At 68.0% G+C, this 57671-nt stretch carries 51 protein-coding genes and 1 pseudogene (2 of these 52 cut by a window edge); 20 read left to right on the plus strand and 32 right to left on the minus strand.

The features are described 5' to 3' along the window. On the plus strand, positions 1-508 hold the final stretch of the coding sequence (locus tag ACIHA7_RS33110; RefSeq protein WP_397295055.1) for an ATP-binding cassette domain-containing protein. The gene continues 1736 nt to the left of window position 1, outside the view; the window shows 508 of its 2244 coding nt (coding positions 1737-2244); its start codon lies off the left edge, out of view; it ends in the stop codon at positions 506-508. Here ACIHA7_RS33110 and ACIHA7_RS33115 read toward each other — a convergent pair. Both ACIHA7_RS33115 and ACIHA7_RS33120 read right to left on the minus strand, forming a co-directional pair. Beyond that, positions 465-947 carry an OsmC family protein gene (locus tag ACIHA7_RS33115; RefSeq protein WP_397295056.1) on the minus strand — a complete coding sequence of 161 codons (483 nt, stop codon included), beginning with the start codon at positions 945-947 and terminating at the stop codon, positions 465-467. The genes ACIHA7_RS33110 and ACIHA7_RS33115 overlap by 44 nt on opposite strands. After that, complete coding sequence (locus tag ACIHA7_RS33120; protein WP_397295058.1) at positions 889-1932, minus strand: DMT family transporter; 1044 nt, start codon at positions 1930-1932, stop codon at positions 889-891. Before ACIHA7_RS33120 ends, ACIHA7_RS33115 begins: the two co-directional genes overlap by 59 nt. Here ACIHA7_RS33120 and ACIHA7_RS33125 point away from each other — a divergent pair. Beyond that, complete coding sequence (locus ACIHA7_RS33125) at positions 1931-3340, plus strand: PLP-dependent aminotransferase family protein (protein WP_397295060.1); 1410 nt, start codon at positions 1931-1933, stop codon at positions 3338-3340. The genes ACIHA7_RS33120 and ACIHA7_RS33125 overlap by 2 nt on opposite strands. Positions 3341-3496: 156 nt before the next feature. Continuing rightward, the gene (gene aat / locus ACIHA7_RS33130) at positions 3497-4234 is read left to right on the plus strand and encodes a leucyl/phenylalanyl-tRNA--protein transferase (protein ID WP_397295062.1); all 738 of its coding nucleotides are present in this window, start codon (positions 3497-3499) and stop codon (positions 4232-4234) included. 126 nt (positions 4235-4360) lie between these two features. On the opposite strand, the gene ACIHA7_RS33135 is transcribed toward aat, so the two are convergent. Next, a complete protein-coding gene (locus ACIHA7_RS33135) occupies positions 4361-5188 on the minus strand; it encodes an endonuclease/exonuclease/phosphatase family protein (RefSeq protein ID WP_397295063.1) in 828 nt (275 codons plus the stop codon). Between the two features lie 31 nt (positions 5189-5219). Further along, positions 5220-6449, minus strand: coding sequence for an NAD(P)/FAD-dependent oxidoreductase (locus tag ACIHA7_RS33140; protein WP_397295065.1), 1230 nt, complete (start codon positions 6447-6449; stop codon positions 5220-5222). A gap of 102 nt (positions 6450-6551) precedes the next feature. Here ACIHA7_RS33140 and ACIHA7_RS33145 point away from each other — a divergent pair, with 102 nt between their 5' ends. Continuing rightward, the gene (locus ACIHA7_RS33145; protein ID WP_397295066.1) at positions 6552-7421 is read left to right on the plus strand and encodes a LysR family transcriptional regulator; all 870 of its coding nucleotides are present in this window, start codon (positions 6552-6554) and stop codon (positions 7419-7421) included. A 79-nt stretch (positions 7422-7500) separates the two neighbouring features. Here ACIHA7_RS33145 and ACIHA7_RS33150 read toward each other — a convergent pair whose 3' ends face one another. The 5 genes from ACIHA7_RS33150 to ACIHA7_RS33170 all read right to left on the minus strand — a co-directional run bounded on the left by ACIHA7_RS33150 (position 7501) and on the right by ACIHA7_RS33170 (position 17901). After that, complete coding sequence (locus ACIHA7_RS33150) at positions 7501-11313, minus strand: hypothetical protein (RefSeq protein ID WP_397295067.1); 3813 nt, start codon at positions 11311-11313, stop codon at positions 7501-7503. A 273-nt stretch (positions 11314-11586) separates the two neighbouring features. Beyond that, the gene (locus tag ACIHA7_RS33155; RefSeq protein ID WP_397295069.1) at positions 11587-11847 is read right to left on the minus strand and encodes a hypothetical protein; all 261 of its coding nucleotides are present in this window, start codon (positions 11845-11847) and stop codon (positions 11587-11589) included. 25 nt (positions 11848-11872) lie between these two features. After that, positions 11873-12397 (minus strand): hypothetical protein, encoded by a 525-nt coding sequence (locus ACIHA7_RS33160; RefSeq protein ID WP_397295071.1) that lies wholly within the window; start codon positions 12395-12397, stop codon positions 11873-11875. A 50-nt stretch (positions 12398-12447) separates the two neighbouring features. Beyond that, a complete protein-coding gene (locus ACIHA7_RS33165) occupies positions 12448-17496 on the minus strand; it encodes a hypothetical protein (protein ID WP_397295073.1) in 5049 nt (1682 codons plus the stop codon). 105 nt (positions 17497-17601) lie between these two features. After that, positions 17602-17901 (minus strand): hypothetical protein, encoded by a 300-nt coding sequence (locus ACIHA7_RS33170; RefSeq protein ID WP_397295075.1) that lies wholly within the window; start codon positions 17899-17901, stop codon positions 17602-17604. Positions 17902-18229: 328 nt separating this feature from the next. Here ACIHA7_RS33170 and ACIHA7_RS33175 point away from each other — a divergent pair, with 328 nt between their 5' ends. After that, positions 18230-18688: a PaaI family thioesterase gene (locus tag ACIHA7_RS33175; protein ID WP_397295076.1), complete on the plus strand. Its 459-nt coding sequence runs from the start codon at positions 18230-18232 to the stop codon at positions 18686-18688. 77 nt (positions 18689-18765) lie between these two features. Here ACIHA7_RS33175 and ACIHA7_RS33180 read toward each other — a convergent pair whose 3' ends face one another. Beyond that, positions 18766-20085, minus strand: a complete 1320-nt coding sequence (locus ACIHA7_RS33180; RefSeq protein WP_397295078.1) for an MFS transporter — start codon at positions 20083-20085, stop codon at positions 18766-18768. Between the two features lie 502 nt (positions 20086-20587). Here ACIHA7_RS33180 and ACIHA7_RS33185 point away from each other — a divergent pair. The 3 genes from ACIHA7_RS33185 (at position 20588) to ACIHA7_RS33195 (ending at position 23313) form a co-directional block, all read left to right on the plus strand. Further along, positions 20588-22051 carry an amidase gene (locus ACIHA7_RS33185; protein WP_397295080.1) on the plus strand — a complete coding sequence of 488 codons (1464 nt, stop codon included), beginning with the start codon at positions 20588-20590 and terminating at the stop codon, positions 22049-22051. Positions 22052-22100: 49 nt separating this feature from the next. Next, positions 22101-23024, plus strand: a complete 924-nt coding sequence (locus ACIHA7_RS33190) for a cation diffusion facilitator family transporter (protein WP_397295082.1) — start codon at positions 22101-22103, stop codon at positions 23022-23024. A gap of 97 nt (positions 23025-23121) precedes the next feature. Next, positions 23122-23313 carry a DUF6011 domain-containing protein gene (locus ACIHA7_RS33195; protein ID WP_397295083.1) on the plus strand — a complete coding sequence of 64 codons (192 nt, stop codon included), beginning with the start codon at positions 23122-23124 and terminating at the stop codon, positions 23311-23313. A gap of 252 nt (positions 23314-23565) precedes the next feature. On the opposite strand, the gene ACIHA7_RS33200 is transcribed toward ACIHA7_RS33195, so the two are convergent. From ACIHA7_RS33200 to ACIHA7_RS33225, 6 genes and pseudogenes are all read right to left on the minus strand, one after another. Then, positions 23566-23733, minus strand: a complete 168-nt coding sequence (locus tag ACIHA7_RS33200) for a DUF4236 domain-containing protein (RefSeq protein WP_107655799.1) — start codon at positions 23731-23733, stop codon at positions 23566-23568. 63 nt (positions 23734-23796) lie between these two features. After that, complete coding sequence (locus ACIHA7_RS33205) at positions 23797-24624, minus strand: endo alpha-1,4 polygalactosaminidase (protein ID WP_397295086.1); 828 nt, start codon at positions 24622-24624, stop codon at positions 23797-23799. A 215-nt stretch (positions 24625-24839) separates the two neighbouring features. Beyond that, on the minus strand, positions 24840-25814 hold the full coding sequence (locus ACIHA7_RS33210; RefSeq protein WP_397295088.1) for an alpha/beta fold hydrolase: 975 nt from the start codon (positions 25812-25814) through the stop codon (positions 24840-24842). Positions 25815-25976: 162 nt separating this feature from the next. Then, positions 25977-27203, minus strand: a pseudogene (locus ACIHA7_RS33215) (VWA-like domain-containing protein). Further along, complete coding sequence (locus ACIHA7_RS33220) at positions 27203-28423, minus strand: AAA family ATPase (protein WP_397295089.1); 1221 nt, start codon at positions 28421-28423, stop codon at positions 27203-27205. Before ACIHA7_RS33220 ends, ACIHA7_RS33215 begins: the two are co-directional and overlap by 1 nt. Positions 28424-28477: 54 nt before the next feature. Then, positions 28478-29842, minus strand: a complete 1365-nt coding sequence (locus ACIHA7_RS33225; protein ID WP_397295091.1) for a hypothetical protein — start codon at positions 29840-29842, stop codon at positions 28478-28480. A 364-nt stretch (positions 29843-30206) separates the two neighbouring features. Here ACIHA7_RS33225 and ACIHA7_RS33230 point away from each other — a divergent pair, with 364 nt between their 5' ends. Further along, complete coding sequence (locus ACIHA7_RS33230; protein WP_397295093.1) at positions 30207-30812, plus strand: GNAT family N-acetyltransferase; 606 nt, start codon at positions 30207-30209, stop codon at positions 30810-30812. On the opposite strand, the gene ACIHA7_RS33235 is transcribed toward ACIHA7_RS33230, so the two are convergent. Then, entirely contained in the window at positions 30784-31074 is a 291-nt protein-coding gene (locus tag ACIHA7_RS33235) for a hypothetical protein (RefSeq protein ID WP_397295095.1), read from the minus strand. The two genes, ACIHA7_RS33230 and ACIHA7_RS33235, sit on opposite strands and share 29 nt — an antisense overlap. 177 nt (positions 31075-31251) lie before the next feature. Here ACIHA7_RS33235 and ACIHA7_RS33240 point away from each other — a divergent pair, with 177 nt between their 5' ends. Further along, positions 31252-32010 (plus strand): SDR family oxidoreductase, encoded by a 759-nt coding sequence (locus ACIHA7_RS33240; protein WP_397295097.1) that lies wholly within the window; start codon positions 31252-31254, stop codon positions 32008-32010. 26 nt (positions 32011-32036) lie between these two features. Continuing rightward, positions 32037-32360 carry a nuclear transport factor 2 family protein gene (locus ACIHA7_RS33245; protein ID WP_397295098.1) on the plus strand — a complete coding sequence of 108 codons (324 nt, stop codon included), beginning with the start codon at positions 32037-32039 and terminating at the stop codon, positions 32358-32360. Between the two features lie 36 nt (positions 32361-32396). Here the strand turns inward: ACIHA7_RS33245 and ACIHA7_RS33250 are convergent, their stop codons facing one another. Further along, positions 32397-33305, minus strand: coding sequence for a LysR substrate-binding domain-containing protein (locus tag ACIHA7_RS33250; protein WP_397295099.1), 909 nt, complete (start codon positions 33303-33305; stop codon positions 32397-32399). 224 nt (positions 33306-33529) lie between these two features. On the opposite strand from ACIHA7_RS33250, the gene ACIHA7_RS33255 reads away from it, so the two are divergent. From ACIHA7_RS33255 to ACIHA7_RS33265, 3 genes are all read left to right on the plus strand, one after another. Next, on the plus strand, positions 33530-35041 hold the full coding sequence (locus tag ACIHA7_RS33255; protein WP_397295101.1) for a M28 family metallopeptidase: 1512 nt from the start codon (positions 33530-33532) through the stop codon (positions 35039-35041). 100 nt (positions 35042-35141) lie between these two features. Next, positions 35142-35549: a hypothetical protein gene (locus tag ACIHA7_RS33260; protein ID WP_397295103.1), complete on the plus strand. Its 408-nt coding sequence runs from the start codon at positions 35142-35144 to the stop codon at positions 35547-35549. A 231-nt stretch (positions 35550-35780) separates the two neighbouring features. Beyond that, on the plus strand, positions 35781-36203 hold the full coding sequence (locus ACIHA7_RS33265; RefSeq protein ID WP_397295547.1) for a DUF6764 family protein: 423 nt from the start codon (positions 35781-35783) through the stop codon (positions 36201-36203). Between the two features lie 64 nt (positions 36204-36267). Here ACIHA7_RS33265 and ACIHA7_RS33270 read toward each other — a convergent pair whose 3' ends face one another. The 12 genes from ACIHA7_RS33270 to ACIHA7_RS33325 all read right to left on the minus strand — a co-directional run bounded on the left by ACIHA7_RS33270 (position 36268) and on the right by ACIHA7_RS33325 (position 48511). After that, positions 36268-36729: an SRPBCC family protein gene (locus ACIHA7_RS33270; protein WP_397295105.1), complete on the minus strand. Its 462-nt coding sequence runs from the start codon at positions 36727-36729 to the stop codon at positions 36268-36270. 140 nt (positions 36730-36869) lie between these two features. Beyond that, positions 36870-37853 (minus strand): DUF5914 domain-containing protein, encoded by a 984-nt coding sequence (locus ACIHA7_RS33275; RefSeq protein ID WP_397295107.1) that lies wholly within the window; start codon positions 37851-37853, stop codon positions 36870-36872. Then, a complete protein-coding gene (locus ACIHA7_RS33280) occupies positions 37850-39409 on the minus strand; it encodes an FAD-dependent oxidoreductase (protein ID WP_397295108.1) in 1560 nt (519 codons plus the stop codon). Before ACIHA7_RS33280 ends, ACIHA7_RS33275 begins: the two co-directional genes overlap by 4 nt. Beyond that, the gene (locus ACIHA7_RS33285; RefSeq protein ID WP_397295110.1) at positions 39406-39738 is read right to left on the minus strand and encodes a lycopene cyclase domain-containing protein; all 333 of its coding nucleotides are present in this window, start codon (positions 39736-39738) and stop codon (positions 39406-39408) included. Before ACIHA7_RS33285 ends, ACIHA7_RS33280 begins: the two co-directional genes overlap by 4 nt. After that, on the minus strand, positions 39735-40106 hold the full coding sequence (locus ACIHA7_RS33290) for a lycopene cyclase domain-containing protein (RefSeq protein WP_397295112.1): 372 nt from the start codon (positions 40104-40106) through the stop codon (positions 39735-39737). The genes ACIHA7_RS33285 and ACIHA7_RS33290 overlap by 4 nt, the downstream gene beginning before the upstream one ends. A 9-nt stretch (positions 40107-40115) precedes the next feature. Continuing rightward, positions 40116-41105, minus strand: coding sequence for a phytoene/squalene synthase family protein (locus tag ACIHA7_RS33295; RefSeq protein WP_397295113.1), 990 nt, complete (start codon positions 41103-41105; stop codon positions 40116-40118). After that, positions 41102-42625, minus strand: a complete 1524-nt coding sequence (crtI, locus tag ACIHA7_RS33300; RefSeq protein ID WP_397295115.1) for a phytoene desaturase family protein — start codon at positions 42623-42625, stop codon at positions 41102-41104. The genes ACIHA7_RS33295 and crtI overlap by 4 nt, the downstream gene beginning before the upstream one ends. 13 nt (positions 42626-42638) lie before the next feature. Continuing rightward, positions 42639-43742, minus strand: coding sequence for a polyprenyl synthetase family protein (locus tag ACIHA7_RS33305; protein ID WP_397295116.1), 1104 nt, complete (start codon positions 43740-43742; stop codon positions 42639-42641). Continuing rightward, positions 43733-45043 carry a glycosyltransferase gene (locus ACIHA7_RS33310; RefSeq protein WP_397295118.1) on the minus strand — a complete coding sequence of 437 codons (1311 nt, stop codon included), beginning with the start codon at positions 45041-45043 and terminating at the stop codon, positions 43733-43735. The genes ACIHA7_RS33305 and ACIHA7_RS33310 overlap by 10 nt, the downstream gene beginning before the upstream one ends. A gap of 220 nt (positions 45044-45263) precedes the next feature. Next, a complete protein-coding gene (locus ACIHA7_RS33315; protein ID WP_397295120.1) occupies positions 45264-46124 on the minus strand; it encodes a MerR family transcriptional regulator in 861 nt (286 codons plus the stop codon). Positions 46125-46257: 133 nt separating this feature from the next. Then, positions 46258-46710 (minus strand): hypothetical protein, encoded by a 453-nt coding sequence (locus tag ACIHA7_RS33320; protein WP_397295121.1) that lies wholly within the window; start codon positions 46708-46710, stop codon positions 46258-46260. A gap of 94 nt (positions 46711-46804) precedes the next feature. Then, positions 46805-48511, minus strand: a complete 1707-nt coding sequence (locus tag ACIHA7_RS33325; protein ID WP_397295122.1) for a hypothetical protein — start codon at positions 48509-48511, stop codon at positions 46805-46807. A gap of 523 nt (positions 48512-49034) precedes the next feature. Between ACIHA7_RS33325 and ACIHA7_RS33330 the strand changes: the two genes are divergently transcribed. The 6 genes from ACIHA7_RS33330 (at position 49035) to ACIHA7_RS33355 (ending at position 56425) form a co-directional block, all read left to right on the plus strand. Continuing rightward, positions 49035-49919, plus strand: coding sequence for a hypothetical protein (locus ACIHA7_RS33330; RefSeq protein WP_397295124.1), 885 nt, complete (start codon positions 49035-49037; stop codon positions 49917-49919). Positions 49920-50055: 136 nt separating this feature from the next. Next, a complete protein-coding gene (locus tag ACIHA7_RS33335; RefSeq protein WP_397295549.1) occupies positions 50056-51435 on the plus strand; it encodes an MFS transporter in 1380 nt (459 codons plus the stop codon). Positions 51436-51627: 192 nt separating this feature from the next. Then, positions 51628-52527, plus strand: a complete 900-nt coding sequence (locus tag ACIHA7_RS33340; RefSeq protein WP_397295125.1) for an SAM-dependent methyltransferase — start codon at positions 51628-51630, stop codon at positions 52525-52527. A 279-nt stretch (positions 52528-52806) separates the two neighbouring features. Beyond that, a complete protein-coding gene (locus ACIHA7_RS33345) occupies positions 52807-53328 on the plus strand; it encodes a 2Fe-2S iron-sulfur cluster-binding protein (protein ID WP_397295126.1) in 522 nt (173 codons plus the stop codon). Then, on the plus strand, positions 53325-54335 hold the full coding sequence (locus ACIHA7_RS33350; RefSeq protein ID WP_397295128.1) for an FAD binding domain-containing protein: 1011 nt from the start codon (positions 53325-53327) through the stop codon (positions 54333-54335). The genes ACIHA7_RS33345 and ACIHA7_RS33350 overlap by 4 nt, the downstream gene beginning before the upstream one ends. Then, positions 54332-56425 carry a xanthine dehydrogenase family protein molybdopterin-binding subunit gene (locus ACIHA7_RS33355; protein ID WP_397295130.1) on the plus strand — a complete coding sequence of 698 codons (2094 nt, stop codon included), beginning with the start codon at positions 54332-54334 and terminating at the stop codon, positions 56423-56425. Before ACIHA7_RS33350 ends, ACIHA7_RS33355 begins: the two co-directional genes overlap by 4 nt. Positions 56426-56434: 9 nt before the next feature. On the opposite strand, the gene ACIHA7_RS33360 is transcribed toward ACIHA7_RS33355, so the two are convergent. Continuing rightward, complete coding sequence (locus tag ACIHA7_RS33360) at positions 56435-57049, minus strand: DNA-binding response regulator (protein ID WP_397295131.1); 615 nt, start codon at positions 57047-57049, stop codon at positions 56435-56437. Beyond that, positions 57046-57671, minus strand: partial view of a sensor histidine kinase gene (locus ACIHA7_RS33365; protein ID WP_397295133.1) — the 3' portion only. 508 nt of this gene lie beyond the right edge of the window; only the last 626 of its 1134 coding nucleotides appear in the window; its start codon lies off the right edge, out of view; the stop codon is at positions 57046-57048. The genes ACIHA7_RS33360 and ACIHA7_RS33365 overlap by 4 nt, the downstream gene beginning before the upstream one ends.

The following is a 57671-nucleotide window of genomic DNA, read 5'->3' on the forward strand; positions in this document are numbered from 1 at the left end:
CCGGCGAACCATCGAGCACCGTCGCGCGATTCAACTGGTCTTCCAGAATCCGGCGACCTCCCTCAACCCGTCCTATCGAGTCGGCAGCCAGATCGGCCGCCCCCTGCGCCTACTGCACGGCGTGGACGCGACCACCGCCCGTGACCGGACGGGCCGTCTACTCGAAGCCGTCGGACTGGACGACCGCCTGGTACTGCGCCGCCCCGCCCATCTGTCCGGCGGCCAGCAACAACGCGTCGCTATCGCCCGCGCCCTCGCCGCGGAACCACGCATCCTGATCTGCGACGAGATCACCTCGTCACTGGACCCGAGCACCCAAGATCTCGTGCTCGAACTACTCGCGGAGCTACGCCGAAAAGGCTTGGCCCTCATAGTGATCAGTCACCAGGAGACTGTCATCGAACGCCTCGCCGATTCGATCCTGCCTCTCGGTGAGATCGCCGCTGGGGTGCCGTCCGAGATCCTCAGGTCCCCAGAACTTCAGGCTCGCAACGAAGTTCGAAGTTGACCGAGTTGGCGATGAAGCAGAGCTCGTGGGCGCGCTCGTGCAGGGCGAGCGCGCGCTCGCGGTGCTGAAGATCGGTGATCCGGGCCCGTGGACGCAGCACAACTTCGGTGAATCGGCCGCCGCCGTCGGGGTTTTCGACCATGGTGCCCGATGGGTGATCGGTGTAGTCGGTGACCACGATGCCCGCCCGCGCGCACAACGCGAGGTACCAGAGCATGTGGCACTGCGACAGCGAAGCCACCAACAGCTCCTCCGGATTCCAGCGCTCCGGCACACCGCGGAACGCTGGGTCCGCGGTGCCCGGAATCTCCGGCTTGCCGTCCGCACTGAGGGTGTGCGATCGCTCGTAGTCCCGGTAACCGCTGGTCCCTGTCCCCGTATTACCGGTCCAGGTGACATCCAGTTCGTAGTCGTGCGTCTTGGACACCCTTCCGACCATAGTCGAATCTCCTGCACGCTCCCGGCAACCGGCGCACGGAGTTCAAGTCGCCCTTCGCAACGGCTTCGGCGAGACCGAGCCGGGTACGCACCGCACCACCCGCACAGGCGATGACGACCGCCCCGCCGGCGAACGTGAGCCAGCCGATGTGCTCGCCGAGCAGTAGCGCCGCCCAGCAGATGCTCAGCACCGGCTGAACGAGCTGCACCTGACTGACCCGCGCCATCGGCCCGATCGCCAAACCGCGATACCAGGCGAAGAAGCCGAGATACATGCTGACGACCGAAAGGTAAACGAAGCAGGCCCATTCGACCGCGCCGGCCGCAGGCGCCCGATCCGCGACCGCGACACCGGCAAGCGTGAGCATCAGTGGCGCGGACAGCACCAGCGCCCACGACACGGTCTGCCAGGAGCCGATTTCCCGCGCGAGCAGGCCACCTTCGGCATACCCCACCGCGGCCGCGATCACCGCGCCGAACAGCAGCAGGTCGGCGCCGTGGATTTCCCCGAGGCCGCCGCCCTCCACCAGGGCGAACACGACCGCGGCGACCGCGCCGGCCAGAGAGAACAGCCAAAAGGCGCGCGCCGGACGTTCGCCGGTGCGCAGCACGGCCATCACCGCGGTGGCCGCGGGCAACAGCCCGACTACGACGGCGCCATGACTGGCGGGCGTCACGGTGAGGGCATACGAGGTGAGAACCGGAAAACCGACGACAACGCCCGCCGCAACGACGGCGAGCCGCACCCACTGCGTACCCGATGGGAGGGCTTGACGGGTGACCGCCAACGCCACAGCCGCCAGTACGGCAGCGACCACCGCGCGACCGGATCCGATGAACAGCGGCGAGAGTCCGCCGATGGCGATGCGCGTGAGTGGCATCGTCATGGAGAAGGCTGCGACACCGATGAGTCCCCAGCTCGCGCCGGACAACGGGGAGGGTAGCGGTGTGCGCACTTCGATAGTAGCGCTACTCTGTACTGACATGTTCAACGATAGCAGCAGCCGAATCGCCGACGGCATCCGCGCGTGGATCGCGACCGCCGCACCGGGCGCGCAGCTTCCGTCCACGCGTCAGCTGGTGACGGACTACGCCGCAAGCCCGGTCACCGTGCAGAAGGCGGTCCGGGCACTCGCCGCCGAGGGCCTCATCGAGAGCCGCCCCGGCGTCGGCAGCTTCGTTCGCGCGCCGCGGCCCGTGCGTCCGCAGGATTTCGGTTGGCAGACAGCGGCTTTGGGGACACCGCGGCGCACGTTGCCGAGCGTCGGCGGCACCATGCGTACCGCGCCGGCCGACGCGCAAGCGCTCCATTCCGGTTACCCCGAGGCAGACCTGTTGCCCGAGCGGCTGGTTCGCGCGGCCCTGACACGCGCCGCGCGCGGATCCACGGCCACGTCACGACCGGAGTCCGCCGGGCTCAACGACCTTCGTACCTGGTTCGCGACCGAGCTGGCCGACAAGACACCCGCCGGTCTCGCCGCCCCCACGGCGAACGACGTCGTCATCGTCCCCGGCAGCCAAAGCGGACTCACCTCTACGTTTCGCGCACTCGTCGCTCCCGGACAGCCGCTGCTGATCGAGTCGCCCACCTACTGGGGCGCGATCCGTGCGGCGCATCAGTCCGGTGTCCGGCTGGTGCCGGTGCCGAGCGACGCAGAAGGACCCGACCCGGCCGGGCTGGACCGTACGCTCCGGGAGACCGGTGCCCGCGCCTGCTACGTCCAACCGAACTACGCGAATCCCACTGGGGCGCAATGGTCCCCGGAGCGGACCGAGGCCGTACTCGAGGTCGTCCGGGCGCACGGCGCCTTCCTCGTCGAGGACGACTGGGCGCACGACTTCGGGATCGACACCGAGCCTCGGCCGGTAGCAACCCGAGACACGGCGGGCCATGTTGTCTACGTCCGGTCCCTGACCAAGAGCCTGTCGCCGACCATCCGGGTCGGTGCCGTCATCGCTCGCGGGCCGGCCCGCGAGCGAATCCTGGCCGACCAGTCCGCCGAATCCATGTACGTGAGCGGTCTGCTCCAGCAAGCCGCGCTGGAAGTCCTCACCGATCCCGGCTGGCACACCCACCTGCGCAGGCTGCGCGGCCAACTCCGCGAGCGCCGGGCGCTACTCGTCAGCAGCCTCATCGAGCACGCCCCGCGCCTGCGCGTCGAGCACGTACCCCGCGGCGGCCTCCACCTCTGGGCTCGACTCCCGGACAACACCGACACGGACCGCCTCGTCCGCGACTGCGAAACCCGCGGCGTATACGTCGCCTCCGGTCACGAGTGGTTCCCCGCCGAGCCCTCGGGCCCCTACCTACGCCTGAACTTCACCGGCCCCAACCCGAACGGATTCCCAGCGGCCGCCAAGTCCATCGCCGCAGCACTCGCCACCCAGGACTGAGCCGACAGAGGTACCGGCCACACGCCTTGGTACAGCACCACTGGCACTCGATGTGTCGGGTACCGAAATGCCGGCTCCGCGGACCGATCCCGTTCGGGGATTCGTCCCGCCGTCGCAGCCCTGAGACTGTTCGCTCAGGTCGGTAATGTTTGTCCGGTGACCGACGCTACCGACCTGACGCGGATGTACCTGGTCGATCCAGACCAGCCGTTCCCGCCTGTCGAGCTCGCCGATCCGTCCGGGCTGGTCGCATTCGGCGGGGACCTGTCGCCGGAGCGGCTGTTGGACGCCTACTCCGCGGGCATCTTTCCCTGGTACAACCCCGGCGAAATGATCCACTGGTACTGCCCGGACCCGCGCAGCATTCTGGTGCCGACCGACTTGCGGGTGAGCAGGTCCTATCGCCGAGCTGTCACCAACGCCGACTACGGGGTGACCATGGATCGGGCCTTCGCCGAGGTGATGTCGCATTGCGCTGGACCGCGTGGCGAGGAGACCGGAACCTGGATCGGCCCCGACATGATGGCGGCCTACCTGCGGCTGCACCACGTCGGCCATGCGCACTCGGTCGAGGTATGGCGCGACGGCGACCTGGTCGGCGGCCTCTACGGCGTCGCATGCGGCCGCTCCTTCGCAGGCGAGTCCATGTTCTCCCGCGCCCGTGACGCCTCCAAGGTCGCGCTGTATTGGCTCTGCGCCCAACTGACCGCCTGGGATTTCCCCCTCATCGACTGCCAGATCCCCTCCAGCCACCTCACCTCCCTCGGCGCCATCGACCTCCCCCGCGCGGACTACTTGCGCCTACACACTCAGGCCGCCGCCCGCCCCAGCCTCCCCGGCCCCTGGCAATTCGAAATCCCGGTCCCCAACTCCCCCAACCACATACCGGCGTGAGCGAGCACCGGAGCGATACGTCGGCGGCAGGGCTAGGTCACCGGTCACCGGTCACCGACGAGCCTGTCGGATCGAGATCGGCTGCCGCGCTTCCGGACGGTCAGCGTGGGTAGGTCGGCCGATTCCTCACTTGTCCTTGCCGATCTCGACGTCGACGACTACCCCGTAGTGGTCGCTCGGCCAGACACCTTCGGTGGGCCGATCGAAAGCGAGTTGCGCGGCACGAATCTCGCAGCGCGCCTTCGGGTGTGCGTGCCAGGAGCCGGTGAATACGTAGTCGAGGCGGCGGCGATGTCCGGGCTGCCGCACGATCTGCTCGAATAGCGCGGCAGCAGTGGCGTTCTCGACGCTCCAGGTGTGGCCGGGTCCGTCACCGGCCACCTCCCATGCGTCGTGATAATGCACGCTGCGTCCGGAGATCGATTGGCGGCCTGTGAGATAGCGGATGCTTGCCGCGTCGGGCTCGGCGTTGAAATCACCGGCGATGATCGTGGGTAGGTCGGTGCGGTGCCTGGCATCGAGATCGCTGAGGGCTACGGCCTGCTGCTCGCGGACGGCTTCGGCATCCAAACGCCAAGCGGCCGTAGTGGATATGAACAGCACCTCGCCTTCGCCGGGCAACGGGACCTCGGCCGCCACCGTGCACCAGGGGACGTCCCCGGCACCAGCGAGACGCAGATCGAGCACTTCCACGACCCGGTGGGGCCAGCGGCTGGCCACCGCGGTGCCGCCGTAGCGGTCGACGAAGGGCGGGGTGTAGGCCATCACGTCGGCCTGATGGGTGCCGTGCAACCCGGTGCCGTCCAGCAGCGCGTCGAGCTGCTCGTTGTCGACGACTTCCGACAGCGCGACCAGGTCGGGGGCCAGGCGACGCAACTCCTGGTTGAGCAGAGCCGGTCGACGGGGGTCGCCCTCCTTGTTCTGCACGTTGATCGTGACGATACGCAGATGCATTGGTGCGCAGCCTCTCTGAACTCGCGGCTGGTCAGCCGACAATCGTGGCCGGATCGACTGCGGGATCGGTGAGCCGGTCGACCTCGGTGTAGGGGTGGTCGCGGATGATCCGTTGCCACTGCTCGAATTCGCCGCTCCGGCCGACACACGCCGCCGCTACCAGGCGATCGTCTTTCCAGAACAGGGCGGAGAAATCCAGATCCCCCGGTTCACCGCGGACCGAGCAGCCTTGCTCGCCGTAGACGTCGGCCGCGTCGGGCCACCCGCAGATTTCCAGTCGGGTGCCGAACTGCTCGGACGTCGCCGACGGGACCGGTGCGTAGGAAGTCTTGTTGCCCAGCATGTTCCGCGCCGCGGCAGTCGCCTGCTCCATGGCATGGCGGTAATGCTCGATCCGGTACAGCCCGCCGAGCAACGGGTGGGTGATCGTGGTGACGTCACCGGCGGCGAACACCCCCGGCGCGGAGGTACGGCACCATTCATCGACGACGATGCCGTCGCTGACGGTGAGTCCGGCGCGTTCGGCAAGCCCCGTCTCGGGAACCATGCCGACCGCAGCCACCGCGAGGTCGGCGGACCAGTTGGTGCGCCCGTCCTCCGCTACCGCCACCACACCGTCGTCGGTTTCGATCACCCGGTCCAGGCGCACACCCAGTCCGAACCGCACACCGTTGCGTCGATGCAGCGCGGCGAAGAGGCCACCGAGCCACGGCGGTGCCACGCGGCCCAGCGGTGCGCCTGCGACTTCGAGGACGGTGACCTCGCACCCGAGCGAGCGGGCCGTTGCCGCCACCTCCAATCCGATCAGTCCCGCTCCGACGACCAGCAGCGAGCGCTGCTCGGTCAGTGCCGCGCGCAGCGCGAGCGCGTCGGGCAGGGTGCGCAACGTGCGCGCACCGTCCATTCCAGGGAGCCGCCGGGCTCGGCCGCCGGTGGCGAGCAGGAGCTGGCTGTAGCGCAAGGACGAACCATCCTCGAGCGTCAGCGTTCGCGCCGCGGGATCCAGCTCCCGCACACAGATCCCGGTGCGCAGGTCGATGTTGTTGTCCGCCCAATCCTGTGGTGGCGCAACGACGATGTGCTCGGGCTCCGCGTACCCGGCCAGCAGGCCTTTGGACAGCGGCGGCCGCCAGTACGGTTGGCGCGGCTCGTCGCCGATCACGACGAGCGGGCCCGCGTAGCCTTCCGCGCGCAGCGTCTGGGCGGCGGTGGCGCCGGCCAGGCCGGCACCGACAATGACGAGGGGATCCGGGGAGTTCATAGATCGAACGCTAAGCCCGCAGGCCTCATGCCCGCCAAGACCAGTTCTGCCATAAACTCATGCCTCTGAAAGCATCAGCTAGGTGGCACACGGAGGAACCGGATGGACCTACTGCAACTGCGCTACTTCCAAACGGTCGCCCGGCGCGAGCACATCAGTCAGGCCGCCGCGGAGCTGATGGTGGCGCAACCCTCGGTGAGCCGGACGATCGCGCGATTGGAGAAGGAGCTCGGTGTCCCGCTGTTCGACCGCGTGGGACGGCAGGTGCGGCTCAACGCCTTCGGCGCGACCTTCCTGCGCCGAGTCGACCGTGCGCTGTCCGAACTCGACGACGCGCGTAGCGAATTGGCCGACGCCGCCGGGCTCGACCACGGCCGCGTCACGGTCGCCGCGGAGACCCTGCTGACGATCACCGGCTTGCTCGCCCGATTCCGCGCCGAGTATCCGGGCGTCGACGTCCGCCTGTTCCAGTCGAACGCCGAAACGATGCAGCGGCAGCTCGCCGATCGCGAGGTCGACCTGTGCTTTGCTTCGCAACCACTGGACGGCCCCGCATTGCAGTCCGTCGAATTGTGGCGCGAGCAGGTACTGCTGGCCGTGCCGCTCGCGCATCCGCTCGCCGCACGCGACCGGATCACCATCGCGGAGTTGGCCGACGAGCACTTCGTCACCTGCCGCCCCGGCTACTGGCCGCGGACCCTGCTCGACCGGTTGTTCGCCGAAGCCGGATTACAACCGTCGATCTCGTGCGAGGGTGACGAGCCCGGCGCGACCGGCGATCTGATCAGCGCCGGCCTCGGCATCGGGCTTGTCCCAGCGGGTTCGAGGCAGGCGGCGCCGCGCTACCCGGTGGCCTGGCTGGAAGTGGACAACCCCGGCTGCGAGCGCGTCTTGAATCTGGTGTGGCGGACGGACACCTACTTGTCGGCGGCCGCCCGGAAACTGCGTGACCGCGCGCCCGTTTTGCAGTAGGAATATCCCCGCGAATCTGCGTGTCGCCCAAACTGATTCGAGAGCAGAAGCGCGACTTCCCCAAACCGGTGTTCCGCCTTCAGCAAGGGCGCACGTAGGGCAAGGACGGGAGCAGGTCGTGCCAGGTTCGCTCGTCGACGTGCACGGCGGAGGAGTCGCACAGTTCCGCGGCGACCGCTTCCGGCGCCAAGTACCACAGGGCGGACAGTTGGTCGCCGATGCCGAGCAGGCGGGACTCGTCGCGCGGGTCGAAACGCAGGAACCAGGTCGAGCCGATTCTCGCCTCGATCGGGTCGCCGAGTGGCTCGATGTCGGACGGGTCGGCGATGTTCCACAGCCGGGCGACCCCGTCGTCACCGCCGGAGGCCAAGCGGCTGCCGGATTGGTCGATGGTCAGGGTCCGCACCGCGTCGGTGTGCGCGCGGATCGCGTCCAGTTCACGGATCCGGGCAGGGTCGGTGATGTCCCAGGAGCGGATCATGCCGTCGCCGTCGGCACCGAACAGGGTCTTACCGTCCGGAGCGAAGGCCAGTGCGCGCACGACCGCGCCGTGCTTGCCCGGCACGGTCGCTACCGGCGTACCTGGTGCGGCCATGTCCCACAGGTGGATTCGCGCGTCCTCGTCGGCCGCCGCGACAAGCCGACCATCGGGCGCGAACGCGGCGAGCTCGATCGCGCTGTCGTATCCGGTCGACAGTCGGCCGAGCGAGCGTCGGTCGGGCACGTCCCACAGCTGCAGTGATCGGCGGTCGACTCCGGTGAGTAGACGGTCCCCGCTCGGGCCGAAGGCAATCGGGCCGCCGAGACCGGCGTCGGGCAATGAACCAGTCGGCGTCGGCCGTCTCGGATCGGTTAAATCCCACAGTCGCACTTCACCGCTGCCTGCGGTAGCCAGCAGCGAACCATCCGGCCGCAGAGCGACTTTGGCTCCGCGCCGGTCCGGCGGCGCGTCCGCGGGCAGCTCGCTCAGCAACCGGGTGTCGAACGGGGTGCTGACGTCCCACAGCGCGATCTGTCCGTCGTGCAGCCCGCTGGCCAGCACCTTGTTCGCCCGGTCGAAGCTGACGGAACTGAGCGAGCCCGCGAACGCGAGGGCGAGATTGCCCCGCGCATGCCGCCACGTCCGGATCCGTCCGTCCCAGCCCGCAGTGACCATCTGGGTGTCCGAGACGATCACGAAAGACCGGTTCGTACCGCTGTTTCCGCTCAGCTCCCGCCCGATCGGGGACACTCGATCGGGGCGGCTGGTATCCAAGTTCCGCACGGCGCCATCGGCGTCCGTCGTGACCAGCAGTCGCCCGTCCTGCCAGAATTGCAGCGAGGCGATCGCGACCGGGCGGGTCTGTTTCCGGCCGACCAGCCGTGGCAGCGCCGGATCGGACACGTTCCACACCTGCACCACGCCGTTGCCGGTACCTGCCGCGAGCCGACCACCCGGGCCGAAAGCAATGGCTTGCACGGCTCCTTCGCTGTCGAGCGGTGCACCCAGTGAGATCGGCTGTTCGGGGTTGTCGGTCGACCAGAGGCGAACGGTACGGTCCTCGCCGGCGGTGGCGAGGACCGGGGCGTCCGGCGCGAGCATCAGTGACCGTACTCCGTTGGCGTGCGCGGTAACCGGTGCACCCAACCGCCGAATAGCTTGTGGTGTCTCGACATTCAGGAAGTTCAGTGTGCCGTCGACGGCTCCGGCGACAACGGTGCGTCCGTCGGGCAAGAAGGCGACCGAGGTGGTGGCCGTTCCAGCGTCGAACTCACCGAACCTGCCCGCCCCGGCGGGGTTGCTGATGTCCCAAAGCCGCACTGTGCCATCGCTACCCGCACTGGCAAGCACCCGCCCGCCCGGACCGAACGCGACAGACTCGACATGACCGCGATGACCGGCCAGCGCCGGTCCGGTCGCGGTGATCGCCTGCGGATTCGAGAGGTCCCACAACCGGATGAGGCCATCGCTGCCCGCACTGGCCAGCAACTTCCGATCCGGGCTCAACGCGAGCCCGCGGACCAGTCCGTCGTGAGCCGCCGCCGATGCGATATTCAGCGGCAACAACTGCATCGCAAGTAGCCGGGCTCGGGCGGCCGGGTCAGCAGGGCTCAGCCGATATGCGGCCAGCGCGAGCTGGGTCGAGAGCCCAGGGTCCACCCCGTCGATGCGCTGCGACTCCTCGATCAGCTGGCCGAGCACGACATCCTTGTGCTCCTGCGCTACGGACGCGCGCTGGGTGATCACGACCACCGAAAGCGCCAGCGCCACAACGGTCAACGCGGCAACAGCGATAGAAATCAGCCGTCGGCGCACGGTTCGGAAGCGCTGTTGTTCCGACGCCGCGGCCACGAACTCCTTCGCGAGCCGGTTGGCGGAGTCCGTGCGCCGCATCCACGCGACCGCGTCCTCGAGCCTGGTCCGCGAATAGAGCAGTGACACCGGCCTGCCCTGACGGGCCCACTCGCGTGCGTCCGCTTCGATGCGCTGGCGCACCGGCGCGAGTTCCTTCTCCTCCGACAACCATTCGACCATGCGCGGCCAGCCGGTCAGCAGCAGATCATGGACCACTTCGACTTCGTCGTTGCGTTGCACGATTATTCGCGCGCGAGTCAGTCGGGCGATGACCGCGCGGGTCGCCTCCGGGTCGGCGGACTCGGCGATCAGCAGCTCGACCGGCATCCGGTCGCGCACCGCCGCCGTCGGCCCGATGATCGTCAGCGCGACCAACGCGTGCCTGGCGGCGGCGCGTTGCCGATCGGTCAGCCGGGACCAGAACTTCTCGGCGCCCACCGCGCTCACCCGGGCCAACCCACCCGCTTCGCGATAAGCCTCCAGCGTCAGCGTTTTGCCCCGCCGGTTTGCCCAGGTCGCGGCCAGCGCGAAGGACAGCAGCGCGAGTCGCACCGAACTGTGCGGCTCGATGGCGTCGAGATCCTGCAGCAGCGTGTCGACCAGGCTGTCCTCGATACGCAGACCGGTGACCTCGACGGGCCGGACGATCGCCTCGCGAAGTTCCTCCGGTGTCATCGGATCGAGCACCATCGCGTGCGCCCGCAGCACCGTCATCAGCAGCGGGTACCGCAGCAGTTCGGGTAGATGCGCGGCATCGAACGCAATGACAACGGTGGTCGGCGGCTCGACGCCGGAAGCGGCGAGCGTCGCCAGCACAGCCAGGAACTGTTGCCGCAGAATGTCATTGCCGCATCGGGTGAACAGCTCCTCGCCGCGGTCCACCACGAGCAGGCAGTGACCTGGTGGCCGCGCATCGAGTGCGGCGGCGAGTGCGGCCATCGGGTCGTCGCCCGGAGTCATGGTGATCGGCGTTCGGTGTCCCGATGCGGCCTGGAGCCCGGCGGCGAGTAATGAGGACTTGCCGACTCCCGAAAGGCCCAGCAAGACAGCCATTGCCGGGCCCCCGCCCGCTTCCGCATCGGAAACCAGTTGGAGCAGTCGCTGTTTCGCTTGCTCGCGGCCGAAGAACAGGTCACTGTCCTCGGTTCGGTACTCCAGCAGCCCGCGGAAGGGCTCGCGACCGATGTCGATGCTCGGCGGCTCGACCTTTGCCGCCTCCCAATCCGCGCGCCACCGCGTCAGATCCAACAAGCTGGCGTCGGCGGGCGGGCGGGCGGCAGTGCGGCGTTTCGCTTCTCCGATCAACACCTCGAGCACGGGCTGGATCGAGGCGAAGGTGGCCGGTGTCCGGTTGCCGCGCCGCCAGTCGCTGATCCGCTGGGCGGTGACCCGGCCGCCGTCGCGGGTCTGTTCGTTCGCGGCGCGGACCACCGATTTCACCGGCGGCGCGCCTGCCGCGGCGAAGAGCTGGCCGAGGCGGGCGGCGAAGACGCGGCGGCCTTCGGCTCGGCTCGACCCGCTCGGCACCGGCCGGGAGTGCGCTGTGCGCTCGTCCACCGTCGCTACCGGCGCGCGGGCGGGGTTGGGAATTGTGGGCAGATCAGCGAACAAGACAATCGCATGTGCTCCACCGAGGTGTCGGGTTGTGGAACAGAGCCGAGGTCGTGCTGCGACCGACCGAGTGGAGTGCCCCCGGGCGGCTTGCCACCGGGCGCGCCCGGTCGAGCGGCATCCAGATCGTACCAGCCGGTTTGCTCTGACCCGGCGGACACGACGAGGCACACCGCGGATGCAGTCACGGTGTGCCTCGCGCGCCCATCATGGGACTGGCTACAGCCCCATGAGGATTGCGTTCTGCACCGCGGGGACGAAGCCCAAGGTGCCCGTCAGCATCAGGCCGACGCCGAGCCCGACTTGACGGTGCCGGTTCCACCAGCCGACGGGGCCGACGCGGGGCTCGTGACAGCGGGCGATGGTGTCGTCGTCGGTGGCGTTCTGCTCGTAGTAGCCGAAGCAGACCGGTGCGGCGGCGGTGTCCAGCAGTCCGGCGAAGGGGGCGGTACTGCTCGGCGCGGATCTCGTCTCGAACATGATCGAAGCTCCTTTGCTCGTCGGTTCAGCTGATGGCGTCGGTCCAGGGATCCATCAGGGTGTTGTAGACGTCCCTGGTGAAATCGCCGCGACCGACCAGGTCGCCGAGCACCGCCGCCGTAACCGCGCGGTTGATCGTGCTCAGCGCCCCGACCCCGCCCAGGGAGGCGAGCAGCCCGCCGAAACCTTCGGCGCCGCCCGAGATGGCCGGGGTAATCGACTGTCCCGCAATAAGTCCCGCGATCTGCACGGCGCGGGTGCGGCCGAACTCCTTCGCCGTCACGGCCGCGATCGCCGCGGTTTGCGTGTCGGCGGTCGACGTACGGAAGCTCGCCAGCAGCCGCTCGATGCTTTCGTTGGCGGACGACCCTGCCGTGAACCCGGCGTCCTTGTTGGCGTTGAGTTTCGCCATTTCCTCGGGGGTCAGCTGGGCGGCGCGCTCGACGATCCGCACGACATCGCGCCACTGTGGGCCGTAGAGGTACTCCAGGTGCAGGGCCGGGTCGGAGGTATCGAAACCGGCTTCGGCATTGTTCGTCTCAGGGTTCATCGTTGGCTCCGAGTTCGTTGTAGGAGAGAGGGTTTCGGTGAGATGCGGGCTCATACGGACACCGTGACCAGACGGCGATCGCCCTGGTCGGTGGCCCGCCCGTCCGCCGCACCGATGCCGACGAGCGGGATCTCGGCCTCGGCCGCCGCGCGCTGCGGGGCCAATGCCTTCTGCAACGAGGCAATCAGATCCTCGAGGCTTGCGGTGTCCGGGATGTCGTCGAGGAACTGGGTTCCGGTCGGGGTCATGCCACTGTCGGAATCCCCGCGCTCGGTGTTCTGGTCGCGCCAGGCGCGGATCGCGGAGACGAGGTAGGACTTCACATCCGGGAGCGAAAGCCCGACCAGCGGCACCACCACGATCACCGCGAGCACGAGCAGCGGCAGCACGACCACCAGCGGCAGGAAACCGCCGACCAGCAGCAGTGCCGCCGTCGCGGCCAGCAGCAGCGGAGCGCCGACCAGTGCCGCCCCACCGACCAGTGCCGCCCCGCCGACCAGCGCCGCCCCGCCCACGGCCGCCGCCAACGCCGCTGCGCCGAGTGCGGCAGCGGCGCCGACCGGTACCGCTATCGTCAACAGCGTCGCAAGCAGGGCGATCGTCAGCAGCACAGCCAGTGCCGCAGGCACGCCCAAGGCAACCAGCGGCAGGCCGATCACCGCCACCGCCACGGCACCGGCCGCGATCACCGAAGCCGCCACGGCGGCGACCGCCAGCAGCGGCAGCGCCGCAAACGCCAGCGCGAGCAAGCCGCCCGCACCGAGCAACGCGACGACCGCACCGAGGGCAATGGCCCCGACCACCAGAGGCGCAATACTCAGCGCCGCCAACGCGACCGCCCCCGCGGTAAGCAGCGCGACCGTCGTCAGCACCGCACCAACCGCCAACGCCCCCAACACCAGCGGCGTCGCCACCGCCAGCACGGCAATCGTGCCCGCCACCGCCAGCGCAAACGCCCCGAACGCGATCAACCCCGGCGCGGCCAACGCGGCAGCCACAGCGACTGCGACCGCACCGGATGCACCAAGCGCGACCAGCCCCGGCAGAGCCAGCGCCGCAGCCACAGCCACCGCACCGAACGCCAAGGCTCCCAACACAATCGCTACCGGAATACCCAGCGCGGCGGCCGCACCGGTGGCAAGCAGCGCGACCGTGCCGATCGCAGCACCAATGCCCAGCGGGATCAGCACCGGCAACGCCAAAGCCGCGAGCGCCACCGCGCCGACCGCGAGCAGCGCGCCGGTCCCGATAGCGGCACCCACAGCCAGGGCACCAACCACAACCGGTGCCGCTACCAGAGCCAGCACCGACAGCACGGCAGCACCCGTGGCAAGCAACGCACCCGTCCCGATGACCGCGCCAATAGCCAACGCACCCAACACCACCAGCACCGGCAACGCCAGCACAGCAAGCCCGAGCAGCACCGGCAACACCAGCGCAGCGAGCGCCACAGCGCCAACCGCGAACAGTGCACCCGTCCCGATAACAGCACCCGCAGCCAGGGCACCGAGCACAACCGGTGCCGCTATCAGTGCCAGCGCCGACAGCACGGCAGCACCCGTGGCAAGCAACGCACCCGTCCCGATGACCGCGCCAATAGCCAACGCGATCAGCACCGGCAGCGCCAGCGCCGCCAACGCGACCGCGCCGACCGCGAACAGTGCGCCCGTCCCGATTACAGCACCGACCGCGAGCAACACCGGCACCGCAACCGCAGCAAGCGCGGCGAGAGCGAGCGCACCTGTGGCGAGCAACGCGATCGTTCCGACTACTGCACCAATGCCCAACGCGCCCAACACAAGCAGCGCAGGCAAAGCCAGCACGGCGAGAGCGCCGAGCACTACCGGAGCCGCCACCACAGCTAGAGCGGCCAGCGCACCCAGCACCGCGATAATCGGCAATGCCAGTGCGGCAAGGACAAGGCCGCCGAGCACGATCGGCACTGCCAGCGCCGCGATGGCGGCCGCCGCGAGCAGACCGCCGAGTGCCGCCAGGACGGGTGAGCCGAGTACGGCGGTGATGACGAGCGCGGCGAAGGACAGGCCGGCCAGGATGACCAACGTGCCGACGGCGAGTCCGGCGAGGGTGACCACCGACGCGGTCACCGCGGCGGCGATCACGATCGCCGCGACCACGGCGATGGCGGCGAGGGCGACCAGCGCGGGAATTCCGGTCCAGCCCGCCAGCAGCACTACTGCCACCGCACCGAGGGCCAGTACGCCGAGGGCGACGGCGGTGCCGAGGGCGATCGCGCCGAGCGCGGCCACTCCGGTGAGGGTCGCCGCGAGGACCGTGACCACGGCGGCCAAGGCCAAGGCGGCCAGGCCGATCGCGTTCGCGACACCGAAGACGGTCAACGCGATCACCGCGGCAAGGGCGAGCGCACCGAGTACGACCACCCCGACCAGACCGATGGCCGCGAGCGCGATCAATGCGGGCACGCCCGTCCACCCGAGCAGCAGCACCACGGCCACCGCGGCGAAGGCCAACACCAACGTGGTCGCCACCCCGGCCAACGCCAGCGCACCGAGGGTCACCGTCCCGGCCAGACCCAACCCGAGCGCACCGAGCACGACCACCGCGACCACGGCCAGCGTCGCCAGCGCGGCGGCCCCGAGCCCGAGCAGAACCGGCGCCGCCACCACCGCAAGAGCAATCGCGCCGAGCACCAACGCCGTCAGCGCCACCGCACCCGCGCCGATCAGCGCCCCGATCCCGACAACAGCAACTACCGCGAGCACCACGGGCACCGCGACGACAGCCAACGCGGCAAGCACGGCCGCACCAGTAGCGAGCAGTGCCACGGTCCCGATAACAGCACCTATAGCCAACGCGCCCAACACAATCAGCACAGGCAACGCCAGAGCAGCAATCGCGAGCGCACCCAACACAAACGGCGCGGCAACCACCACTGCCGCAATCGCGAGCCCCACCACAGCCGCCACCGCAAGCGCACCCAACACGAACGGCGCGGCCAGCACCGCGAGCGCCACCACAGCCGCCACCGCAAGGGCACCCAATACCAACGGCGCGGCAAGCACCGCGAGCACTCCGGCGCCTACAACCAGCGCCGCAAGCACCGGCAGCGCCACCACCGCGAGGGCAACCACGGCGGCGAGCGCCAGGGCGGCGAGAACGAACGGCGCCGCGACGACGGCGAGCGCGACCAGTGCCGCCACTGCGGCCAGAGTGACTACCGCGGCGACTGCGGCGAACGCGAGCAGTGCGGGTCCGCCGAAGACCGCGATGACGACCAGCGCTGCGAAAGCCAGTGCCGCAAGGGCGATCACAGCACCTACGGCGAGGGCAGCGAGCGCAACCACCGCCGCGACGACGAACGCGGCCACCACGGCCAGTGCGGCCACCACACCCGCCGCGACAACGATCGCCGCCACCGCGGCGATGGCTCCGATGATGAGCAGCGCGGGCAACCCGGTCCAGCCCAATACGACGAAGACGATCACCGCGGCGAGCGCGAGCACTCCGAGCGTGGCCGCCACGCCGAGGGCGATGGCACCCAGCGCGATCACCGCAGGCAACCCCAACGCGAAGAGCGCGGCCAACGCGGTGAAGGTGACCGCACCGATCACGATCACCGCGGCCAACGCGAGCGCGGCCAACGCGATCGTCTCCACCACGGCGAACACCGTCAGCGCGACGACCGCAGCCAGGGTCAGCGCACCGAGGGTCACCACGCCGACCAGCGCGAGCGCGGCGAGCGCGATCAACGCGATCGGCCCGGTCCACCACAGCGTCAGCACGACCACCAGCGCGGCGAAGCCGAGCACGGCGACCGTCGCGACCGCGGCAAGACCCAGCGCACCCAGCGTCACGATTCCGGCAAGGCCGAGCCCGACCAGACCCAGCACGACCAGCGCGGGCAACGCCACTGCCGCGAGCGCGATCCCGCCGAGCACCACCAGAACCGGCAGCGCGACAACAGCGAGCACGACGCCGAGGACAATCAGCGCGGGCAAGGCCACCGCGGCCAGCACGATGCCGCCGACCAGCAGCGCGCCGATGATCAGCGGCGCGGCCAGCAGTGCGACGGCACCGATCGCCAGCGCGGCGACAACCCCGACGATCATCACGGCGGCGAGCACCGGCAGCGCCAGCAGGGGCAAGGCCGCGTCGCGGCGACTGTTGATCAGCCCGCTGTCCAGGACCAGGTTGCGGATCTCCGTCAGCACCGGTGCGAGCGCGGTACTCAGCGAGCCGACCGGATCCGCGACGAGCTGCCTGATCCCTTCGGCCAAGCCCTGCAACGGATCCGCGCCACCCACGGTCTGCCCGAGCATCGGCGTCAGCAGATCGCGCAATGCTTGGGTGGGGTTCGGCTCGTCCTTCGGGAAGTCGAACAGGGTCTGCGCCTGGTTGATCAGGTCTTCGATCGGCGAGCTGATCGGGTCCCGGCGCGTGCCTGCCTGTTCGATCGCCTGGTTGACGAAGGCGAGCATGTCTTCGACGGGTCCGCGCAGCGGCCCGCTCGGGAAGGTCTTGTCGGCCCAACCGGCCAGCTGCCGCAGATCGACACCGGTGCTGATGACCTGTTCCGCGACCGCCGCCACCTCGGTGACTTGGGAGGGTACGAAGCCGAGCGGGCCTGCCGCCGGAGTAGTGCCGGGTGCCGCAGCGGCGGGTCCCGGCTGGGCGGCGGGCGGCGCCGGCGGTGTGGTGAAACCGCGAATCATGGTGCCCGCGTTTTCGGCCGGGGTGCCCGCGGTGACGTTGTCCAGCGCGTTCAGCGCCTGATCCACCATGTTCTGCCCGGCGGGGCCGAAGTTGGTTGCGACGTTGCCGAGTTCGGGCACGGCCGCACCGATGTCCGGTACGGATTCGCCGAACTCGGTGATCGCCCCGCCGATCGCGTCCCCGAGACCGGGCACCGCGGAGTTCAATCCGGGAACGAACTCACCCGGATTGGCCGGGATCGGCGGAAACGCGGGCGCTTCCGCCGCCGCCCGGCCGGTCGATACCAGCACGGTGGCGAGCGAGGCGAACGCGGCCGCGGCGTACAGGCCGCGACGATTCCGTTTTACTGCCTTGCGGTGCTTCGCACCTTGTTTGGTGGTCCTGGAACGCTCGTGAGTTACCGACATGAGGAACCTTTCGATCGAACAGGAATGCAGCGAGGACCCAGCCGAGAGGAACTGGGCATGCCGAGCTCGGAGCGAGCTCGCTGAACGAAGAAGGAGTTGGCGGGGTCAGACCGGGCCGTATTCACCGGTCGCGCACACCGCCCTGGACCACCCGCCGGCGGCGCCCACGGTGGTCCCGATCCGGGTGTGCAGTACGCCGCCGATATCGCGACACCTGATGTACGCGTGCTGCCCGACCCCCGCCCCCGGTTCACAGGTGATCGTGAGCTGGTTCGGCACCGCGTAGTCGGAGATACAGCCGGCGGGCGGCGGGTCGGCTGCGGCCATACCCGTGACGAACGCGGAGCAGACGATGGTCGGCAAGCACACCACAGCTAATAGCTTGCAACTGCCGGTGATGTTCATGCGACCAGAGTCGGACCGGCACGCGAACCGCGTCAACCAGCAAACCGGGCGTCCGCGATATCCTCGCAGCTCAGAGCATATGTCCGACTAATCCCACGCGGATAATCGTAACCAAAATCTGACACATAACCCCTTGACATCCACTCGTCAGTACTATGTGGGCACTCCCTTGATCCTTAACGCAGCGATCTTCTAGCAACATTCACCCGACCCCATCCCACCCACTGAAGGGACAGATTTTCACTGCTACGCTCGCGCAAAAATGGGTTGGACGACACCAGACTCCGACCGCGACACCAACCGGTCAGCAGGCCGAGCGAGGAGACCGATGGACCTCCAGGAGCAGTTCGATCAGGCCACCCCGGAGGTCCGCTCCCGGATCCGAGCCAGCTTCGACCGCCAGGGCCTGATGCGACACCTCGGCGCGCAGCTCGGGCACATCGGGCCGGGGCGCGTGCATATCCTGCTCCCCCACCGCCCCGAGGTGACCCAGCAGCACGGATACATCCACGCAGGCGCGACCAGTGCGATCGCCGACAGCGCGGGTGGCTACGCGGCGTTCACCCTCTTCCCGGACGACACCACGGTGCTCACCGTCGAGTACAAAATCAACCTCCTCGCACCGGCGTCCGGCGATCACCTCGAAGCCGTCGGCACGGTCCTCAAACCCGGCCGCACCCTGACCGTCTGCCAACTCGAGGTCTTCGCGGTGCGCGGCGACGAGCGATCACTCATCGCAACGGGACAGCAGACCCTCATCTGCCTCCCCGCGCGTCCCGAACAGTAGCCACAGGGAAAAACCCGCACCCGATATGAATCAGGTGCGGGCCACCCCTCGACCGAGGGGGCGCTTCGTCGAACCGACTACAACGCCCTGTCTTTGGTCTCCACCAACGCCTTGGTGCAGAAGAAACTCACCACCGCCAGGCCCGCCATCATGTAACCGATCGCATTGCTGCCGTAGGCCGACGCGAGCGGCGTGGCGATCAGAGGCGGAATCGCACCGCCGAGCACTCCCGCCAAGTTGTAGCCGAGCCCAGCTCCGGTGTAGCGATAGCGCGTTTGGAACATCTCCGGCAGCAGCGCCCCGCACGGGCCGTACGCGACCCCGAAGATCGCCAGGGTAGTCAGCACACTGATCACGAAGGCGGGGCGAGAACCGCTGTCGAGCAGCGGAAACAGCGCCAGCGACCAGACCACGGCGAGCCCGGACGAGACCAGCAGGACCAAGCGCCGACCGAGTCGGTCCGAGTACAAGGCCGAAAGCACAATCGCCGCACCGAATACCAGCGCCGCCGCGATACCGACGATCAGCACGAAGGGCCGACTGAAGCCGAGGGTCTTGGTGCCATAACTGGTCAGGAACGCGGTGCCCATATAGAAGAAGGCGAACAGAATGGCCAGCGCGCCCGCGGAAAGCAGGATCTCCTTGGTCTGGAATCGCCAGGCTTCCAGGAACGGCAAGCGCGTCGGCGCTGGGTCGAGGGCCCGCTGGGTCGCGTTCGCCCGGAACACGGGGGTCTCGTCGATCGCCAGCCGCACATACAACCCGATACCGACCAGGACGATGGAGAAGACGAACGGGATCCGCCAGCCCCAGTTCAGGAAATCGTCGTTCGTATCGCCGAGGAACGTGCCGGTGATCAGGAAGGTAGCGCTGGACAGCGCGAAGGCGAATGCGGGCCCGATCTGCGGGAACATGGCGTAGAGGCCACGCTTCCCTGCCGGCGCGTACTCGGCCGTCAGCAAAGTCGCACCGGCCCACTCGCCACCGACGGCGAAGCCTTGGCCGAATCGCAGCAGCACCAGGATCAGTGGTGCCGCGACACCGATGGTGGCCGCCCCGGGGAGTAGGCCGATCAGCAAGGTGGAGATACCCATCAGCAAAAGCGTGGAGACGAGGGTCTTCTTGCGGCCGATCCGATCGCCGAAATGCCCGAAGATCATGGCGCCCACCGGCCGTGCGACGAAGGCGACCGCGAAAGTCGCGAACGATGCGACGGTGCCCGCTGTCGAACCGAGCGCCGGAAAGAACACCTTCGGAAATACCAGCGCTGCCGCGGTCCCGTAGATGAAGAAATCATAGAACTCGATGGTGGTGCCGATACAGCTGGCGATGGCCACCCGCCGCACACTCGTGCGGCTCGTCGTCACCGTTGTCCGTTCTGGCGACAGTCTTTTCATACGGTCCTCATCTCATGCACCCTGCGCTGTCCACGCGGGACGCGGGGTGAGTGGGACCATAGTGATTCAGGTCACTCATCGACTACCCCTCAACGGGGGTGGTCGCGCCGTCGGTGGACGCGCGCGCAGTCGCTGATGGCGACGGCGTCGGGCGCGCGGAGAACAACTCTGTGCGCGACGCGGTGTCGAATGTGCATCGCGATTTGCCAATTGCCTTGAATGGTGCCCACGTGACATCAAAGCCTTTCGACCTTTCGAACTCCGAACAACGAGCACGACAGCGGAGAATTGAGACATGTATCCCGTTGCGCACAGCCATATTTCATGGCTTTCACCTGGCGGCCAACTCCTGTCAGAAGGCCCTGACCTGCGGTAATAACCGCTCGGAGGCGTCACGGATGCGCGATCTCGCCAATCGAAATGCGACCCGAGCCGTGTTCCCGGTGAATATGAACGACTAACGCGCGTCAGGCATTCGAAAAGGGCCGGTATGGTCGAATCCATGGAGTGGAACTTTGTTGCGGCTGAACGGCTTTTGACGGCTTTGCATGCGGGCGAGGTCACGTCGGCGGAACTCACCGACCAGGCCATCGCGCGTATCGAACGCGACGACAAGCTGATCAATGCCATCTGTGTGCCGGACTTCGATCAGGCACGCGAAGCCGCCCGCGCCGCCGACCAGGCGCGCGCCCGCGGCGAGGATCGGCCGTTGCTGGGTATTCCGGTGACGGTCAAAGAGTCGTACAACATGGCAGGCCTGCCCACCACCTGGGGCATGCCGCAGCACCGGAACTACCTGCCCGCCGAAGACGCGGTACAGGTGTCGCGGCTCAGGGCCGCGGGTGCGGTGATTCTCGGCAAAACCAATGTGCCGCACACACTGCGAGATATCCAGAGCTTCAACGAGATCTACGGCACCACCAACAACCCGTGGGATCACACTCGCACGTCGGGTGGGTCGTCCGGCGGCTCTGCGGCGGCCTTGGCGTGCGACTTCGGCGCGCTGTCCATCGGCTCGGATATCGCCGGTTCGTTGCGCACGCCCGCGCATTTCTGCGGCATCTACGCACACAAGCCGACCCTCGGGCTGGCCGCGACCCGAGGCATGGTCGCACCGCCCGCGCTCGCATTGCCGGTCGAACTGGACCTCGCGGTCGTCGGCCCGATGGCACGCACCGCCCGCGACCTCACGCTGCTGCTCGACGTCATGGCCGGACCGGACCCGCTGACCTTCGGTGTGGCCTACGATTTGACGCTGCCCCCGGCGCGCCACGACCGGCTCGGCGACTTCCGGGTGCTGGTCCTCGACGACCATCCGGTCATTCCCACCGGCTCCGCCGTGCGAGCGGGCGTGCGCCGAGTCGCCGACGCGCTGGTCGAGGCGGGCGCCCGCGTCGAACGGCACAGCCCGCTGCTACCCGATCTGACCGAGGCCGCGACGCTGTACATGCAGCTGCTGATGTCGAACGTCGCTGCGAGCCACACCGCCGAGGCGTATGACCAGCTGGTGCGCCACGCCGCCGGATTGAGCGCACACGACGAGAGTCTCGATGCGGCGCGGTACCGCGCCATGGTATTCAGCCACCGCGAGTGGATCGAGGCGAACAACCGTCGCGAACTGCACCGTCAGGGTTGGCGGCAACTCTTCGGCGAGTTCGATGCGGTGGTGTGCCCGATTACGCCCACCCCCGCGTTTCCGCACGACCACAACGGTGGTCTGGAGGCACGACTGATCGATATCGACGGCGTCGACTACCCATACTTCGACCAGCTCGTGTGGGCCGGTGTGGCCACCATGCCCGGCCTGCCCGCCACGGCCGTCCCCGCCGGCCGGTCCCCCGAGGGACTGCCGGTGGGCGTGCAGATCATCGGCCCGATGTTCGAGGACCGCACGCCGCTGCGGCTGGCCGAACTGCTCGAACAGGAGATCGGCGGCTTCCAGGCACCGATGGTCGGCAACCCGTAAGCCGTGTCCGCGCGCGGATGGCGCGGTGCCGCCGGTAGCGTTGGCGTCCATGTCGAGCGGTGGCAGCAGTACCACAGCAATCCTGGCCGCGCTGGGCGCCAACGCCGGTATCACGCTCGCGAAGTTCGTCGGCGCGGTGCTGACGGGTTCGTCGTCGATGCTGGCCGAAGCGATGCATTCGCTGGCCGACACCGCCAACGAAGCCCTGTTGCTGCTGGGCAAACGGCGAGCCGCCCATCCGCCGGACGCGGTGCACCAGTTCGGTTACGGCCGCAATCGCTACTTCTACTCGTTCGTGGTCGCGCTGGTGCTGTTCACCATGGGTTCGCTGTTCGCCATCGATGAGGGCATCACCAAGATCCGACGTCCCGAGGAGCTCAGCTCACCGGTGGTCGCGATCGCCATCCTGCTCATCGCGATGGCGTTGGAGACGTTCAGCCTGCTCACCGCGCGGCGCGAATCCCAGCCGCTCAAAGGGCGTGGCAGTTGGTGGCAGTTCATCCGCACGTCGCGCAATCCCGAGCTGCCGGTGGTGCTGCTCGAGGACAGCGGGGCGCTGGTCGGGCTCGCCTTCGCGTTCACCGGTGTCGGCTTGACCATGCTCACCGGCGACGCACGCTGGGACGGCGTCGGCACCCTCGCCATCGGCATCCTGCTCGGCGTCATCGCCGTGGTGCTGATTGTGGAGATGAAGAGTCTGCTCATCGGCGAGGGGGCCACGCCCGACGAGGAGCGCGCCATCCGCGGCAATCTCGTCGACGACACCCACTTCGACCGCGTAATCCACCTGCGCACCGAGTATCTCGCGCCCGACGAGTTGCTCATCGCCGCGAAGGTTGCCGTCCGACCCGGTCTGACCATCGACGACGTGGCCACCGCCATCGACGCCGCCGAGGACCGCGTCCGCGCCGCCGTCCCCGCGGCCGGCCTCATGTACCTCGAACCCGACCTCTACCGTCCCGACCACCGCTGAACCGCTGCGGCACAAACGATCCTGTCTTCCCGCACAAAACGTGTCGGTCCCCTGTGTCAGGCTTCCTTCTGGAACAACCTGGCCGGAGGAGATCGATATGGCCGCGACCGACGACAAGCCTGAAGTACGACTCGTAGCGCACTGCCGCCGATGCCATGGCTGGCTGGTGTCGCCGGAGTCGGTGTCGCAAGGAATTGGTCCGACCTGCGCGGTGCGCGAGCGTGCGGATCAGCGCGCCGCGGCGGCACGTGAGTTGACGCTGTTCGATATCACGGCCGCTGCGGCGTAAGTTCGGCGAGCGAATGCCGCCACCGCGGACGTGCCGACCGGTTGCTGACCGCTCGCACCGCGCCGGTGCAACTGTCCGGCGACGCCCGACGGATGCCGGCTTCGCTGCGCTTAACTGGCCGGACCATCGAAGTATCCTGCTGGACAAGCGATCATGGGGAACCAGTGCTGTTGGCCTCTCGGCCGACGCCAGCACCAGTTCCTCCTGATCGCCCGACCAGTGTCTGTGGGTGGCGCAGACCCGAGAGTTTGTTCAGCGCTGGCGCCAGCTCAGTGGGCCTGGCAGGTCGACATTGTTCTTCCTGGTGCGTGAGTTCCATGACCACGGGCCGATTTTGATGCCCCACGAGGACAGACCCGACTGGGTGAAGTTGAATTTCAACGGCCCGAAGGACTTACGCTGGCGATATTTGAAGGGCATGGGAAACCTCTCTAGCTCTTCCCCAGGATAACCGACCGTGTTGTCCCCTATGGCTTTCGCTGGTCAGCACGTCTTCCTGACGTAGTCGGGTTCCCCCGGCGTCGACACCTCGACGTCACGGAGCACGATGCTCAGTTTGTTTCCGTACTCGGCGCAAGCGGCTGCCAGTCCGGGTTCGGTGTACTCGATATCGATGACGTTGTTGTTGTATGCCCTGGCGTAGTCCCCGCACTCCTCGGTGTCGCCGCATTCCTCGGCGACCGCGAAATCCAGTCCGGCGGCGGTTCTTTGGTCGAGGAGTTCGGCGGCGTTCTTCTGACCGATGGCGAGGCCGCGATCGTGCGAGTACTTGGCGAGCAGGGCGATGAAGGCGACCGCCTGGTCGGGGGCCAGCAGTCCCTTCGAGCGGTCGTAGCTGTCGTAGTTGTCGACTTCGACGGCGTTGAAACGCTTGTCGGCGCATCCGCCGATCCACTGGTTGACCTTGTCCGCGATGCGGGTGCGTTTGTCGGCGGTGCGGATGTCGAGCAGCGCCTCTTTCCACCTCGTGTCGTAGACGATCTTGCCGTCCTTGTCGCGCAGCAGGAGATCGGCGGGCCATTCGTTTTCCGCGCCGGGCTGGACCTGAAAGCCGTTGACGTAGCAGATGTTGTAGAGCCCGCTGGCCGGTTCGGCGCCGTGGTCCCGACTGACGACGGTCACGCCGGGCGGCGGCGCGTACGGACTGGTGATCTGGTAATCGAACCCCGCGTTCACCGGCGGCAGGGTGATCGCCGGTGCGGCACCCGCGGTGCCGGCCTGCTGCCCGGCGAGGCAGGAGGCCGCTGCGACGAGCACCGCGACGGTGCTCACCCAGCGGCGGCGAATGCGTGCGATGGACGTGGTGCTCACAAGACCCTCTTCGTTCCCTGGTGACGGCTACCGCCCGAAGGACATCACCCGGCCACCGCCCCACCCACGCACCGTGCCGAAAGCCCTTCAGGCACAGCCAGATACAACCACTCCGCGCCGGTTCCGTCAACGTTCGCGCATCGGTGGCAGTGGGATGACCTGCCAGACAACGGCTTATCGCCTCCGATCAGGGCCGCACACAAAGCCTTACAAGGTCACTCCGCTGCACGCATAGATTCCATGGCGGCCGCCAAAATCTGCCGAGCATTATCACCCCCGAGGACACTGAAATGATTACCGGGCACATACCGCAGATCGAGGTTCGGCGTACGACTTTCCAGACCATCGATCAGCACCGGCGTCTCCAGGAAGTCATCGGTCGGGTAAAAGACCTGGAGCACCGGTATATCGATGTAGTCGTACTGCGGCTCGGTCAGATGCGGCCACATCGCCTGCCGGTATCGCTCCAGCCCGTCGACGTCGTCGTCGACGTTCGTGTGCAATCCGCCACCCGGCATCTCAGGAGCCATCAGCGAAGCCACCACACCCAGCAGCTGAACCGGAATACCGGTACGGACCGCGGCGTCCGGCAACACCGGGATCTCGATACCCGCCAGATAACTCAACACCGCCACTTGCGCGGCCCACTGACCGGTCAGCTCCGGCTTCTCCCGCGGCACCCGACGCAACGCGTTTCCCGCCAGATCCGCCGAGGGGAATCCGATCACCGACATCGAGGCGATCCGGCCGGGAAACATGGTGTTGTACTGGCTGCCGATGAACGGCCCCCACCCGTCACCGAAGATGTGGACCCGACGCCCTGGAGCGGTCTGGTCCATCACCGCGCCCAACTCTCCCGCCAGGTTCTCCATCGAGTAGGCCCCTGGCCTGCGGTCGTGACTCGTGCGGCCCGCCCCGTGCATGTCCCAGCGGACTACATGAAACCCGTTCGCGCCCAGCTGTTCTGCCATCGGCACCATGAGGCTGGAGTCGCCCGGCCAGTCACCGGTCATCATGACGATCGGGGCGTCACCGTCCGGTCCGTATTCGAAGAACGACACCGGGAATCCCTGATATTCGACGAATCCCGGGCGACCCGAGTCCTCCGGGTCCGCCTGTGCGGTTCCGGCTGGACCGACCACCGCCAATGCCACGACAGCGAGGAATGCCGTACTCCTGAACAGCCGCATCGTGCAGCCACCTCTCCACCGTCGTCGAGAAAATGGATGACCCGCCGAGATCACAGCGCTGACAAGCTCCAGGAGCGTGCCCGATGAGGATATTACGACTCTCCCCCTCATTGGCAAGTATCCAGCAACCGCTAGGCGTGGCGCGCGGCGAACGCCGTGTGCCTACCCGATATCGACCACGCGGGCCCACGCGGGCGGCGCGTCCGGCACGTAGTCGTGATCGTTTTCGGCACGCGGGCGACGAAACAGACCGATTACCGTCCGGCACGGTGGCCGCCTGGTCGGCCATGGTGTCTGCCCGTCGGTCAACACCACGAGCACGTCCGGACCGGGTTGGGCGCGAACAGCTTTGGTGATGCCGGTGCGGAGATCCGTTCCCCCGCCGCCCACCAGTGGTATCCGCTCGGCCCGACACAGGGGGTGCACGATCCTGGCCGCCGCGTCACAAGACAGCACGGTGATCAGATCGCGCCGCCCGCCCACCGCACGCGAGATGGCCGCCACTTCGAGCAGCGCGCTGCCCAATTCGGCGTCACTGACCGACCCCGAGGTGTCGATGAGCACCGAAACCCGTGGCGGCGTGCGCCGCAGGCTCGGCAGCACCACGCCGGACACCGCGGCCGAGCGCCGAGCGGGCCTGCCATAGGTGTAGTCCTCGCCCGCACCGGACCCGCCGACCGCCGAGCGGAGCGCGGCCCCCAGCAGATCGCGCCACGGCTGTGGCGGATGCAACGCCTCCTCGGCCCAGCGCTGCCACCCTTGGGGCGCATCCCCCGGACGGCCGACGATACCCTGCGCCACCCGGAACCGGACCGCGTCGCGTTCCTGCTCGCTCAGTCCGTCGGCGCCGTCCGGTCCCACCTCCCACTCCCGGTCCAATCCGTCTGCGCCGCTGCCACAGTCGAGCCAGGTCATGCCCTGCGTGTGCGGCCCGAGCCGGAACTCGAGCAGATACTCCTCCATGAGCTTGCCCGCGGACAACTCCAACAACGCGGGCGTGACGGCCCCCTCCGGCTGCACCAGCCCGTCGCCGAACACGTCGTCGTTGATCTCACAGTCCGCGGCGATGTTCATGCGCAATCACTCTGCCGGGCCGGACAATTCGTGTCGCCGGGCGAATCGGTCACTGCGGCCGTGGTGGTCGCGCAGCAGGTGCGACACCTCGTGCACCCACACCCCGGCCAGCTCCTCGACCGGCGTCCGATCCACGAACCCCGGCGAAACGTAGCACCGCCAGTGCCGGTCGACGGCCATCGTCGGAACGCCGCGCGACTCGACGACAGACAGGGCGAACAGCGCGGTCGCCAGATAGGGCCGGGCGCGGGCGGCATGCAGCCGCGCGGCGAAGAGCTTGTCGCGGTCCAGCATTCGCGGCGCGATCGCGGTCATCAGCGCGTCTTCGCGACGAGGCGGGCAGCGGCCTGATCCGCACTGCGCGACACCGAGACCACTCCGGCGAGCTGCTCGATGGCCACCGGCACATCCCAGTCGCCCTGCCGCAGCGTGGCGAGAGTCGTTGCGGGAACGACGATCAGGTCCGGCGCGCCGGTTTCCAAGGCGTGCACCAGCAGCGCCCAGGCCGCGTCCCAGCGAGCCTTCTCCGGGCGTTTACGGACCGCGGCCACTACGCCGTCGAGCACCGCCTGGCGCAGGTCCCCGCGCTCGGGCAGGACGGCGGCCGCCGGGTCGGCCAGCAGCATCTCCGGGTCCGGCAGGTCCATCCGGTCCAGGCTCGCCAGCAACTCGAAGCCCGGCCCGTCGCCCACCGTGCCGCGAACCAGCAGGGACAGCACCTCGCGAGACGATCCGGCCGCGGTGGCGAAGGCGATCAGCCACACTGCCATCTGCCAGCTGCGCGGCGACGGCCACGCGCCACCACGGCGCGTGTCACTGGTCGGAATCTGATGCACAAGCGCGGGCCGCGCAGCGAGCAACACACATACCGCGCGCCGAGCGAAAGCCACTGCGTCGGTAAGCTTTTCCGGTGCCAGTCGCGGCAATGTCGCGTGCGGCCAGACTCCGCCGAGCCCGCGTACGACGACGTCGTGGTCGTGGGCCCAGCGCAGGTGCACGAACCGGTTGGCCAGCGGCGGGCTCAGCTCCCAGCCATCGGCCGCCGACGATCGCGGGTTGGCCGCCGCGACGATCCGGACATTCGGCGGCAACCGCAGGGTGCCGATCCGCCGCTCCAGCACCAGGCGCAGCAGGGCGGCTTGCACAGCGGGCGGCGCGGTGGACAACTCGTCCAGGAACAGCAGCCCGCGCCCGGCCCGGACGAGACGCACCGCCCAGTCCGGCGGGGCCATCGGGACGCCCTGTTCCGCAGGGTCGTCGCCGATGATGGGTAGCCCCGAAAAGTCCGATGGCTCATGCACGCTCGCGATCACCGTGGTCAGCGGTAGGTCGAGGTCGGTGGCCAGCTGGGCGATGGCGGCGGTCTTGCCGATCCCCGGTTCGCCCCAGAGGAGCACCGGCAGGTCGGCGGCCACGGCGAGCGACAGGGCCTCTAGTTGGTTGTCGGGGCGCGGTTCGGTGGTCACCTCACGGAGCAGGGTCAGCAACTCATCGGCAACGTCGAGTTGGGTGGATGTGCGAGCGGCAGTAAGCATGTGTGAATCACCTTGTGATCGGCAGAGTTTGGGTATGTGGCGAAGGTCGCCAGGTCAGTGCGACGACGCGTTGCGCGGATGCGCACGACGGTCGCGGGAACGGCGGCTCCGCGGCGGAACTCGGCCCGTCCCTGGTTCGGACAGGCCGGCCCTGAACAGCCCGTGGACGATCCGACGGCGCGCGGCCGCATCGAGTTCGTCGCGCAAAGCGCCGTCGCGGAGCAACGCCTCGGGCCCGAGCAGCCCCTCGACGACGGCCAGCGCGCCTGCGATATCGCCGTGGTCGAGGCGTTCACGGACGCCGCTGAGCCAGTCCGGTTGTCGATGCGCCGTGTCGATGGCCTGGAGGCAGGGCAGCGGCGTACCGGACAGCGCGGCCAGCAGTTCCTCCCGCCGTAATTCGGCCGGGTCGTGATCCAACGCCGCCAAAACCCCGTCGACCAGCCCTATTCGATGCTGCTCCCCCCGGCACTCCACGAGGCGTTCCCCTGTGCTGTCGGGAGCCTGCGGCGCATCCGGCGAATAGCCGGGCACTAGTGCCGAAGCCACCAGCGGATGCAACCGATCGGGTGTTATCGCACCGGCGCGCAGCAGTGCCAGATCGGGCAGCACCCAGGTCGCCGCGTCGGGTAGCACCGGTAACACGGACATGGCGCCGGTCGGATACTCCGACGCGATCCGCAGCGTGCGAAGTCCATCGGCAGCGGCTAGATCCAACACCAGCCGTCGTTTGGCCCCGTACCGGACCACGAATGTAGTGGTCGTCCGACCCTCCGCCTGGCAGAGGATCTCCCCCTCGGCCGCCCAACGATTGACCGCGCAGTGATCGAATCCCGTTATTGCGGTGCGCAATTCGGGGTCCAGTGGCGTGTGGTGCCCTTCGGCTCCGGACCGTACACGCAGCTCGCCGACCCTGCGCGCGTCCCACAGATGCCGGTGCAGATCCAATCGGAACCGCCGATCAGGACGAGGATGCGGATGCCGACCCGCGGTGGATCCGTCCCACAGTGCCAGGCTGATCCGTTGACCCGCATCCGCCCAGGCCGGCGCGGTACGCACCACGAGATAGAGGAAACGTGCACTGCCGCAGCCGGTCTCATACCGAGCGAGCGCGATGGTCAGACCTGGCCGCAACAGCCCGTCCGGAGCAATTCTGGGCATATGCCAGCGCAACAGGTCAGGAGCCAGCGACCGCAGATCGGCCCGAATCCGTCCCGCAAGCTCGGGCCCATGGCGACACGCCACCGACCGCAAATCGATATCGACATCGAAACCTGCTGCGGCACAAGCCCCAGCCCAGTCCCGAACCAGACGTCGGGCGGTAGCAGTCTCGATCATGGCGGGCGGCACGGCGAATTCACGCACGCGCGGCCAGAAGGACAAACGGGAAAAGTTCTCATTCGCAATGTGAGTAAGCATCAGCACTCACCTGATACGAATGAAACCCCCGATCTTTGAACAGAGTGAATCATCATCGGGTCGATCATATCGCCCACGCCCGAACTCGGCCAGCCGAGGGTGCGCCCCCCAACGGCCCTCGGTTCCAGCTATCGCTCACCGAACGAGTAGAGCAGTATCGCTGCAGCGATCCCCGCGAGACCGATCAGCGCGACCACCACTGCCAACAAGGAAACCTATGAAATAGCCTGCCGTACAACGACATACGATTCCACCCACGCCACTTGGTCATCTCCGATCGTGATCGACGCGGTACGGTTTCATCGTCACGTTTCGCCAGACGGTCACCTCGACGCGAAGCAGGTGAAGCTAAGGAGATCTCGCTGTGCCGAGCACTGTCCGCACCGCCACGACTGCCGATATCGAGGCGTGCACACGCGTGCTTGCCGAAGGCTTCGCCGACGATCCGGTGATGTCGGCGATCTGGCCTGACCGGCGTAGGCGGCATCGCGGGGTGCCGCGGTACTTCGCTACGTCGTTGCGGCATTTTCATCTGCCCGGCGGCGGTGTGCAGGTCGCGATCGACCAGCACGGTGGGCTAGGGGGTGTTGCGGTGTGGGATCCGCCGGGGCAGTGGGATCAGCCCTTCTCGCGTACGCTGCGGGCGCTGCCCGAGTTGTTGCCCGCGCTGCGGACCAGGACAACGGCGGCGATGGCTGTGCGGCGCGCGCTGGACGAGCAGCACCCGCACACACCACCGCACTGGTATCTGGCCAACATCGCGACGCCGGTCGACCGTCGCGGGCAAGGTTATGCCGCGCGGCTCATCGCCGATCGTCTGACCGAAGCTCCGGACACGGCCGCCTATCTGGTGTGCACACGTGAGAAGAATATTCGGTTCTACGAGAAATTCGGGTTCATGGTGTGTGCCACCTTTGTGCTGCCCGCGGGCGCCAATCCGCCTATGTGGGCGATGATTCGAGAGCCTTAGGCGTCTTGGTCCGGTACCACGCGACGGCGGCGATGATCGCAGGCGGGGTGAAGTTGACGAACAGGAACGGGATCTCTTCCAGGACACCGTAGCCCGCGTCGATGACGCCGACTGCCATGTTGCCTGCGGTCAGGGCGAACCAGACCAGGAGGAAGTCTTCGGCTGCGCGGTGCAGTCCTTTTCTGCCGAAGCAGGATCCGATCACGAGGAATATTGCCAGCAGGACGAAACCGACGATGATGATGACCGATGTACGGCTCACTTTTACTCCATCTCTGATGTTCGAGTCGTGGTGCGCATTACGTACGGTAAATGGGAATGAGCTGCTCGAAGCACCATACAAGCAAGATTTGTGGAGTCACCAATAATCACTGTTTCCGATGCGCCGATATTCGCCATAGCGTGGCCGGTGTCCGTTGAAGTATGAACAGATCGGAGCATGATCGTGGTACAGAGTTTGCAGGGTAGGTCGGCTGTTGTCGCGGCAGGCGCCAAGAATCTGGGCGGGCTGATCAGCCGCACGCTCGGCGAACGCGGCGCCAATGTCGCCGTGCACTTCAACAGCGACAGCACCGAACCCGATGCCGACAAGACCGTCGCCGCGATCGAGGCGGCCGGTGCCAAAGCGGTGAAATTCCAAGCGGACCTGACTGTTCCGGGAAATATCGAGCAGCTGTTCGCCGTGGCGGTCGACGCGTTCGGTGGCGTGGATATCGCGGTGAACACCGTCGGAAAGGTCTTGCGCAAGCCGATCGTCGAGACCACCGAGGAAGAATACGACTCGATGCTCGCGATCAACGCCAAGTCCGCCTACTTCTTCTTGAAAGAGGCGGGCAAACGGCTCAACGACAACGGCCGCATCGTCACCGTGGTCACCTCGTTGCTCGCCGCGTTCACCGACGGCTACTCCACCTACGCGGGCGGTAAGGCGCCGGTGGAGCACTTCACCCGCGCGGCGGCCAAGGAGTTCGCGCCGCGGCTGATCTCGGTCAACACCGTCGCCCCCGGCCCGATGGACACCCCCTTCTTCTACGGCCAGGAAACGCCGGAGCGGGTCGAGTTCCACAAGTCTCAGGCGCTCGGCAATAGCCTGACCAAGATCGAGGATATCGCCCCGCTGGTGGAATTCCTGGTCGGCGACGGCTGGTGGATCACCGGACAGACCATCCTCGCCAACGGCGGGTACACCACCCGCTGAGGCGACACCGAAGGAAGGAAATCACCGTGTCCGACAAACTACCGCAGGCCGTCGAACAATTGCTCGACGCGACCAACGCCGGAAACATCGACGCGTTTCTCGATGGATTCACCGCCGACGGAATTGTCGACGACTGGGGACGTGAGTTCTCCGGGCGCGCGGCGATCCGCGGGTGGAGCGATGGCGAATTCCTCGGCAAGCAGGTTACTTTGGCGGTCGATGACGCCGCGAACGACGGTGTGGAAACGACAGTGCACGCGCAGGTCGGCGGCAACGGGTTCAACGGCCCGAGCACATTCGTGTTCACCTCGGCCGGCGACAAGATTTCCCGAATGACCATCCGCGCCTGACCAATCGGCGGCTGACCGTCCGGACCAATAGGACGGTCAGCCGTCGGCGCGCGTACTGAGCAACAGGTCACGCAGGCCGGACGTGGTGTGCGGCAACCACAGCGCCTGGGTCGGCGCCACCGGCCCCTCTTTCAGATCGACGACCTGGACGCGCCCACCGAGCGCCCGCCCCGCCGGCGCCGTGACGATGGCGACGTGATCCGTGCCGACCACCGCGGTGACCGGCGGCGTGCCCTGGATGTGGTTGACGACGAACCGCGGTTCGAAGCCCGCACGCCGGCAGGTGCTCAGGATGAAGTCGGTGTAATAAGACGCGCCAGGCGGCGCCCAGATGACGATCTGCTCGTCCTGAAGATCGCGCACCGTGACGGCGGTGCGATCGGCCAGCCGGTGCGTCCGCGCGACCGCGACGCGAACCGGGTGGTAGGCGATGACCGCCGAGGCCAGATCGGCCGGACTCGCGACACCACGCCGCAACGCGACGTCGATGGCGCCCTGGTGCAGGGCGTCCGCGACGGCATCGGGAAACAGCTGCCGCACCGTGACCGACACATCGGGCCGCGCCGCCCGCACCGGCTCGATCAGGTCGTACACCTCATCCGCGGTGATCGCCGGGGTATGACCGACGACGAAGGCGGGCGGTGCCGCGATACCCGCCTCGTACGTCCGGCGATACAGCGCATCCGACGCGGCCAACAGTGCCCGCGCCCCGTCGCGCAGCACCTCACCCGCGGCGGTGAGGACCAGCTGCCGACCGCTGCGGTCGAACAGCTCCACCCGCAACTGCTTCTCCAACTGACGGACCGAGCTGCTCAACGCCTGCTGGGTGATGTGCAGCTCCGCCGCCGCGGCGGTGAAACTCGACAGCTCCGCCACGGCCAGGAACTGCTGTAGCCGATGCAGGTCCAGCACTCTGCCACCGGCGCCGAGATCGCCTGGAACCATGCCGCCCATCGTAAGCCGACCGCAAAAAGAACCGGCCACCCATCCCGTGTAGAACGCAATGTCGGCGCCGAAATTATCCGGTAGCTGATTCAGCGCTGAAAGACCGCACCACGCGGTATCCGAGTCACCCCCCTTCCCCACTCTCAACTGGGGTTTTACCGGACCGACAGACGGGCTTAATCTCCGGCCATCGGGATTTATCCGTCCGTTTGAAGGAATTCGAAATGTCCCACACCTTTCGCAGAGTCAGAGCCGGTCAAGTTGTCGCCGTAGCCGCCGCGGTGCCGCTCGCGCTATCGCTCGCGATGGCCGGGTCGGTGTATGCCGAGCCGGGCGCACCGCCGGAACGGCGAATTGCCGATTCGATCAACGCGGCCGCCGTCAACCAGCACCTGGAGAAGTTCCAGAGCATCGCCAACGCCAACGGCCGCACGCGCGCCGCGGGCACCGCGGGCTACGACGCCTCCCGCGACTACGTGGCAGGCGAACTCCGGCGAGCCGGCTACACGGTGACCTTGCAGCCGTTCACCTTCCAAGCCTTCCAGGAACGGACGACCGCGGTGCTGGCGAAGGAGGCACCTTCCGCCCCGAGGACGTACAAGGCGACCCCGCCGAACCGCACCGAGATCGGCGACTTCGCGACGGCGACCTATTCGGGTTCGGGTGACACGAAAGCGCCGGTCCAGGCTGTCGATCTGGTCCTGACGCCCGGTCCGCAGCCGGATACCTCGACCTCCGGGTGCGAGGCCGCGGACTTCGCCAAGTTCACCCGCGGCAATATCGCGCTGCTGCAGCGCGGCACCTGCACCTTCGCCGACAAGGCCCGAAACGCCCAGGCCGCAGGCGCTTCCGGCGTGATCATCTTCAACGAGGGTCAGGCGGGCCGGACCGACACCTTCACCGAGCCACTCGACGAGACCGGCATCAAAGTGCCGGTGGTCGGCGCGAGCTACACCGTCGGCAAAGACCTCGCCACCGCGGCGAAGCCGGTCGTGCGCCTGAAGACCGACACCGAGAGCCTGCCCGCCACCACGCACAACGTGCTGGCGGAGAGCAAGCAGGGCAACGCGGACAAGGTCGTGATGGCGGGTGCACACCTGGACTCCGTGCGCGCCGGTGCGGGCATCAACGACAACGGTTCCGGTAGCGCGGGGCTGCTCGAGGTCGCATTGCAGATGGCCACCCTCCAGCCGAAGAACAAGGTCCGCTTCGCCTGGTGGGGCGCTGAGGAACTCGGCCTGATCGGCTCGAAGTACTACGTGTCGAACCTGCCCGCGTCCGAGCGCAGCAAGCTTCGGCTCTACCTGAACTTCGACATGATCGGTTCGACGAACTTCGCCTACAAGATCTACAACGGCAGCGGCGGACCCGCCGGATCCGCGCAGATCGAGCAGAACTTCAACCGCTACTTCGATTCCCGTGGGCTGTCCCACGTCCGTACACCCCTCGACGGGCGCTCGGACTATGGGCCGTTCCTGCGGGCCGGGATCGCGGTCGGTGGCTTGTTCACCGGCGCGGAGGGCATCAAGACGCGTCAGGAGCAGCAGATGTTCGGCGGCACCGCGGGCCGTCCGTACGACCCCTGCTACCACCGGTCCTGCGACACCACCGCCAACATCAACAACACGGCATTGACCGTGAACACCGGTGCGATCGCTGACTCGATGCAGACCTACGCCAACGCCGACAACCCGCCCGGCACCGCCGCGACGCCGCGTCCCGCGGCAGAGCGCTGACATCGATCGATGATGAGGACCCTGGTGGGGGCGGACAGCTGTCCGCCCCCACTCTTCGTTCAAAACCGCTCCACTGCAAGCGTTCTGAAGGGTTGATGCGATGACTTCGGTGACTGCGCTACTGGCGACCGCCTTTCTCGGGGCAGTACCGCTGCCCGCGGCGCAGGCCGAGGCGGTCTGGCTGCACGACGACATCTATGTGTCCGCGGGTAAGGCCAATGCCTATGTCGACGTGCGGTGTCCCAAGGGGCAACAGCGGTGGACACTGACTGTGCGGCTCACCGCAGTCAAGCCAGGCAGGCCGACCGCGACCGGTACGACCACCTCGGCGGTGACCTGCGACGGGGAAACCCAGTGGCGCCAGCATCCGATCACCGTGCGGCCCGACAGCGCTCCGTTCTTCGCCGGGCGGGATGAACGCAACGTCGGCGTGGCCGAACTCCGCGACCCGAACGGCACCCTGGTCGAGACCATCACCCGGCGGATGTACTTCTACGCCTGGGACTAGCGGCATAGCGCATCGCTTGTGCATCATTTTGAGTAGAGTGGCGGTGTGCCGTTCCGGTAATGCCCGGCTGCAGCAATCGAAAACCGCATCATCGAATCTCGACTCGCCGCGCCCCGGACCAACCTCCCCGGCCCGGCGATCAGCACAGGAGAGCACCATGAACATCTCGTCCTCGATCCGCCGGACCGGCCTCGCCCTGCTCGGCGCCGGCCCGTCGTTGCCGCGTTAGCGCTGACCGCGCCCACCGCGGCGGCGGCCGAAACCGCTTGCCCCGCACCGGGTGCCAGTACCGCCGCGGCGGCGCAGGCGAACGCGCGCTGCTCGGCGACCAGCGAGGCAGGCGGCGCGGCGGCCGCCTACGCCTTCGACGGCGCCGCCTCCGCGGACGCGGAGGCCACCAGCTTGTCGCTGGCCATCGCCCAGAACGGCGGGCGCGCGACCTCGTCGTCCGCGGCATTGTCCGGGCCCGCCGCCATCGCCATCGGACCCGGCGCGACCGTCGACGCGTCCGGCGTGCGCCCCGGACTGTCGATCGGTATCGCCGGTCCGGGCGCCACCGTGACGGTCACCGGCGTTACCGGGCCGACGTGCCGCGGCGGCGTCGGCTTCGCCGGAGACTTCCAGACCTTCCAGGGCTGCCTGTCCCTCGGCTGATACCAATGCCGCAGGCGCAGTGGCGGTTTCGTGGTCACCGTCACTGCGCCTGCCGGACTACCCCTCAGGCGTCCGGTCGGGCAACGTCCCCGCGCCAGGCACCGGTTTCCTGTCCGCGCTGCTCGATGAACCTCTTGAAGCGCTGCATGTCGCCCTTCACCCGGTGATTCAGCAGACCGAGTTTGTCGGCGGCGTGCTCGACGAAACCGTCGGGGTCGATGTCCATCTGCGCGGTGACTCGCGTGGTGTTGTCGTCGAGCCGGTGAAAGGTGATCACCCCGGAATGCTCGGGGCCACTGTCGGATTTCCACGCCACCCGCTCATCCGGATGCTGCTCGGTGATGGTGGCGTCGAATTCCCGCTTCACACCGGCGATCTCGGTCACCCAATGGGTGTGGGTGTCGTCGATCTGACGAATCTCCTCCACGCCCTGCATGAACGCGGGGAACGACTCGAACTGCGTCCACTGGTTGTACGCGCGAGTGATGGGGACTCCGACGTCGACCGACTCGGTGATGGTGCTCATCGCTACCTCCTGGTTTCCGGCTCACAGACTGCACGAGCACAGGTGTAATGCATCATTCGTGCATCGCACTTACTTTCGGGCAGTACCCGGACCACGACGACCTACACATCGGACGGCATACCCCGTCGCCGCCGTCCGACTCAGTTCTGATGAGTGCGCAGCTGGTAGCGGCGTTCGGCGTAGTCCATGTCGTCGCGCCACAGTCGCGTCGCGGCCCGGTTCATCAGCGGGCGCAGCACCGGCAGCGCCCGATGCGCGTGCCGAAAGCCGGGACGGTCGGAATTGGCGATCACCGTCTCGATCACCGCCGTGCGCGCCCGGCCGTCGGGGCCGGAACCCAGCGGGGTGGCGTGCGTTTCGACCACGCTCCCCGCGCCTTCCCCCTCGAGAATTCGCATCGTGATGGTGCGCGGGTCGGGACAGCGGAACTCCGCCGCCACCGGCACGCCGAGACTCCGGGTCACCCGGAAGGTCACCGTCAGCAGAAATGCGTGGTTCTCCTCGGCGATGCCGTCGCGTGGCGGTGTCCGCGTCACGTCGAGGCGGGCGAACGAATACGGATGGAACCATGCGCCGTGCCAGGGGTCGAGCCGATTGGCGATGATGTCGCGCGGCTCGCACACCCCGACCAGCCGGGTCACCGCATGCACGGTGGTGTCGGCGGGGCGCGCGCCGAGCACCGGCACATCGGTCGGTTCTTCACCGCCGACGGCGTCCAGGCGTACCCAGGCCAGTACCCCGTCGTCATAGCCGGGGTACGGGCACCAGCGCGAGGCGCTGTCGTCGGCGCCGACCCGCAGACCGTGCCACCGGCAGATCAACGCGTCGTTCTCGACCTCGGCCGAAGCCAGGGGCGCACCCAGGTGCGGGCACACGCCGGGACCGATGTGCAGCGCACCGGAATCGTCGCGCCAGGCGACGATCTCGCGGCCGGCGACCTTGGTGGCGAAGGGACGATCGCGACGGATCGCCCGGCTCGCGGCGATGACATACCAGTTGCCAGAGGGACGCTGCTGCGACCAGCGCAGCGCAGCCGCGATCAGTCCGGGGTCCGCGTCCTGGTAGGTCGGCCGCTGCCGCGACCACTTCTCCGGTGCGAATCGCTGCAAGGGAGAGCTTTTCACCGAACCTGCCTTTCGCGAGTAGCCAAAGCGCGCAACAGCGCCGAGCGGCCGTGGGCGGGCACCGATTCCAGTCGGTGTCCGGCCGCATTCCATTGGCGTAGCAGGGAATTGGCCGCAAGCCACCCCGTGGTCGCGGCGCGTTCCATCAAGGCCACCGGTAGCTCGACGCGAATACCGTCGCCCGCCAATACCAACCGGGGGTGCGGCGTGACAACACCTGGGCGGGTCGCGAAGTCGCCGGGCGAGAAGCGCGGGCAATCCTGTCGCCACAGCATCGTCTCCCCCACGATGTTCGCGGCGGCGGTCTCCGGATATATGGCATGCAGCCGCGCCAACAGCTCCTTGCGTATTTTGGCCTGCGCCGCGGGAGTAGTCTCGGCAACCGCGTAAGCGTGCAGTTCGACGACGCTGCCGCCGGTCTTCCCGGCCCAGTCCGCCGCCTGGCGTTCATAGCGATCCAGCACGCTGATGTTGTCGAGCGGGTCCAGGTCGCCGGTGCCGAGGAAGCAGGTCCGGTCCGCGCGCACCGGCCGATCCAGCCACAGCCGCAGCACCGCAAAAGACGGGGCCAGTGCCAATCCGGCGACCTGCGAACGCCATTCGTCGTCACCGAGCTCCGGCGACGCGGCGACCACACGCCGGAGGCCGCCCGCGTCGGTGGCGAGCACGACCGCGTCGGCGGTCAAGACCGCACCGGTGTCGTCGACCACCCGGAATCCCTCGCCCGCGCTGTCGATCCGCTCGACGGACACCCCCGTGTGGAACCGGACGGTGCCGGGTCGCTCCGGCGCGGTCAGGTATTCCGCGAGCGGCGCCCACAGGCTGACATCGAAATTGTCCTGTGCCACATCGAAGATCAGGCCTTCGCTGGAGCCGAGGAAGTAGATGTGGAACATGGCGGCAAGCTCGGCCGCGGACATACGCCGCGGTTCGATGAAGAAGCTGCGCGAGAACACCTCGAACGCCAGATGCCGGGCCGCCTCCGGAAAGTTGATGCCGCGCAGGAAGGTTTCCGCGTCCAGGTGATCGAGCCGGTGATAGATGTCGGGCACCGACACCGCGGCCAACGGCGCGGCGGCACGCGGATCCATCCGGACCAGGTCGCGCAGCCGGAAGGTGGGGCTGCGCAGTGCGAAGGCCAGCGCGTTCCAGGGCGGCGTGCGGGGCAGGCCACGGAAGGTGTCCCGGCGGCCGTCGGCGTCGACCAGTGGATAGTCGTCCAGCCTGCGCAGCTGTCTCAGCTGAGGATCGCTGCGCGCCAGCAACTTTCGCAGGTTGTAGTACTGCGCGAAGAAGGCATGGAAGCCGCGGTTCATCCCCACCGGCGTGCCGTCGGCGAGCTGTTCGGTCCAGCCGCCGACACGTCCACCCAGGTAGCGTTCCCGCTCCACCACCTCTACCTGGCAGCCTCGTTCGACCAAGCCCGTCGCGGCGGCCAAGCCCGCGATTCCGGCACCGACCACGACCACGCGCGGCCCGTTCCTGCCGAGATCGCGCAGGCCCGGCGTTGCCGGGTAGCGCACGCGCCGCCGATCGCGGCCGTACTCGATGCTCATTGCCGCGCCTTCGACTGGCGCTGCAGCGTACGCTCCCAGCCCAGCAGGACGGCGGTCACCAGAGCGAATCCGAACAGGAAGTCCTCCACCGGGATATCCCACGGAAACCGTAGCCCGAGAATGTGATCCGGGTTGTACAGCACGATCGGCGCGTCGAGTTTGGTGAGGAAGCCGTCGACCAGGATCTGGAAACCCAGCACGATCAGCATCGTCAGCCAGTAGGCCGGTCGCCGAAACAGGCCGGTGCGCAACACCATTACCTCGATCAGGCACACGATGATCACCGCCGCGACGGCGGGCAGGGTGTACCCCACTCCGGTGAAATTCATCGTCCCGTTGCCCTTCCGGCGTCGCCGACCGGCTTCCCGGCATTGCCCAGCCACCGTCGGCCCACACCGAGCAGCGTGTCGACCGCGACGTAGGTGAGCAGCCCGCAGAGCGGCACGACGGCGAAGAACAGCAGTTCTTCGAGCGGCATCCCGCCGGGCAGCCACACCCCGAGCACGTAGCGGTCGTGGTAACCCCAGACGTCCGCGGCGATCGCCAGGAGATCCCAGACCACGAACACCGCGGCGGCCGGCCACAGCGCACCGAGCAGCACCCGAGGCCGCCGATATACCCCGGGGCCGAGGAACTCCAGCGGCGCCGTCACCGCCAGGCAGCCGAGCAGAACGAGCAGGTAGTGCCAGTGATCCATGAGGCCTCCTCAGCCGTGCTCACGATGATCGACGGCATCGAGCGATTGCGGGGTGTCCGGACCCGACCGGCCGGGAACCGGCGTCCGGCGCGCCTGCCACGCGCGCAGCAGACCCGCCGCACCGACCCTGATGCGACGCGCGGTGCCGACCGTGGCGCGACGACCGAACACCTCGAAATCATTGGCTTCGATGCGATCGAGGATCTCCCCGTACAGCACCAATGCTGTCGCCACGCAGGGACGCGAGCGCGGTGCGAGCAGGTCGATGCCGCGGCGCGCGAAAGCATAGATGCCCCTCGTGATTTCATGCTGTTCGGCCAGTGCGCGACGCACTCTCGGGTCGACCCGCTGGTGCGTACGGCACCACAGCAGCAGCTCCCGATCCACGCCGTGCGCCGCCAGTTCATCGGCGGGCAGGTAGACGCGGTTGCGTGCCAGGTCCTCGTCGACGTCGCGCAGAAAGTTGGTCAGCTGGAACGCTTTTCCGAGCGCGGCGGCGTACGGGGCAGCGGCCTCCACCGACTCGGTAGTGCCGAGCACCGGCAGCAGTTGCAGCCCGATCACCTCGGCGGACCCGTACACGTACCGGTCCAGGGCCGCTCGATTCGGATAATCGGTGACCGACAAGTCCATGCGCATGGATTCCAAAAACGCGTCGAACAGGCGGCGCGGTATTCGATAGGTGTCCGCGGTATGCAGCACCGCGGCGAGCACCGGGTCACCCGCCGCATCGGCATTGCTGAATTGCTCAGCGAGAACCTGCAATCGGGCCGCCCGTTGCGCGGGAGTCAGCTCCGGCCGGAATTCATCGAGAATGTCGTCCGCGCGCCGGGCGAAGCCGTAGAGCGCGTGCACGGCCGGGCGCTGGTCGGGCGCGAGCAGTCTGGTCGCGAGGAAGAAGGTCTTGCCGTGGGCTGCGTTGAGCTCGCGACAAAGGTGGTAGGACCGTCGTAGGCCGGGATCGGTGATGCCGGCCGCGTCCAGTTCGGCGCGCGTCATTTCGACGTCCGATCCATCGCCGAGCCGGCGGGGCGAACGGATCGTTGCCCAGTCCCCGTAATGCGGTCGGCCGCAAGCCGTCCGGAGATCAGCACCGGTGGGATACCGACGCCCGGCACCGTCGACCCGCCGGCCAGGACCGCGTTGTCGATACCGCGAATCATGTTGGTCGGCCGGAACGGGCCGGTCTGGGCGAAGGTGTGCGCCAGTGCGAACGGGCTGCCCGCCAGCATGTCCTGGCCTGCCCAGTCGTCCGGGGTGACCACTCGCAGCAGTTCGGCGTCGCGCAGGAGCGAGCCGCCGAGTCTGCGCCGCGCGAGCTCGAGAATCTCGGTCGCATACTCGGGCCCCGTCTGCGCCCAGTCGATCTCGCTCTGCGCGAGGTTGGGCACCGGCGCGAGGATGTAGAGCAGATCACGGCCTTCCGGCGCCAAGGTCGGGTCACCCGCCGTAGGCCGCGTCACCAGTAACGACGGGTCGGACATGACCCGGCCTTCCTTGATGATGTCGCGAAAAGCCTCGTGCCATGCCGCACCGAACAGCAAGCAGTGGTGCGGAATTCGCGATTCCCGCGCGCAGCCCACATGCAGCACCACCGCGGAGGGCGCGGGCCGGACGGCGATGGGACGCCGGGATCGATGCCCGAGCAGCTGGTAGGAACGATGCCGCTCAGTGGTCAATACGACTGCGTCACAGGCTATCCGCTCGCCTCGATCGGTCTGTACCGCGACTACCCGGCCGCCTTCGCGCACCATCTCGGTCACCGTCGCGTCGTAGTGGAAGCGCACGCCGGCGGCCTCGGCCGCCGCCGCGAGCGCGTCGGGTACCGCCCGCATGCCGCCGCGCGGGAAATAGACCCCGGCCATGGTGTCCATGTGGGCGATCACCGCGTAGGCGGCCAGCGCGCGGTCCGGTGCGACTCCGGCATACAGCGACTGAAAGGTGAAGACCCGCCGCAACTCCGGATCGGTGATGTACTCGGCGACCTTGCCGTCCCAGTGCCGGAATCCGCCGAGCGCGGCCAGCCTGGCCAGCGCGGGCGTCAGCATCGACAGGGGTGATTCGAAGTTCGCCGCGATGAACCCGTCGAACTCCGCCGCGTACAGGCGGCTCAGCCACGCACGTAACTTACGATAGCCCGCGGCCTGCTCGGCGCCCGCGAACGCGGTGATCGCCCGCACCATCCGCTCTTCGTCGCTGTGCACGTCGAGGGTGCGGCCGTCGGCGTAGATCGCGTGGTAGGCCGGGTCGACAGGGACCAGGTCCAACCGATCCGACGTCCGCTCGCCGACCGCGGCGAAGACCTCGTCGATCAACCCGGGCATCGTCAAAACCGTTGGGCCGGTGTCGATGTGATACCCGCGCAGGTCGAGCCGCCCCATCCGGCCGCCGGGCGCCGATTCGCGTTCGACCACCGTGACGGCCCGCCCACGTCCGGCCAGATGGATCGCGGTCGAGAGGCCGGCCAACCCCGCTCCCACCACCACGACGTGGTCGGTACGTCCCTTGACTGTGCGCATCAGCTTCCTCTCGTCACAGCTGCCGTGCGGTACAGAGCAGCGCCATCTGTTCCAGTGCGTGGCGCGGCTCGGGGCCGAGCGCGCCGGTGCGCAGTGCGCGCAGCGCGTCGGTGACCCGGTCAGCGATCATGGCTTCGATGCGTTCGGCGGCCCCGGAGGCGGCGATCAACATCCGGCAGCGCTCGATCGCCGCGGCGTCGAGTTCGGGCCGGTCGAGCAGCTCGGACAGTTCCCGTCGCGCGCTCGCCTCGGCCATGTCCAACGCCGCGACGACCACGCTGGTGGCTTTGTGCTGGCCGAGATCGCTGTCCTGCGGCTTGCCGGTGATCGAGGCCGCACCGAAGATCCCGAGCAGATCGTCACGCAGCTGGAAGGCCTCGCCGATCCGAGTTCCGTAGTGGCCGAGGGCTTTCAGCGTCGACCCGGCGGCGCCCGCCAGCGCCGCGCCCAATTCGAGTGGGCGACGGACGGTGTAGTTGCCCGATTTCGCGCGGGCGATGTCGAGCACCGTGTCCAGGGTCGGGCGCTCCCGCGCGTCGTTGGCCAGATCCGCCAGCTGCCCCATCGCCAACTCGACCCGCATCGCGTCGTAGCGCGGCCATAGCCGCGCCAGTTCGGCGGTGCCGACACCGCTGTCGCGCAGCATCTGCTCGGCCCACACCAGGCACATGTCGCCGAGCAGGATGGCGGCCGACTCACCGAACCGTGGCGGCGCCTCGGGCCCGCCGCGGTGCGGCACAGCCAAGCGCAGGTGTGCTGCCGCGACTCCGCGCCGCAGGACGGCGGCGTCCATGACGTCGTCCTGTAGTAATGCGAAGGCGTGCAACAGTTCCAAGCTGGCCGACGCGCGCAGCGCGGCGGGGTTGGGTTCGGCGGCACACAGCCAGCCGAGGTACATGAAGGTGGAGCGCAGACATTTACCGCCGAGGGCATACTGGGCCAGCACGTCATCGACGCCGGCGGCGCGGAGTTCGGCCACCCGCACCCGCCGCAGGAATTCGGTGAGCTCGTCGAGGACCAGCGCACGGGTATCGGCACGCCAACGCTCGAACCCCATCGCGAGACCCGGCGCCGACGAGGTCCGGGCAGAGTCGAAAGACAGTGTGCTCACCGGCATTCTCCGTTTCGCGAGGCCGACATCCGGGTCAACGACCGATCCGCGCCGACCTCGGCGAGGACATCCGAAATCACATCGAAAGGCGCGGCTTTCGCCATTTCTCGACCCAACCTGGCTGCCGCGGCGCGGAATTCGCCGTTATTCGACACGCGGTCCACCGCCGCTGCCACCGTGGCAGGTCCGGGCCGCGCGGTGCCGAGATCGATGCCCGCGCCCGTGTACGCCACGCGCGCCGCGACTTCCGGCTTGTCGGCGGTGTCACCCGCGACGATCAGGGGCACGCCGTGCCGAAGCGCCTGCTGCACACCGCCGTAGCCGCCGTTGGTGATCATCACGTCTACGCGCGGCAGCAGCCGGCCGTACGGAACGAAGTCGGCGGCGTGAACATTCGCAGGCAGCGGACCGAGCACGTCGCGGGAACCGCCGGTGCACGCCACCACCCGGACCTCCGCGCGTCGACTCAACGCTGCGAGAGTCGGGCGCACCAGCTGGCCGAGATCTGCGTTGTCCCAGGTCCCCTGGGTCACATGGACGACGGTCCGCGCGCCGGACAGCTCGTCCCACCAGTTCGGCAGCACGGCGTCGTTGGGGCTGTCGATCGGTATCGGCCCGGTGAACACCACCGAAGGTGGCAGATCGCGCCGCGGATATTCGAAGCCCGGCACGGTGAACTGGAGCAGCCGGTCCGCCAGCACCGGCCAATCGACGAGATGAACGGGTGCGGGCCCGAGACCGAGACTCCGCAGTATCGCCGTCAACCGACTCTGACCATCGCGGAACAGCACCTGCCGCACGAACCGATGCATCGCCGTGTAGTCGCGGCCTGGTTGCGGTTGCCAGCCCATGCCGAACGGCGGTGCGTCCGCGCTCGACAGCATCAGTGGCACGACACCGCAGGCCAGCACCGGCGGCCGCGACCGAGGTCCGAGCAGCAGCGGAATGGCGCCGGTGAACATCCCGTCCACGAGCACCGCGTCGAAATCCGTCCGGCTCAACTCGGTGGTCAACGCGCGAAACTGCGCGACGACCGGGTCGAGGAAACCCGTGCGCAGCTCCGAGCGCCCGGTTCGCCATCGACGGATCAGGTTCGGGGTACCGCCGGGCGCGGGCGCTGACCTGGTCACCGCCGCGTCGGCCGGGAGCACCGAGCAGGGCATGCCCTGCGCCGCGATGGTCGCGCGAAAGGCCGCACCGGTGAGCATCCGCACCTCATGGCCGCGTCGGCGCAGGTTCGCCGCGACGGCGAGCATGGGCGCCACATGACCGGGTATGGGACTCACCGCCACGAGATATCGAGCCATGCCGAGCTTCCTTCGCTGTCATCACCGCACATCCGGACCGTTTGCCCGGACCTCGCACGGGCACCCCGGCACCGAGGCGACCGCCCTCGATCTCGTGGACCGCCGCGCCGGTCGACCCTTCGACGCCATCGTCGGTCCGGTCACCCACGATGCTACCCGCAAATGATTCAAAAACGATGCACATATTGGCGCGCTGCGCCCGACACGCCGCAAGCGCAGGTCAGCGAAGCTCCGGCCCCACCGCACGCTGCACTTCATCCATAGCCGACTCGAGCGAGTTGACCCGAACGGCCGCCGCCGACGACGCGCGTTCCAGCCACCCCGGCCCGGCCAGGACCCAGTCCGCCCGCGAGCGGTCCGCAGGCACCGGATGCGCGGTGTCCCGCGATTGCGACCACAGCACCACCACCGGCCTGCGCTCATGTTTGGCGAGCGCCGCGGCCAACGCGTCGGCGGGCACCGACGCGCCGAGCAGCAGCGCGGGCAGGCCGATCTCGGCCAGCGCGGCGCGCAACACTTCCAACGGGAGCACGTGGCTCTCGCCGTCGGTACAGGCGAGCACGATCGGCGCCCGATCGGCGGAGTTGCGCAGCAGCGGCACCGCCCGGTGCAGGCTGGTGGTCACCGCCCAGGACAGCAGGTGCTCGACGTCGACCAGTCCGGCGCCGCCGAGCTGCCTGCGGACGATCTCGGCGAAAGCGGGGCGGCACAAGTGGTTCCACGTCGCGACGACGCCGTAGTGGATGACGTGCGCGGTGATCGCGGTGAGCAGTTCGGCATGGTCGAGCCGCTCGGCCGCCGACAGCACCGGCACGATGTCGCCGCGCGCGGGCACCGGACCCGCCGCCGCGCGGGCGGCCACGGCCGCACTCGCCGGACTCGCGCCCGCCCGCACCAGGTCGACCATCCGAGACGTCACCGCCAGATCGGTCTGCGTGTAGTGCCGGTGCCGGCCCGGCAGATGCTGCGGCGGGCCGAGGCCATATCGCCGATTCCAGCTGCGCAACGTCGCGACCGGGACGCCGAGCGTGCGGGCCACCATCCCGACGGTGTACTCGACCAGCGGCTCATCATTGTTCACCGACTCACCGCGCTCACATCACCGCCGCTCCCCTCGGTGGTCTGCCCGAAGCTACTCATCACCGAGCCTCCTACCGTTGGATGCTCGCAAATCGTAGCGCAGTAATGATGCAAACTCGATGCAACACGGCCGATTATTCGGCGCGCTCCGCCGGGGTGGCCTCGTGGGCGCGCCGCCCGTCGGTGCGGCGCCGCCTTTTGAGTTCGGCCTCGTGGAGATGGCGGTGGCCGCCGGTGAGCTGGCGCGCTCGTTCCTCCCAGTCCCGGACGCAGCGGTAGTAGGTCGCGTCGTAGTCCTCGACGACCTGGAAGGTCCACCGACCCGGCAGCACGTTGCGCCCGACGAGGTCGCGCATGAGCTGATCAGCCAATTCGTCGTGTCCCGCTGCGCGAAGTAGTTCGGCGGCTTCCTCGATGGCGAAGTCCGCGGTTCCGGTCTCGCGGTGAAAGTTGTAGAGATGCCCGCGCGCCACTTCGACGATTTCCAGTGCTTCGGTGAGCTTTCCGACGGCCGCGACGGTCCGCGAGTCGTAGGTGCCCGCCGTGGGGCTTTCGTCGTCCAGCCGTGGATCCGATATCGACGTCATGCTTGGCAGGTACCCGACAAACATCAAAAGATGCACTAACGGTGCATCCGGGGCCGTGAGCTGCGGACCGAGGCCAGTGACGGGCCCGACCGCGTCAGTTCGTCAGCGTTTGACCTCGTCGCAGGGTTGGTCCACAGCCTGATTTCTGGGACTCCACCAAGAGGGTAGGCAGGACCTTGCCCGCGTACTCGCGCAGTTCTTGCAGCTTGGCTTCGTCGCGAACCGCATCCTTGCGGATCCAGTCCTCATCCGGCACGTTGGGGTCGAGGGAGCGGTGAATCTGGTAGTAGTCGCGATTGATTCGCGCGTCGAAGGTGATCTCGTTGGGGAGCCAGATCCCATGCGAATGGATGAAGGTGGGTTTGCGTTCCTCGAAGATGTAGTCGCTGAGGTCGGTGGCGTCGTTGCCCGCGTAGATGTCCGCGATCCGCGCTTCGACGAGGCCGGCCATGTCGATCAGTTCCAGGCGTGAGGTCAGCGACGTGCCACCCATGTCAGGTGCGAACAAGCTGCCCTGCTGGACGCCTGCGACGTCCGCGTAGCCGTTGAAGAGGCGTCCGAATCGCATGGCGATCCAGCACAGCGGCACATCGGCGTCGGCGCGGTACGAGTCGCCGGCCTCGGCGAACGCGACGCCGGACGGGATCATGGCACCGATCAGGGTCAGCACGACCAGGACCCGGCCACGTCGGCGCAGCCGCTCCAGCAGTTCTCCCGCCGAGAGCACGACAACGAACGCACCCAGCGCCCACACCGGGGTGGCGAACCGGAATTGCGCCATCCAGTCCGGTTGCAGCACGCAGTAAGCGACTACCGCCAAGGCCAGCGGTGCCAGCAACGCGACCGCGCCGTCGCGCCATTTACTCGAAGGCGCGAGGGTCAGGCCGACCACGCCGATGGCCACGATCACTGCGGGTGCGCCCGCGTACTGCACCAGATCGCCCGCCCTGGTCAGGTCATGCACGGTCGGCGTCGCCTGATGTTTCGCGACCGCGGTGTTCGGCACCAGCCTGCCGAATTCGGCAATCCGCCAGAGCAAGTAGGCCCCGAAGGGGATCCCGAAGGCGAGTGCCGAATACAACCCGCATCGGAGGGCTGCGGGCAATGTTGCGCGACGCACCAGGATCAGCGAGACCGCGGGATACGCGGCCAGATAGATGAGGCCGTCGGGACGGGTCAAGGCGGCGAACGCGGCCAGCCCACCGGCGATCACCGCCACCGAGGGCGTCCACAACCGATCGTCGAGCACCGCCAGGAACAGATGGACCGCCAACACGCACACCGCCAGCGCGAACAGCGAGTTCTCCAGACCGGAGAAGCACCAGATCACGAAGGAGGGAATCGCGGCGAGCACCGCGGCGGTCCCGAAGGTGATCACCGCGGGCCATCGCGACACCCGGCGGGCGGCGACATAGCAGGCGGCGAGGATCCCCACGCAGCAGAGCAGGGCGAACGCCTTGGGAAAGAGGACGTAGTCGGGGACGCCGAAGAGGGAGCCGCGGTCGAACAGGCCGACCCATTTGCCGAGCACCAGCACGACCAGCCAGGTGGGATTGGAGAACCCCTCCACCGACGGTGCGCCGGGTTGCAGCACCGGGCCGAGGCCGTCGGCGACGCTGCGGGCGTAGGCGAAGGTGATGCCTGCGTCGTCGACTATCCAGTTGCCGTACGCGCTGGCCCGCCAGCCGAGCAGTACCGCACCGCCGAGCAACGCTGCCGACAGCGCCAACCACGACCGGCCGTCTCGCTGCCGCGCCTCCGCCAACAGCTCGGCCGGAGCACGTAGCCGCGCTGTCAACACCTCAACACCTCAACGCCCTCCACCAGTTTCTGTCGTGCGGGCATGGACCGGCAGGAGCACCGACCCGACCCGCTACCGCCGTCTTCCCGCTACGTCGGCATCCTCATCTTTACAGCACTGTTCGATCGCACGGTGCGAACCTCCGGCTCGGCGCGTCTATCCCCGCTGCCCGAGTTCGAGACACCGCGTGGTCGGCCGAATTTCGGCCCGCCAGCTCTGGCAATCGTAAGCAACAGCCAGCACTTATAGCGAATTCCTTTGTGTGCAGCAGTTTTACCATTGGTTGCGCTGTTGCGCCGGTCGAGTACGGCTGGCAGCGCCGCGATCTCCGCCGTCGCGGGATCCCGCAGTGACGTGGGGCATTACTGCCGATCCAGCGGTTATCGCCCTCGGGCGCAAACGGTTTCACGTCGGCGGCTCGGCCGCGGGAAGTGTGAGGCGCGTCATGTTTCTTCGGATTGTTTTTATACCCCCAGGGGGTATATGTTTTCCGTAGCAAGACCAAGACCGAAAGGACGAGACGATGACCACACCGATCCACACCGATCACCACGGCGCGCATGCAGGACACGATGAGCACGGAACTCCAGGCACTCACGCCGGGCATGGTGAGCACACCGGACATGCGGCTCCGCTCGACCACGCCGGACATGGCGGGCACGGGGCACCTGACACCCACGCCGGACACGGTGGCGGTCTGCCCGGCGGACTCCTGATCACTCAGGACGGCTACACCTTGCAACTGCTCGAGCCGATCACCACACCCGGTGCGATCGACTTCCGATTCCGCATCCTCGGCCCGGATGGCGAACCGGTCACCGAGTACACCGCCATCCACGATCGCCGACTGCATCTGATCGTGGTGCAGCGCGAACTGACCGGGTTCTGGCACGTGCATCCGGAACTCGCCGCCGACGGGACCTGGGCCACCCGCCTGCACCTCCCCGCCGCGGGCATGTATCGCGTCTTCACCGATATCGCGCCGCGAGCGCTCGGTAAGACCATTACCCTCGGCGCGGATCTGGCTGTCGCAGGCGCGTACGAGCCGCACCCGACCCCGGCGGCCGCGCACACCGCCCTCGTGGATGGGTACGAAGTGACCCTCGACGGCGAATTGGTCCCGGATGAGGGGCGACTGCTCACCCTCACGGTGCGCAAAGACGGCGAGCTGGTCACGGACTTGCAGCCTTACTTGGCCGCCTACGGACACCTGGTGGTCATCCGCGCCGGCGATCTGGCCTACGTGCACGTGCACCCGAACGGTGAACCCGGCGACGGGGTTACCGCGCCCGGCCCCGACGTCGCGTTCCACACCGTCGTGCCCGGGCCCGGCACCTACCGGCTGTTCTTGGATTTCAAGCACGGTGATGTCGTGCGCACCGCCGCCTTCACCGCGAATGCCGCCTGATCTCTGAAATCGTTCGCGGGTAAGGATATTCGTCCCGCACGCAGAAAGGACCTCTTCATGTGCGAGTGCTGCTGTCCCGGCCTCCGTGACCCACCCCACCTGATTCGTAAAGGTAACTCCCATGCGTTCCACGCCCATGAGCGCCACGCTGTTCGCTCACCGTGACTATCGGAAACTCTTCACCGCCCAGCTGTCGGCTCTCTTCGGTACCGGATTGACCACCGTCGCACTGGGTTTGCTCGCCTACGAGCTCGCCGGCGGTAACGCTGCCGCCGTGCTCGGCACCGCACTGACCATCAAGATGCTGGTCTACGTCACCGTCGCGCCGATGGTGGCCGCTTACGCCGACCGCTTCCCCCGTCGACTATTTCTTGTGTCACTCAACGGGATTCGAGCTGTAGTGGTACTGGCGCTACCGTTCATCGAACAGGTGTGGCAGATTTACCTGCTGATCGCCCTGTTGCAAACCGCCTCTGCCGCTTTTACTCCCACATATCAGGCGATCATTCCCGATATCCTGCCCGATGAGCGTGCGTACACCAGGGCGCTCTCGGCGGCCCAAACGGCCGCGACCATGGAGACTCTGCTGAGCCCCATGCTCGCCGCGGCCGCACTGGCGGTGATCAGCTTCCATTGGCTGTTCGTCGGCACGGCCATCGGATTCGTCGTCTCGGCCGCGCTGGTGCTCGCCACCCGTATCCCGAACGCGACCGCGGTCACGCCGGGCTCTTTCCGGGAGCGCAGCACCGTCGGCATGCGGATCTTCGCCGCGACGCCCCGGCTGCGCGGTCTGCTCGGCCTCAACCTCGTGGTCGCGGCCGCCGGATCGGTGATCATGGTCAACACCGTGAACTACGTCCGAGACACCCTCGGCGGTACCCAATCCGGAGTGGCGATGCTGTTGGCCGCCAACGGGTTCGGCACCATGGTGATCGCCTTGGCCTTGCCCGGCGTCCTCGATCGGATCGGCGCGCGGCCGGTCATGCTCGCAGGCGCGGCGGCGCTGCTCCTCGGTCTCGGGTCGGGCACCGCGCTGTCGACCGCGGGCAGCGGTGACTGGCGTTGGACCGCCGCGATCGCGGTATGGGCGGTGGTCGGTGCGGGCACCGCGGCGATCCTCACACCGATCGGCCAGGTCCTGCGGCGCTCATCGCAACCCGCCGACCGGCCCGCGCTCTTCGCGGCGCAGTTCTCGCTGTCGCACCTGGCCTGGCTGATCACCTACCCGATCGCCGGATGGCTGACCACCGTCGCCGGTTTCACCGCCACCTGGGTCACTCTCACCACGCTCGCGGGCGCGGGAATCGCTGTGGCACTGCGGATGTGGCCGCGTCACGACCCCGAGGTGGTGACCCACCTGCACGAGATAGGCACCATCGACCCGGCCCGCCTCGCCGACGCCGTCCGCGTGGACGACCGTTTCTACCGGCACAGCCACGTCTACGTCATCGACGCCGACCACCGCCGCTGGCCCACCCCGGCGACCCGGGAGCGCGAAACCGCCGCAGCGGCTTGATCATTGCCGACGCCCCACCAACGACCCCGGGATCGGAAGAACCGCCGACTCGGGGTCGCTCGGTGTGCTTTTTCGTTCCGTCGGTCGGCACGCCGGGCTCGATGTGCGGGTCCGAGGAAGTGCCCGCTCGGGCGTCGTAAAGAAACCGACGAGTTGGTGCAATAGTTCCAGATGGCAGGTATGTTGGCGATTGTGCGTACCGAGGGAGATACCTGGGACATCAACACCAGCGTCGGGTCCACGGCACTGTTCGTCGCCGCGGCTCGGGCACTGGCCGCGCGCGGCCCTAATCCGCTGGCCGTCGATCCGCTCGCCGAGGTCTTCGTGCGTGCCGCGGGACCGGAGTGGGCCGATCTACTAGACGGCAAGGCGGCCGACCATCCACTCCTCGACCCCGCCTTCGGCCTGCCCTTCCAAACCTTCCAGGCCGCGCGCACCAAATACTTCGACGACTATTTCGCCGCGGCCGTCACCGCGGGCGTGCGCCAGATCGTCATTCTGGCCGCGGGCCTAGACGCGCGCGCCTACCGCCTGCCCTGGCCCGACGGCACGGTCGTCTACGAACTCGACCGACCGCAGGTGCTCGAGTTCAAGCGGCAGACGCTGGCCGCGCACGGCGACAAGCCACGCGCCGACCGCCGCGAGGTGCCGGTCGATCTGCGCGAGGACTGGCCGCAGGCGTTGCGCGAGAAAGGTTTCGATCCGTCCGCGCCGACCGCCTGGCTCGCCGAAGGGCTACTCCCCTACCTCCCCGCCACCGCCGTGGATCAACTGTTCGCCGCTGTCGACCGCACCAGCGCCCCCGGCAGCCGCGTCGCCATCGAAGAGCTGGACCCGCTCCCCGACCAGGCCCACACCGCCCTCCTCGAAGACCCCGACTCCGCCCCGAGCAGCTGGATCGATTGGGCCCACCTGATCTACAACGAGCAGCGCAGCGACGCTGTGGAATGGTTCGCCGCACGCGACTGGTACGCCACCGGCATCACCCTGGCCGACTACCTCTACTCGGTCGGCCACACGACCGAGCAGACCTCCGACACGCCGCTCTCGCTACCCACGCTGGCACGCCTGGTCACCGCCGTCCGCCCCTGAGACGGGCGACTGTGACGCCCTGGTCGTCTTCGCCGAAGTAGTGGTCCAGGGCGCCGTCTCGCAGAACACGTGTTTGCCGCTGCGAACGCAACCCCCAGGGCGTACCACGTGTTTGCCGCTGCAACGCAACAACCCCAGGGCTATTGAGAGTGCTTCGCCGGTGCGTTCGGCGACCTACGACCTACGTACCCGAGGATTCCGGCCGGGTTCGAGGTGGACAACCGATTCCACCGTCCATCCGAACTGATTGAGCGGTGCCGGCGGGGATATCCCGCGATCATGGAATCTGCCAGGACCCATTCGGAGATCCACCTGGAAGTCGACGGTGTGCGACACACATTGCGGGTCGACAATCGCACCACCCTGCTGGACGCGTTGCGGGAAAATCTCGGCGTGACGGCACCGAAGAAGGGGTGTGATCACGGTCAGTGCGGGTCGTGCACGGTGCTGCTGGACGGTCGCCGCGCCACTACCTGCTTGACCTTCGCGGTCGCCCAGGACGGTGCTCGCGTCGTCACCGCAGCCGGGCTCACCGCCGGTGACGATCTGCACCCGGTGCAGCAGGCCTTCCTCGAGCAGGACGGCTTCCAGTGCGGGTATTGCACGCCGGGCCAAGTGTGCTCGGCGGTCGGCATGCTCGACGAGGTGGCGGCCGGGCAACCCAGCTTCGTCACCGAGGATCTCGACGCGGAGCCTGCCCTGACCGACACCGAGATCCGGGAACGGATGAGCGGGAATCTGTGCCGCTGTGCCGCATATCCGAATATTCTCGCGGCGATCCGGCAGGCGGCGTCGGCATGATCCCCTTCGAATATCGACGGGCGGGCACCGTCGCGGACGCGGTCGCGGCGGTCGCGGACCGGCCCGAGGCGGTGTATCTCGCGGGTGGCACGAACCTGGTCGACCACATGAAGCTCGGCGTGGCCGCGCCGTCGCTACTGGTCGACATCGGGCAGCTGCCGCTCGGCGAGATCACCGAACTGCCGGACGGCGGACTGCGGATCGGCGCAGGCGTGCGCAACACCGATCTGGCGGTGCACCCGCTGGTCCGCTCCAGGTTCCCCGCACTGTCGCGCGCCTTACTGTCCGGCGCATCGGGGCAGCTGCGGAATCTGGCAACCACCGGCGGAAATCTGTTGCAGCGGACCAGATGTGTGTATTTCCAAGACGTCACTACGCCGTGCAACAAACGCGATCCGGGTTCCGGTTGCGCCGCGATCGGCGGTTACGTCCGCTACCACGCGATCCTGGGCGCGTCGGAACACTGTGTGGCCGTTCATCCTTCGGATATGGCCGTGGCGATGTCGGCGCTGGACGCGAAGGTGGTGGTCGTCGGCGGCAACGGCGAGTCACGGATTCCGCTCACCGAATTCCATCGACTGCCCGGTGACCGCCCCGAACTCGACACGGTACTCACGCACGGCCAGCTCATCACCGCAGTGGAGTTGCCCGCCCCACCCACCGGCGCCCGCTCGACCTACCGAAAAGTCCGCGACCGTGCTTCGTACGCTTTCGCGCTCGTCTCCGTCGCCGCCGAACTGACGCGCACCCAGAGCGGGGAAATCGCCGCTGCGCGAGTCGCACTCGGCGGCGTCGCGCACAAGCCATGGCGAGCCCGCGAGGCCGAGGCGGTCCTGCAAGGCTCCCCCGCGACCGAGGAAGCCTTCGAGGCGGCAGCGGAATCCGAGCTATCTCAGGCAAAACCGCTGGAAGGCAACGTATTCAAGGTCGAGCTGGCCCGTCGGACACTGGTCGCGACACTGCGGTCACTCATCGAACCCGCCACCGCAGAGCAGGTACACTCATGACTCTCATCGAAGCCGCCGCTATGGGCACCTCGCCCACTCGCCTCGACGGCCCCGCGAAAGTCACCGGTGCCGCACCGTATGCCTTCGAACATCAGGTGGACCAGCCGACATATCTCCATCCGGTGCAAGCGACCATCGCGCGCGGCCAGGTGAGCGCCATGGATACCACCGCCGCCACTCGACTCGACGGAGTCGTCGCCGTGCTCACCGTCTTCGACGCGCCGACGCTGGCGGATACCTCCGACGGCGAGCTGACCATCCTGCAGGACAACGAGGTCCACTTCCGTGGCCAGCTGATCGGTGCGGTGATCGCCGAGACCCCCGAGATCGCCAGGCATGCGGCAACTTTGGTGGTGACGACCTATCGGCGCCGACAAGCCGAGGTCGAATTCCGCGGCGACAGCGCGAATCTGTACGCGCCGGAAGAGGTCAGCTCGTCGTTTCCGACGGACACCGACGTCGGCGACGTCGACGCGGCACTGGCCGCCGCCGAGGTGACCATCGACCAGACCTACACCACGCCGATAGAACACAACAACCCGCTGGAACCGCACGCGTGCATCGCCATCTGGCATCCGGAGGGCGACGGCGGCCCGAAAGCCACCCTCTACGACTCCACCCAGGGCGTGCATACCGTCCGCACCGCCCTCGCACCGCTGTTCGGGCTGGAACCCGACGACCTGCGGGTGATCGCGCCACACGTCGGCGGCGGCTTCGGCTCCAAGGGCGCCCCGCATGCCCATAACGTCCTCGCACTGCTGGCCGCACAACGCAGCGGCGGACGGCCGGTCAAGCTGGCGCTCACCCGGCAGCAGATGTTCGCGCTGGTCGGTTACCGAACTCCGACGATCCAGCGCATCCGGCTCGGCGCGGACTCGAACGGGAAACTGACCGCGCTCGCCCACGACGTCATCGAACAGACCTCGCGCGTCAAGGAGTTCGCCGAGCAGACCGCGGTGGCGTCGCGGATGATGTACCGGGTCCCCAACCGCCGCACCTCCCACCGCCTCGCCGCCCTCGACGTGCCCGTGCCCTTCTGGATGCGCGCGCCCGGTGAGGCGCCAGGCATGTTCGCCGCCGAGGTCGCCATGGACGAACTGGCCGTCGCCTGCGCCGTCGACCCGATCGAACTGCGGATTCGCAACGAGCCCGCCGCCGACCCGGAGTCGGGCAAGCCATGGTCCGGCCGCCACCTGATCGAATGCCTGCGCCGCGGCGCCGCCGAGTTCGATTGGGCCGCACGCGATCCCGCGCCGCGCAGCCGCCGCAGCGGCGAGTGGCTGATCGGCACCGGCGTCGCCGCGTCCACCTATCCCGCGACCCAGTCACCGGGGAACGCGGCGCGCATCGAGTTCACCGCCGACGACGACTACATCGTCCAGATCGGTGCCGCCGACATCGGCACCGGCACCTGGACCTCGCTCACCCAGATCGCGGCCGACGCCCTCGGCTGTACCACTGAGTCGATCCGGCTACAGATCGGCGACACCGACCTGCCCGCCGCGTCGGTCGCAGGCGGATCCTCCGGCATCACCTCCTGGGGCACCGCGATAGTCACCGCCGCGCGAGCCTTCCGCGCCGAACACGGCACCACTCCCGCTCCGGGTGCAGCGGTCACCGTCGAGGCCGACGAGAACCCCGACGCCGAGAACTTCGCCACGCACTCCTTCGGCGCCCAGTTCGTCGAAGCGCGGGTGAACCGGTACACCGGCGAGATCCGCGTGCCCAGAATGCTCGGTGTCTTCTCGATCGGCCGCGCCATCAACCCCACTATGCTGCGCTCCCAACTCATCGGCGGCATGACCTGGGGCCTCTCCATGGCCCTGCACGAGGAGAGCGTCCGCGACCCTCGCTACGGCCACATCGTCACCCAAGACCTAGCCACCTACCACGTCAGCTCCCACGCCGACATAGGCGACATCGAAGCCATCTGGCTCGACGAAACCGACCCACATACCAACCCCATGGGCTCCCGCGGCGCAGGCGAAATCGGCATAGTCGGCGCCGCAGCGGCAATAGCGAACGCCATCCACCATGCCACCGGGACCCGCCCCCGCGCCCTCCCCATCACGCCTGACCAACTGCTATAGGAGTTCCAGCTAAATCCAACCCTTCTCACGAGCTTTGAGGGCCGCCTCGTATCGGTTCGCCACACCCAACTTCGCCATCGCCGAGGACAGATAGTTGCGGGTGGTGCCGGGCGAGAGGTGGGCACGCCTGGCGATGTCGTCGACGGAGGCGCCGTCGATGGCGTATTCGAGGACGTCGGCTTCGCGGGCGGTGAGAACGGTGTCGCCCGCGCTGATGGCTTCGGCGGCCAGTTCGGGGTCGACGTAGCGGCCGCCGCTGTGCACGGTGCGGATCACCTCGGCCAGGGTGGCTGCCGAGGCGGTCTTCGGCAGGAAGCCGCGCACGCCTGCGGCGAGGGCTCGTTTGAGATATCCGGGTCGACCGTGGCTGGTGACGATCAAAGTGCCTGCGCCCGGCGTGAGTTGCTGCAGTGCGACGGCGGTTTCGATACCGTCCATGCCTGGCATCTGCAGGTCGATGACGGCCACCGCGACCGGCTCGTCGACCCGGCGCCGCCACGCGGCGACGAGTTCCTCGCCGGAGCCGACGTGGTCGACCACCTCGATGTCGGCTTCGAGGTCGAGCATGGTCGCCATCGCGGCTCGGATGAGCGTTTCGTCATCGGCCAGGAACACGGGAATCATTTGCTCTCCCAATGGATTTCGAGGGTGAACTCGTCGGGTGACGCGCGGACATCGAGGGACGCGCCGAGGGGAGCGAGCCGCTCGGCGAGGCCACGCAACCCCGACCGCTCGCCCGCCGGACCGTGCGGGCAGTCGTTTCGCAGCGACATCCCCGCGGCGCCGAGGGTGAGAACCGCCGAGGTCGCCGCCGAATGTTCGACGATATTCGTGGTGCCCTCCCGCACCACCCAGGCAGCGACCTCATGGAATCGCGCGGGCACGTTGGCCGGATCGCCTTGGACAACGAGGCGACAGCCCACCGCCGACAGCAACGAACGCGCCCCGGCGACCTCGGTCATCAGGTCGATGCCCCGGTAGCCGCGCACCAGTTCGCGCATCTGCCCCATCGATTCGACGGCGAGCGTCTTGACCTCGTCCATCTCGGCGGCCGCCCGGTCGGCCTTCCCGGAACGCGACAACACCGCCGCCAGTTCACTTTTCACCGCGATCGCCGAGAACCCGCGCCCGACGATGTCGTGCAGGTCCCGCGCGAAACGCAACCGCTCCTCGGCCACCTGCAGTTCGGCTTCGACCCCCTTCGCACGATCGAGCTCTTCGACGACCCGCAGGCCCCACACCGTGA

Origin of the sequence: Nocardia sp. NPDC052316, assembly GCF_044547795.1 — a bacterium.
GTDB lineage: Bacteria > Actinomycetota > Actinomycetes > Mycobacteriales > Mycobacteriaceae > Nocardia.

Excerpts from the sequence above, each read along its gene's own strand:
- ACIHA7_RS33115 (WP_397295056.1), bottom strand. The coding sequence starts at position 947 with ATGGTCGGAAGGGTGTCCAAGACGCACGACTACGAACTGGATGTCACC.
- ACIHA7_RS33125 (WP_397295060.1), top strand. The coding sequence starts at position 1,931 with ATGTTCAACGATAGCAGCAGCCGAATCGCCGACGGCATCCGCGCGTGG.
- ACIHA7_RS33120 (WP_397295058.1), bottom strand. The coding sequence starts at position 1,932 with ATGTCAGTACAGAGTAGCGCTACTATCGAAGTGCGCACACCGCTACCC.
- ACIHA7_RS33135 (WP_397295063.1), bottom strand. The coding sequence starts at position 5,188 with ATGCATCTGCGTATCGTCACGATCAACGTGCAGAACAAGGAGGGCGAC.
- ACIHA7_RS33140 (WP_397295065.1), bottom strand. The coding sequence starts at position 6,449 with ATGAACTCCCCGGATCCCCTCGTCATTGTCGGTGCCGGCCTGGCCGGC.
- ACIHA7_RS33145 (WP_397295066.1), top strand. The coding sequence starts at position 6,552 with ATGGACCTACTGCAACTGCGCTACTTCCAAACGGTCGCCCGGCGCGAG.
- ACIHA7_RS33155 (WP_397295069.1), bottom strand. The coding sequence starts at position 11,847 with ATGTTCGAGACGAGATCCGCGCCGAGCAGTACCGCCCCCTTCGCCGGA.
- ACIHA7_RS33160 (WP_397295071.1), bottom strand. The coding sequence starts at position 12,397 with ATGAACCCTGAGACGAACAATGCCGAAGCCGGTTTCGATACCTCCGAC.
- ACIHA7_RS33165 (WP_397295073.1), bottom strand. The coding sequence starts at position 17,496 with ATGTCGGTAACTCACGAGCGTTCCAGGACCACCAAACAAGGTGCGAAG.
- ACIHA7_RS33170 (WP_397295075.1), bottom strand. The coding sequence starts at position 17,901 with ATGAACATCACCGGCAGTTGCAAGCTATTAGCTGTGGTGTGCTTGCCG.
- ACIHA7_RS33175 (WP_397295076.1), top strand. The coding sequence starts at position 18,230 with ATGGACCTCCAGGAGCAGTTCGATCAGGCCACCCCGGAGGTCCGCTCC.
- ACIHA7_RS33180 (WP_397295078.1), bottom strand. The coding sequence starts at position 20,085 with ATGAAAAGACTGTCGCCAGAACGGACAACGGTGACGACGAGCCGCACG.
- ACIHA7_RS33185 (WP_397295080.1), top strand. The coding sequence starts at position 20,588 with ATGGAGTGGAACTTTGTTGCGGCTGAACGGCTTTTGACGGCTTTGCAT.
- ACIHA7_RS33190 (WP_397295082.1), top strand. The coding sequence starts at position 22,101 with ATGTCGAGCGGTGGCAGCAGTACCACAGCAATCCTGGCCGCGCTGGGC.
- ACIHA7_RS33195 (WP_397295083.1), top strand. The coding sequence starts at position 23,122 with ATGGCCGCGACCGACGACAAGCCTGAAGTACGACTCGTAGCGCACTGC.
- ACIHA7_RS33200 (WP_107655799.1), bottom strand. The coding sequence starts at position 23,733 with ATGCCCTTCAAATATCGCCAGCGTAAGTCCTTCGGGCCGTTGAAATTC.
- ACIHA7_RS33210 (WP_397295088.1), bottom strand. The coding sequence starts at position 25,814 with ATGCGGCTGTTCAGGAGTACGGCATTCCTCGCTGTCGTGGCATTGGCG.
- ACIHA7_RS33220 (WP_397295089.1), bottom strand. The coding sequence starts at position 28,423 with ATGCTTACTGCCGCTCGCACATCCACCCAACTCGACGTTGCCGATGAG.
- ACIHA7_RS33225 (WP_397295091.1), bottom strand. The coding sequence starts at position 29,842 with ATGCTTACTCACATTGCGAATGAGAACTTTTCCCGTTTGTCCTTCTGG.
- ACIHA7_RS33240 (WP_397295097.1), top strand. The coding sequence starts at position 31,252 with ATGATCGTGGTACAGAGTTTGCAGGGTAGGTCGGCTGTTGTCGCGGCA.
- ACIHA7_RS33250 (WP_397295099.1), bottom strand. The coding sequence starts at position 33,305 with ATGGTTCCAGGCGATCTCGGCGCCGGTGGCAGAGTGCTGGACCTGCAT.
- ACIHA7_RS33255 (WP_397295101.1), top strand. The coding sequence starts at position 33,530 with ATGTCCCACACCTTTCGCAGAGTCAGAGCCGGTCAAGTTGTCGCCGTA.
- ACIHA7_RS33260 (WP_397295103.1), top strand. The coding sequence starts at position 35,142 with ATGACTTCGGTGACTGCGCTACTGGCGACCGCCTTTCTCGGGGCAGTA.
- ACIHA7_RS33270 (WP_397295105.1), bottom strand. The coding sequence starts at position 36,729 with ATGAGCACCATCACCGAGTCGGTCGACGTCGGAGTCCCCATCACTCGC.
- ACIHA7_RS33280 (WP_397295108.1), bottom strand. The coding sequence starts at position 39,409 with ATGAGCATCGAGTACGGCCGCGATCGGCGGCGCGTGCGCTACCCGGCA.
- ACIHA7_RS33285 (WP_397295110.1), bottom strand. The coding sequence starts at position 39,738 with ATGAATTTCACCGGAGTGGGGTACACCCTGCCCGCCGTCGCGGCGGTG.
- ACIHA7_RS33290 (WP_397295112.1), bottom strand. The coding sequence starts at position 40,106 with ATGGATCACTGGCACTACCTGCTCGTTCTGCTCGGCTGCCTGGCGGTG.
- ACIHA7_RS33295 (WP_397295113.1), bottom strand. The coding sequence starts at position 41,105 with ATGACGCGCGCCGAACTGGACGCGGCCGGCATCACCGATCCCGGCCTA.
- crtI (WP_397295115.1), bottom strand. The coding sequence starts at position 42,625 with ATGCGCACAGTCAAGGGACGTACCGACCACGTCGTGGTGGTGGGAGCG.
- ACIHA7_RS33305 (WP_397295116.1), bottom strand. The coding sequence starts at position 43,742 with ATGCCGGTGAGCACACTGTCTTTCGACTCTGCCCGGACCTCGTCGGCG.
- ACIHA7_RS33310 (WP_397295118.1), bottom strand. The coding sequence starts at position 45,043 with ATGGCTCGATATCTCGTGGCGGTGAGTCCCATACCCGGTCATGTGGCG.
- ACIHA7_RS33320 (WP_397295121.1), bottom strand. The coding sequence starts at position 46,710 with ATGACGTCGATATCGGATCCACGGCTGGACGACGAAAGCCCCACGGCG.
- ACIHA7_RS33330 (WP_397295124.1), top strand. The coding sequence starts at position 49,035 with ATGACCACACCGATCCACACCGATCACCACGGCGCGCATGCAGGACAC.
- ACIHA7_RS33335 (WP_397295549.1), top strand. The coding sequence starts at position 50,056 with ATGAGCGCCACGCTGTTCGCTCACCGTGACTATCGGAAACTCTTCACC.
- ACIHA7_RS33345 (WP_397295126.1), top strand. The coding sequence starts at position 52,807 with ATGGAATCTGCCAGGACCCATTCGGAGATCCACCTGGAAGTCGACGGT.
- ACIHA7_RS33350 (WP_397295128.1), top strand. The coding sequence starts at position 53,325 with ATGATCCCCTTCGAATATCGACGGGCGGGCACCGTCGCGGACGCGGTC.
- ACIHA7_RS33355 (WP_397295130.1), top strand. The coding sequence starts at position 54,332 with ATGACTCTCATCGAAGCCGCCGCTATGGGCACCTCGCCCACTCGCCTC.
- ACIHA7_RS33360 (WP_397295131.1), bottom strand. The coding sequence starts at position 57,049 with ATGATTCCCGTGTTCCTGGCCGATGACGAAACGCTCATCCGAGCCGCG.